Origin of the sequence: Streptomyces sp. NPDC102279 (genome assembly GCF_044766365.1) — a bacterium.
Classification (GTDB): Bacteria; Actinomycetota; Actinomycetes; order Streptomycetales; family Streptomycetaceae; genus Streptomyces.
This window is the reverse complement of record NZ_JBIWLU010000009.1, coordinates 57,672-113,964: the sequence shown is the minus strand read 5'-3', so window position 1 is coordinate 113,964 and position 56,293 is coordinate 57,672. Positions and strand designations below refer to the sequence as shown.

The 56,293-nt window shown below is 72.7% G+C and carries 48 protein-coding genes, 1 other RNA gene and 3 pseudogenes (2 of these 52 only partly in view); 26 read left to right on the top strand and 26 right to left on the bottom strand.

Features of this window, described 5'->3' with window-relative positions; all coding sequences use genetic code 11:
• Positions 1-249: the 5' portion of a helix-turn-helix transcriptional regulator gene (locus ACIRQH_RS23825; RefSeq protein WP_358815296.1), read on the bottom strand. The gene continues 558 nt to the left of window position 1, outside the view; only the first 249 of its 807 coding nucleotides appear in the window; its start codon is at positions 247-249; the stop codon falls past the left edge of the window.
• Between the two features lie 165 nt (positions 250-414).
• Between ACIRQH_RS23825 and ACIRQH_RS23820 the strand changes: the two genes are divergently transcribed.
• Positions 415-1,431 carry an NAD(P)-dependent alcohol dehydrogenase gene (locus ACIRQH_RS23820; protein ID WP_388929873.1) on the top strand — a complete coding sequence of 339 codons (1,017 nt, stop codon included), beginning with the start codon at positions 415-417 and terminating at the stop codon, positions 1,429-1,431.
• On the opposite strand, the gene eda is transcribed toward ACIRQH_RS23820, so the two are convergent.
• Positions 1,383-2,102 carry a bifunctional 4-hydroxy-2-oxoglutarate aldolase/2-dehydro-3-deoxy-phosphogluconate aldolase gene (eda, locus tag ACIRQH_RS23815; RefSeq protein WP_358815294.1) on the bottom strand — a complete coding sequence of 240 codons (720 nt, stop codon included), beginning with the start codon at positions 2,100-2,102 and terminating at the stop codon, positions 1,383-1,385. The two genes, ACIRQH_RS23820 and eda, sit on opposite strands and share 49 nt — an antisense overlap.
• Before the next feature lie 72 nt (positions 2,103-2,174).
• Complete coding sequence (gene yaaA, locus ACIRQH_RS23810) at positions 2,175-2,975, bottom strand: peroxide stress protein YaaA (RefSeq protein WP_358815293.1); 801 nt, start codon at positions 2,973-2,975, stop codon at positions 2,175-2,177.
• A 136-nt stretch (positions 2,976-3,111) separates the two neighbouring features.
• Here yaaA and ACIRQH_RS23805 point away from each other — a divergent pair, with 136 nt between their 5' ends.
• The 4 genes and pseudogenes from ACIRQH_RS23805 to rnpB all read left to right on the top strand — a co-directional run bounded on the left by ACIRQH_RS23805 (position 3,112) and on the right by rnpB (position 6,919).
• The gene (locus ACIRQH_RS23805; RefSeq protein ID WP_404226952.1) at positions 3,112-4,545 is read left to right on the top strand and encodes an RNB domain-containing ribonuclease; all 1,434 of its coding nucleotides are present in this window, start codon (positions 3,112-3,114) and stop codon (positions 4,543-4,545) included.
• 145 nt (positions 4,546-4,690) lie between these two features.
• The gene (locus ACIRQH_RS23800) at positions 4,691-5,545 is read left to right on the top strand and encodes an AraC family transcriptional regulator (RefSeq protein WP_388929871.1); all 855 of its coding nucleotides are present in this window, start codon (positions 4,691-4,693) and stop codon (positions 5,543-5,545) included.
• Between the two features lie 75 nt (positions 5,546-5,620).
• Positions 5,621-6,400, top strand: a pseudogene (locus tag ACIRQH_RS23795) (DMT family transporter); the annotation flags it as partial.
• Between the two features lie 118 nt (positions 6,401-6,518).
• Positions 6,519-6,919, top strand: an RNA gene (gene rnpB, locus ACIRQH_RS23790) — RNase P RNA component class A.
• Between the two features lie 116 nt (positions 6,920-7,035).
• Here rnpB and ACIRQH_RS23785 read toward each other — a convergent pair.
• Positions 7,036-10,092 (bottom strand): AAA family ATPase, encoded by a 3,057-nt coding sequence (locus ACIRQH_RS23785; RefSeq protein ID WP_404226951.1) that lies wholly within the window; start codon positions 10,090-10,092, stop codon positions 7,036-7,038.
• Positions 10,093-10,249: 157 nt separating this feature from the next.
• Here ACIRQH_RS23785 and ACIRQH_RS23780 point away from each other — a divergent pair, with 157 nt between their 5' ends.
• On the top strand, positions 10,250-10,960 hold the full coding sequence (locus ACIRQH_RS23780; RefSeq protein WP_388929869.1) for a response regulator transcription factor: 711 nt from the start codon (positions 10,250-10,252) through the stop codon (positions 10,958-10,960).
• A gap of 372 nt (positions 10,961-11,332) precedes the next feature.
• Here ACIRQH_RS23780 and ACIRQH_RS23775 read toward each other — a convergent pair whose 3' ends face one another.
• The 3 genes from ACIRQH_RS23775 to ACIRQH_RS23765 form a co-directional block, all read right to left on the bottom strand.
• Complete coding sequence (locus ACIRQH_RS23775) at positions 11,333-12,655, bottom strand: hypothetical protein (protein WP_388865144.1); 1,323 nt, start codon at positions 12,653-12,655, stop codon at positions 11,333-11,335.
• 317 nt (positions 12,656-12,972) lie between these two features.
• Positions 12,973-13,389 carry a MazG-like family protein gene (locus ACIRQH_RS23770; RefSeq protein WP_388929999.1) on the bottom strand — a complete coding sequence of 139 codons (417 nt, stop codon included), beginning with the start codon at positions 13,387-13,389 and terminating at the stop codon, positions 12,973-12,975.
• Between the two features lie 89 nt (positions 13,390-13,478).
• The gene (locus tag ACIRQH_RS23765; RefSeq protein ID WP_358815349.1) at positions 13,479-14,024 is read right to left on the bottom strand and encodes a DoxX family membrane protein; all 546 of its coding nucleotides are present in this window, start codon (positions 14,022-14,024) and stop codon (positions 13,479-13,481) included.
• A gap of 132 nt (positions 14,025-14,156) precedes the next feature.
• Here ACIRQH_RS23765 and ACIRQH_RS23760 point away from each other — a divergent pair, with 132 nt between their 5' ends.
• Both ACIRQH_RS23760 and ACIRQH_RS23755 read left to right on the top strand, forming a co-directional pair.
• On the top strand, positions 14,157-14,483 hold the full coding sequence (locus tag ACIRQH_RS23760; RefSeq protein WP_358815289.1) for a nuclear transport factor 2 family protein: 327 nt from the start codon (positions 14,157-14,159) through the stop codon (positions 14,481-14,483).
• A gap of 85 nt (positions 14,484-14,568) precedes the next feature.
• Positions 14,569-15,561 carry an aldo/keto reductase gene (locus ACIRQH_RS23755; RefSeq protein ID WP_388864914.1) on the top strand — a complete coding sequence of 331 codons (993 nt, stop codon included), beginning with the start codon at positions 14,569-14,571 and terminating at the stop codon, positions 15,559-15,561.
• 235 nt (positions 15,562-15,796) lie between these two features.
• Here ACIRQH_RS23755 and ACIRQH_RS23750 read toward each other — a convergent pair.
• Positions 15,797-16,480, bottom strand: a pseudogene (locus ACIRQH_RS23750) (ABC transporter ATP-binding protein); the annotation flags it as partial.
• Between the two features lie 88 nt (positions 16,481-16,568).
• Entirely contained in the window at positions 16,569-18,035 is a 1,467-nt protein-coding gene (locus tag ACIRQH_RS23745; RefSeq protein WP_404226950.1) for an ABC transporter permease, read from the bottom strand.
• Positions 18,036-18,425: 390 nt separating this feature from the next.
• Here ACIRQH_RS23745 and ACIRQH_RS23740 point away from each other — a divergent pair, with 390 nt between their 5' ends.
• Complete coding sequence (locus tag ACIRQH_RS23740; protein ID WP_388864918.1) at positions 18,426-19,619, top strand: D-alanyl-D-alanine carboxypeptidase family protein; 1,194 nt, start codon at positions 18,426-18,428, stop codon at positions 19,617-19,619.
• Positions 19,620-20,034: 415 nt separating this feature from the next.
• Here ACIRQH_RS23740 and ACIRQH_RS23735 read toward each other — a convergent pair whose 3' ends face one another.
• Positions 20,035-20,811, bottom strand: a complete 777-nt coding sequence (locus tag ACIRQH_RS23735; RefSeq protein WP_358815285.1) for an SDR family oxidoreductase — start codon at positions 20,809-20,811, stop codon at positions 20,035-20,037.
• Between the two features lie 145 nt (positions 20,812-20,956).
• Between ACIRQH_RS23735 and ACIRQH_RS23730 the strand changes: the two genes are divergently transcribed.
• Complete coding sequence (locus tag ACIRQH_RS23730) at positions 20,957-22,603, top strand: alkaline phosphatase D family protein (protein WP_404226949.1); 1,647 nt, start codon at positions 20,957-20,959, stop codon at positions 22,601-22,603.
• Here ACIRQH_RS23730 and ACIRQH_RS23725 read toward each other — a convergent pair.
• Positions 22,590-23,612 (bottom strand): Gfo/Idh/MocA family protein, encoded by a 1,023-nt coding sequence (locus ACIRQH_RS23725; RefSeq protein WP_388929865.1) that lies wholly within the window; start codon positions 23,610-23,612, stop codon positions 22,590-22,592. The genes ACIRQH_RS23730 and ACIRQH_RS23725 overlap by 14 nt on opposite strands.
• An 82-nt stretch (positions 23,613-23,694) precedes the next feature.
• On the opposite strand from ACIRQH_RS23725, the gene ACIRQH_RS23720 reads away from it, so the two are divergent.
• From ACIRQH_RS23720 to ACIRQH_RS23705, 4 genes are all read left to right on the top strand, one after another.
• Positions 23,695-25,071, top strand: coding sequence for a multidrug effflux MFS transporter (locus tag ACIRQH_RS23720; RefSeq protein WP_404226948.1), 1,377 nt, complete (start codon positions 23,695-23,697; stop codon positions 25,069-25,071).
• Positions 25,017-26,198, top strand: coding sequence for a serine hydrolase domain-containing protein (locus ACIRQH_RS23715; protein ID WP_358815282.1), 1,182 nt, complete (start codon positions 25,017-25,019; stop codon positions 26,196-26,198). Before ACIRQH_RS23720 ends, ACIRQH_RS23715 begins: the two co-directional genes overlap by 55 nt.
• Positions 26,199-26,462: 264 nt before the next feature.
• The gene (locus ACIRQH_RS23710) at positions 26,463-27,455 is read left to right on the top strand and encodes a small ribosomal subunit Rsm22 family protein (protein ID WP_388864928.1); all 993 of its coding nucleotides are present in this window, start codon (positions 26,463-26,465) and stop codon (positions 27,453-27,455) included.
• A 61-nt stretch (positions 27,456-27,516) separates the two neighbouring features.
• Positions 27,517-27,738 (top strand): hypothetical protein, encoded by a 222-nt coding sequence (locus tag ACIRQH_RS23705; RefSeq protein WP_404226947.1) that lies wholly within the window; start codon positions 27,517-27,519, stop codon positions 27,736-27,738.
• Between the two features lie 19 nt (positions 27,739-27,757).
• Here the strand turns inward: ACIRQH_RS23705 and ddaH are convergent, their stop codons facing one another.
• On the bottom strand, positions 27,758-28,579 hold the full coding sequence (gene ddaH, locus ACIRQH_RS23700) for a dimethylargininase (protein WP_388864932.1): 822 nt from the start codon (positions 28,577-28,579) through the stop codon (positions 27,758-27,760).
• 240 nt (positions 28,580-28,819) lie between these two features.
• Here ddaH and ACIRQH_RS23695 point away from each other — a divergent pair, with 240 nt between their 5' ends.
• Together ACIRQH_RS23695 and ACIRQH_RS23690 are read left to right on the top strand one after the other, a co-directional pair.
• Positions 28,820-29,482, top strand: coding sequence for a TetR/AcrR family transcriptional regulator (locus ACIRQH_RS23695; RefSeq protein WP_404226946.1), 663 nt, complete (start codon positions 28,820-28,822; stop codon positions 29,480-29,482).
• A gap of 181 nt (positions 29,483-29,663) precedes the next feature.
• Positions 29,664-30,398 (top strand): bifunctional DNA primase/polymerase, encoded by a 735-nt coding sequence (locus ACIRQH_RS23690; RefSeq protein ID WP_388864935.1) that lies wholly within the window; start codon positions 29,664-29,666, stop codon positions 30,396-30,398.
• A 38-nt stretch (positions 30,399-30,436) separates the two neighbouring features.
• Here the strand turns inward: ACIRQH_RS23690 and ACIRQH_RS23685 are convergent, their stop codons facing one another.
• From ACIRQH_RS23685 to ACIRQH_RS23665, 5 genes and pseudogenes are all read right to left on the bottom strand, one after another.
• Positions 30,437-31,459, bottom strand: a complete 1,023-nt coding sequence (locus ACIRQH_RS23685; protein ID WP_388864937.1) for a hypothetical protein — start codon at positions 31,457-31,459, stop codon at positions 30,437-30,439.
• Positions 31,416-32,291 carry an iron uptake transporter permease EfeU gene (gene efeU, locus ACIRQH_RS23680; protein WP_358815275.1) on the bottom strand — a complete coding sequence of 292 codons (876 nt, stop codon included), beginning with the start codon at positions 32,289-32,291 and terminating at the stop codon, positions 31,416-31,418. Before efeU ends, ACIRQH_RS23685 begins: the two co-directional genes overlap by 44 nt.
• 2 nt (positions 32,292-32,293) lie before the next feature.
• Positions 32,294-33,577 carry an iron uptake transporter deferrochelatase/peroxidase subunit gene (gene efeB, locus ACIRQH_RS23675; RefSeq protein ID WP_358815274.1) on the bottom strand — a complete coding sequence of 428 codons (1,284 nt, stop codon included), beginning with the start codon at positions 33,575-33,577 and terminating at the stop codon, positions 32,294-32,296.
• A gap of 22 nt (positions 33,578-33,599) precedes the next feature.
• Positions 33,600-34,736: an iron uptake system protein EfeO gene (efeO, locus tag ACIRQH_RS23670; RefSeq protein WP_358815273.1), complete on the bottom strand. Its 1,137-nt coding sequence runs from the start codon at positions 34,734-34,736 to the stop codon at positions 33,600-33,602.
• Between the two features lie 190 nt (positions 34,737-34,926).
• Positions 34,927-35,016, bottom strand: a pseudogene (locus ACIRQH_RS23665) (hemin ABC transporter ATP-binding protein); the annotation flags it as partial.
• 85 nt (positions 35,017-35,101) lie between these two features.
• Here ACIRQH_RS23665 and ACIRQH_RS23660 point away from each other — a divergent pair.
• Positions 35,102-35,746, top strand: a complete 645-nt coding sequence (locus ACIRQH_RS23660) for a PhzF family phenazine biosynthesis protein (protein ID WP_388929862.1) — start codon at positions 35,102-35,104, stop codon at positions 35,744-35,746.
• Positions 35,747-36,185: 439 nt separating this feature from the next.
• On the opposite strand, the gene ACIRQH_RS23655 is transcribed toward ACIRQH_RS23660, so the two are convergent.
• Together ACIRQH_RS23655 and map are read right to left on the bottom strand one after the other, a co-directional pair.
• The gene (locus tag ACIRQH_RS23655; RefSeq protein ID WP_388864942.1) at positions 36,186-36,872 is read right to left on the bottom strand and encodes a heme oxygenase (biliverdin-producing); all 687 of its coding nucleotides are present in this window, start codon (positions 36,870-36,872) and stop codon (positions 36,186-36,188) included.
• Positions 36,873-37,065: 193 nt separating this feature from the next.
• Positions 37,066-37,923, bottom strand: coding sequence for a type I methionyl aminopeptidase (gene map / locus ACIRQH_RS23650; protein ID WP_355870288.1), 858 nt, complete (start codon positions 37,921-37,923; stop codon positions 37,066-37,068).
• Between the two features lie 58 nt (positions 37,924-37,981).
• Here map and ACIRQH_RS23645 point away from each other — a divergent pair, with 58 nt between their 5' ends.
• Entirely contained in the window at positions 37,982-38,215 is a 234-nt protein-coding gene (locus ACIRQH_RS23645) for a hypothetical protein (RefSeq protein WP_358815270.1), read from the top strand.
• A 288-nt stretch (positions 38,216-38,503) separates the two neighbouring features.
• Here ACIRQH_RS23645 and ACIRQH_RS23640 read toward each other — a convergent pair whose 3' ends face one another.
• On the bottom strand, positions 38,504-39,829 hold the full coding sequence (locus ACIRQH_RS23640) for an MFS transporter (RefSeq protein ID WP_358815269.1): 1,326 nt from the start codon (positions 39,827-39,829) through the stop codon (positions 38,504-38,506).
• A 121-nt stretch (positions 39,830-39,950) separates the two neighbouring features.
• Complete coding sequence (locus ACIRQH_RS23635; RefSeq protein ID WP_388864945.1) at positions 39,951-40,553, bottom strand: hypothetical protein; 603 nt, start codon at positions 40,551-40,553, stop codon at positions 39,951-39,953.
• 114 nt (positions 40,554-40,667) lie between these two features.
• On the opposite strand from ACIRQH_RS23635, the gene ACIRQH_RS23630 reads away from it, so the two are divergent.
• The 3 genes from ACIRQH_RS23630 (at position 40,668) to ACIRQH_RS23620 (ending at position 42,898) form a co-directional block, all read left to right on the top strand.
• On the top strand, positions 40,668-41,831 hold the full coding sequence (locus ACIRQH_RS23630; protein WP_404226945.1) for an exo-alpha-sialidase: 1,164 nt from the start codon (positions 40,668-40,670) through the stop codon (positions 41,829-41,831).
• A 68-nt stretch (positions 41,832-41,899) separates the two neighbouring features.
• Positions 41,900-42,604: an NADPH-dependent F420 reductase gene (gene npdG, locus ACIRQH_RS23625; protein WP_358815266.1), complete on the top strand. Its 705-nt coding sequence runs from the start codon at positions 41,900-41,902 to the stop codon at positions 42,602-42,604.
• 105 nt (positions 42,605-42,709) lie between these two features.
• Positions 42,710-42,898 (top strand): hypothetical protein, encoded by a 189-nt coding sequence (locus tag ACIRQH_RS23620; protein ID WP_358815265.1) that lies wholly within the window; start codon positions 42,710-42,712, stop codon positions 42,896-42,898.
• Here the strand turns inward: ACIRQH_RS23620 and ACIRQH_RS23615 are convergent.
• A complete protein-coding gene (locus ACIRQH_RS23615; protein WP_388864950.1) occupies positions 42,888-43,688 on the bottom strand; it encodes a site-2 protease family protein in 801 nt (266 codons plus the stop codon). The genes ACIRQH_RS23620 and ACIRQH_RS23615 overlap by 11 nt on opposite strands.
• A gap of 340 nt (positions 43,689-44,028) precedes the next feature.
• On the opposite strand from ACIRQH_RS23615, the gene ACIRQH_RS23610 reads away from it, so the two are divergent.
• A complete protein-coding gene (locus ACIRQH_RS23610) occupies positions 44,029-47,577 on the top strand; it encodes an AfsR/SARP family transcriptional regulator (protein WP_404226944.1) in 3,549 nt (1,182 codons plus the stop codon).
• Between the two features lie 54 nt (positions 47,578-47,631).
• Here the strand turns inward: ACIRQH_RS23610 and ACIRQH_RS23605 are convergent, their stop codons facing one another.
• From ACIRQH_RS23605 to panB, 3 genes are all read right to left on the bottom strand, one after another.
• Positions 47,632-48,456 carry an ABC transporter permease gene (locus ACIRQH_RS23605; protein WP_358815263.1) on the bottom strand — a complete coding sequence of 275 codons (825 nt, stop codon included), beginning with the start codon at positions 48,454-48,456 and terminating at the stop codon, positions 47,632-47,634.
• Positions 48,453-49,487 carry an ATP-binding cassette domain-containing protein gene (locus ACIRQH_RS23600; RefSeq protein ID WP_388864954.1) on the bottom strand — a complete coding sequence of 345 codons (1,035 nt, stop codon included), beginning with the start codon at positions 49,485-49,487 and terminating at the stop codon, positions 48,453-48,455. The genes ACIRQH_RS23605 and ACIRQH_RS23600 overlap by 4 nt, the downstream gene beginning before the upstream one ends.
• A 195-nt stretch (positions 49,488-49,682) precedes the next feature.
• On the bottom strand, positions 49,683-50,570 hold the full coding sequence (gene panB / locus ACIRQH_RS23595; protein ID WP_388864956.1) for a 3-methyl-2-oxobutanoate hydroxymethyltransferase: 888 nt from the start codon (positions 50,568-50,570) through the stop codon (positions 49,683-49,685).
• A 260-nt stretch (positions 50,571-50,830) separates the two neighbouring features.
• On the opposite strand from panB, the gene ACIRQH_RS23590 reads away from it, so the two are divergent.
• The 4 genes from ACIRQH_RS23590 (at position 50,831) to ACIRQH_RS23575 (ending at position 55,793) form a co-directional block, all read left to right on the top strand.
• Positions 50,831-52,441, top strand: coding sequence for an MFS transporter (locus ACIRQH_RS23590; RefSeq protein ID WP_388864958.1), 1,611 nt, complete (start codon positions 50,831-50,833; stop codon positions 52,439-52,441).
• Positions 52,442-52,544: 103 nt separating this feature from the next.
• Positions 52,545-53,165, top strand: coding sequence for a TetR/AcrR family transcriptional regulator (locus ACIRQH_RS23585; RefSeq protein WP_358815260.1), 621 nt, complete (start codon positions 52,545-52,547; stop codon positions 53,163-53,165).
• A 200-nt stretch (positions 53,166-53,365) separates the two neighbouring features.
• A complete protein-coding gene (locus ACIRQH_RS23580) occupies positions 53,366-54,403 on the top strand; it encodes an endonuclease/exonuclease/phosphatase family protein (protein WP_358815259.1) in 1,038 nt (345 codons plus the stop codon).
• Between the two features lie 169 nt (positions 54,404-54,572).
• Entirely contained in the window at positions 54,573-55,793 is a 1,221-nt protein-coding gene (locus ACIRQH_RS23575) for an MFS transporter (RefSeq protein ID WP_404226943.1), read from the top strand.
• A 103-nt stretch (positions 55,794-55,896) separates the two neighbouring features.
• Here the strand turns inward: ACIRQH_RS23575 and ACIRQH_RS23570 are convergent, their stop codons facing one another.
• Positions 55,897-56,293: the 3' end of an NAD(+) synthase gene (locus tag ACIRQH_RS23570; protein ID WP_404227037.1), read on the bottom strand. It continues 1,649 nt past the right edge of the window; the window shows 397 of its 2,046 coding nt (coding positions 1,650-2,046); the start codon falls outside the window, past its right edge — the gene reads right to left on this strand; its stop codon occupies positions 55,897-55,899.

Sequence of the window (56,293 nt, the reverse complement as noted above, 5' to 3'; positions counted from 1 at the left end):
GGGCGCGTAACCGGCGGCCAGCAGCAGCGCGTTGCGCTCGCGCAGGGTGAGGTCCAGTGATTCGGCGAGCCTGATCACGATCTCCCGGCCGGGCACCGACCGCCCCCGCTCGATGAAACTGACGTACCGCTGCGTCGTCCCGGCCCGTGAGGCCAGCTCCAGCTGACTCACCCGGCGCACCGTGCGCCAGCGCAGCAACTCCCGTGCGAAAGGTGGCGGTTCGGCGGACAGTGAGGTACCGGTCGTCATGGCGTCAGTTGTACGGCAGAGGGCCGGGAGCCGGCGTCAGGATCCGCCTCCCGGGAGTCAGCCGGTGACCACCCCGTCCCGTCATACCCGGCCGGGAATTGAGCGGCGACCCCGCCCCGAACAGCATGGACGCATCCACACCGGACTCCACGCAGGGAGCGGAACATGCGCGCCTACCACCTCGAAACCCCCGGCACCGTCGACGGCATCGTCGCGCGTGAGCAGGCCCGGCCCGAACCGGGACCCCGCGACATCCTGGTCAGGATCCGCGCCGCCTCCCTCAACAAGCGCGACCTGCTGATCCTGAACGGGACCTACCCGCTGAAGGCCGTACCGGACGTGATCCCGGTGAGCGACGGGGCGGGGGAGGTCGTCGCCGTGGGGGCGGAGGTGACCCGGTTCGCGGTGGGGGACCGGGTGGTGGGCACGTACTTCCCGAACTGGCTGGACGGACGGATCACCCCGGACCGGTTCGACCAGCCCGGCGCCACCCTCGACGGCATGCTCACCGAGTACGCCCGCCTCGACGAGGAAGCCGCGGTGCGCGTCCCGGACCATCTGACCTGGGAGGAGGCGGCCTGTCTGCCCTGCGCCGGGGTGACCGCCTGGCACTGCCTGACGGGCGGCGAGCCGCTCGCTCCCGGCCGCACCGTCCTCACTCTGGGCACCGGAGCGCTGTCCCTGTTCGTCGTGCGGTTCGCCAAGATGCTGGGCGCCGAGGTCGTCGCGACGACGTCGAGCGCGGAGAAGGCCGACCGGCTCAAGGCGCTGGGCGCGGACCATGTCGTGAACTACGCCGAGAATCCCGAATGGGGGCTGGAAGTGCGGGAGCTGACCGGCGGCCGTGGCGCCGACCTCGTCGTCGAGACCAACGGCCCCGAGACCATCGAGCAGTCGGTGCGGGCCGCCGCCCTGTACGCCGAGATCGTCCTCCTCATCACCGGCGGTCCGGGCAGGTCCGGCATCGAGATCTCCAACGCCGCGTACGCGGGGAGCCTGGCCACGATCCGCCGGGTGTTCGTCGGCAGCCGCGCCCACTTCGAGTCGATGAACCGGGCGCTGCGACTGCACGGCGCGCGACCGGTCGTGGACCGCGTCTTCGGCTTCGGCGAGGTGCGGGAGGCGTACCGCTACTACGCGAGCGGCGCGGCCTTCGGCAAGGTGGTCGTCCGGGTGGCCTGAGCGGACCGGTCCCCCTGGCCGGGGTCCTGGCCGCGCAGCGCCGACGCCTCCCGGGCCAGCCGCTCCACCCGCTGCCAGTCCCGCGCGGCGATCGCGTCCGACGGGAGCATCCAACTGCCGCCCACACAGCCCACGTTCGGGAGGGCGAGGTAGTCCGGCGCGGTGTCGAGGCCGATGCCTCCGGTCGGGCAGAACCGGGCCTGCGGAAGCGGCCCCGCCAGTGACCTCAGGTACGCCGTACCGCCCGCGGCCTGCGCGGGGAAGAACTTCATCTCGCGTACCCCGCGCTCCAGCAGCGCCACCACCTCCGACGTGGTCGACACCCCCGGCAGGAACGGCACCCCGGACGACGTCATCGCGTCGAGCAGGACATCCGTCCAGCCCGGGCTGACCAGGAAGCGGGCGCCCGCCGCGACGGACTGCGCCACGTGTTCCGGCGTCAGCACGGTGCCCGCGCCGACCACCGCGTCCGGGACCTGTGCCGCGATGGCGCGGATCGCGTCGAGCGCGGCCGGGGTCCGCAGCGTCACCTCGATCGCGGGCAGCCCGCCGGCGACCAGCGCCCGCGCCAGGGGAACGGCGTCGGCGGCGTCCGCGACCACGACGACAGGGACGACGGGCGCGAGATCCAGGACGGAGGCATGCGGAAACGGGGGCAGCGGCGAAGTCATGCCCACATCCTGCCCGGGGTGTGCATCATGCGCAAAGGTCGTTGCGCATGATGCAACGAGAGAGGGCGGCCCTCAGTGGATCTCCGTCACCACCACGTCGAGAGCCCAGGGCCGGCCCGCCCGGCCGGGCTCCTGCGCCTCGACCGTGTACCCGAGATCCCGCAGCGCCTCGACCAGCTCGGCGGGGTTCTTCGGCGCCGCACCCGTGCCGAGCAGGCTCCGGACGATCTTCCCCTTGGTCGCCTTGTTGAAGTGGCTCACGACGGACCGCTTCTCGACGCCGTCCACCATCTGCGCGTGCAGCACCCGTACCGTCGCCGTCCGCTCCGCGACCGCGCCCTTGGGCTTCCACGCCGCCGTGTAGGCCGAGGACCGCAGATCCAGGACGAGACCGTCACCCGCCGCCTCGGGGAGCGCGCTCGCCATCGGCGTACGCCAGTGCGCGCCCAGCGCTCCGAGGCCGGGCAGCTTCACCCCCATCGAGCAGCGGTACGAGGGGATCCGGTCCGTCACCCGCACCGCGCCCCACAGCCCGGAGAACACGAGCAGTGAACGGCCCGCGCGCCGCTTGGCCGCGGTGTCCAGCGAGGCCAGGTCCAGGGAGTCGTACAGGACGCCGGTGTAGATCTCCCCGGCCGGACGCGCGCCCGCGGTCCGCAGCTCGATGTTCTTCGCGATCTCCCCGCGCAGCCCCTCGCTCAGACCGAGCACCTCACGCGCCTTCTCCTCGTCGGCGGCGCACAGCTCGACCAGCTCGTCGACAACCGCCTGGCGTGCCTCCGTGAGACCGGGCAGGGACAGCGACTCCAGCTTGAGCGGGGTTCCCCGGCCGGAGGAGGCCTTGCCTTCGGAGGGGGGCAGCAGCACGAGCACGGTTGGATCTCCTCACGGTGGAAACGGCCCGTCGCCAGCCTAAGGGGTGTGCCGGGGCCGTCCGGACGGCCCGAGCGCGCCCGGCCGGCGCCCCGCTCGGGGTGCTCATCCGGGACCCCCGGCCTAGGCTCGACGCATGCCTCGCCGTCGCGTCCGTGTCACCGGTGCACCGGAGGCTCCACTGCGAGCCGCCCTCAGCGCGTTGCGGACGGAACTCGGCGTGCCCGAGACCTTCCCCGCCGAGGCGCTCGCGGAGGCCGCACAGCCGCCCCGGCTGCCCTCGTACGACGCGACGGACATCCCGCTGTTCACCATCGACCCGCCGGCGTCCGAGGACCTCGACCAGGCGATGCACCTGTCGCGCCGCGACAAGGGCGGCTACCGCGTCCGGTACGCCATCGCCGACGTGGCCGCCTTCGTGACCCCCGGCGGAGCCCTGGACGCCGAGGCCCACCGCCGCGTGATGACCCTCTACTTCCCCGACGAGAAGATCCCCGTCCACCCGCCCGGGCTCTCCGAGGGCACCGCCAGTCTCCTTCCGGACCAGACCTGCCCCGCCGTCCTGTGGACGATCGACCTGGACGCCGACGGCCGCACGGAGGTGACCGACGTCCGCCGCGCCCTGGTCCGCAGCCGCGCCAAGCTCGACTACGCGCACGTCCAGCGGCAGATCGACGCGGGGACGGCGGAGGAACCCCTCGCGCTCCTCAAGGACGTCGGCACGCTCCGCGAGGCCCTGGAGGTCGAGCGCGGGGGCATCTCGCTGAACGTGCCCGAGCAGGAGATCGTCGAGAAGGACGGGACGTACGAACTCGCCTACCGCGCCCCGCTGCCCGCCGACGGCTGGAACGCCCAGATCTCCCTGCTCACCGGCATGGCCGCGGCGGACCTGATGCTCGCCCACGGCACGGGAGTGCTGCGCACCCTGCCCGCCGCGCCCGACGGCGCCGTCGGCCGGCTGCGCCGCACCGCAAGGGCCCTGCGCATCGACTGGCCGCACCACGTCTCGTACGCGCAGCTCATCCGCTCCCTCGACCCGCACAAGCCGCACCACGCGGCCTTCCTCCAGGAGTGCACGACCCTGCTGCGCGGCGCCGGGTACACCGTCTTCCGGGACGGCGCCCTCCCCGACGTCACCGCGCACGCCGCCGTCGCCGCGCCGTACACGCACTGCACGGCCCCGCTGCGCCGGCTCGTCGACCGCTACGCCGCCGAGATCTGCCTCGCGGCCGTCGCCGGACAGGCGTCGCCCGAGTGGGCCCTCGCGGCGCTGGACGCCCTTCCCAAGGAGATGGCGGACGGTGGCCGACGCGCGGGGACCGTCGAGCGCGAGTGCGTCGACATCGTGGAGGCCGCCCTGCTCAAGGACCGGGTCGGCGAACTCTTCGAGGGCTGCGTGGTGGACGTCCAGGAACACGAACCCACCGTCGGAACCGTCCAGTTGGAGTCCCCGGCGGTCTTCGCCCGGATCACCGGCGGCTCCTCCCGGCTTCCCCTGGGCGAACGACTCCGGGTCCGCCTCACCCAGGCGGACCCGGGCACGACGAAGGTCGAGTTCGCCCCGGCCTGACCGCTACGGAGCGGGAAGAGCCCCGCGCCCCGGGCCCGTCGCCGTACCGAGGACCGCCGCCCGGCATGGAATCGGCACCCGCCCGCGTTGTCCCCCCAGCGGCACCGGCACACGGCGCCGGGCGGACACGGGGGAGTACGGGACGGTGACGGACAACGCCGGGGCGGTGCAGCCCCCGACCCGCCGGGAGGAGGCCCGCTGGACCCGGGCCACCCTCGGGCGGCACGGACAGCCGCTCGACCTGCTGACCGCCCGCTTCGACCGGCACCGCTACGCGCCGCACGCCCACGACGAGTTCACCATCGGCGTCTGCGTCGGCGGCTCCGAGATCATCGACTACCGCGGCGGCCACATCCGCGCCGTCCCCGGATCCATCGTCGTCCTCGCGCCCGGCGAGATCCACACCGGCGGCCCGGCCGCCTGCGACGGCTACGCCTACCGCGCCCTGTACGCGCAGCCGTCGCTCCTCACCGAGGCCGTCCTCGGCCCGCCGCCGCACTTCCGCGAACCCCTCCTCGACGACCCCGGGCTCGCCGCCGCACTGCGCTCCGCGCACACCGAACTGAGCGTCTGCCCCGACCCGTTGGAGGCCGAGTCACGCTTCCCGTGGCTGCTCGCGGCGCTCGTCCGACGCCACTCCACGAGCCGTCCGCAGCGCGACGAGATCCCGGGCGCGACGGGCGTCGCCGCCGTCGTACGGGACCGCCTGGCCGGCGAGCTCCAGGCCCCACCCTCCCTCGCGGTCCTCGCGACCGACCTGGGCCTGTCCCGCTACCAGCTCCTGCGCGCCTTCCGTACGGCCGAGGGGATACCCCCGTACGCCTGGCTCGCCCAGCACCGCGTGCAGCGCGCCCGCCGGCTCCTGGAGTCGGGGCTGCGCCCCGCCGAGGTGGCGGGCCTCGTCGGCTTCGCGGACCAGGCGCACCTGACGCGCTGGTTCCGCCGGGTGCTGGGGGTGACCCCGGCGGCGTACCGCACGAGCGTCCTCTCCGGGCGATAGGGCGCCGCGCCTGTCCGTGACGGCGGCGCAACAGCGTTCAAGACAGGCCACCGCCGGCCGTCCGAGACTGCGCCCATGACTGCGCGTGGCTGGTTCCTGTTCTCCCTGATGGGAGTGGTCTGGGGCATCCCCTACCTGATGATCAAAGTGGCGGTGGACGAGGTGTCCCCGTCGGTGGTGGTGTTCACGCGCTGTGCGATCGGCGCCGCGCTGCTGCTGCCCTTCGCGATCCGCCAGGGCGGCCTGACCCGGACGGTACGGACCCACTGGCGCCCGATGCTGGCCTTCGCGGGCATCGAGATCATCGTCCCGTGGTGGACGCTGACCGACGCCGAACGCCACCTGTCCAGTTCCACCGCAGGGCTGCTGATCGCCGGGGTGCCCATCGTTGGGGTGGCCGCGGCCCGCCTCCTCGGCGACGCGGAGCGCCTCGGCGGCCGCCGCGTCATCGGCCTCGCCCTCGGCCTGTCCGGCGTCGCGGTCCTCACGGCCCCGCACCTGACCGGCGGCGACACCCGGTCCCTCGTGGAGGTGCTGCTGACGGTCGTCGGCTACGCGACGGCGCCGGTGATCGCGGCCCGCCGCCTCAAGGACGTGCCCTCGCTCCACCTGACGGCCCCGTGCCTGGCACTGGCGGCCCTGGTCTACGCCCCCGCGGCGGTGGTGACCCGGCCGGACAGCGTTCCGTCCGGGCAGGCACTGGCCGCACTCGCCGGCCTCGGCGTCATCTGCACGGCGATCGCCTTCGTGGCCTTCCTGGAGCTGATCAGGGAGGCGGGCCCGACCCGGGCGACGGTGATCACGTACGTCAATCCGGCGGTGGCCGTGGCGGCGGGCGCGCTGTTCCTGGACGAGTCGCTCACCACGGCCGTGGTGGTCTCCTTCACCCTCATCCTGGCGGGCTCGGTCCTCGCGACGGCGGCCGCCGGTCCGCGCCGCCCCGTCCGGCCGGTACCATGGTCGACACGGCAGACGAGCCGGGCGGGCGGCCGCGTGGAGGTCCTTGTGGACCTTCCCGAGGAACGTCCGGGCTCCACAGGGCAGGGTGGTGGCTAACGGCCACCCGGGGTGACCCGCGGGACAGTGCCACAGAAAACAGACCGCCGAGAACTCCGGTTCCCGGTAAGGGTGAAACGGTGGTGTAAGAGACCACCAGCGCCTGAGGTGACTCAGGCGGCTAGGTAAACCCCACCCGGAGCAAGGTCAAGAGGGAGCACCTCGGTGCTCCTGCGCGGACGTTCGAGGGCTGCTCGCCCGAGTCCGCGGGTAGACCGCACGAGGCCGGCGGCAACGCCGGCCCTAGATGGATGGCCGTCGCCCCGACGTCCGCGAGGACCCGGGGCACAGAACCCGGCGTACAGCCCGACTCGTCTGCCCCTCTCCACGACCGGCCGAGCGCAGGTCGGCCCTGCGTCGGCCGCGCCGAGGAGCCATCCCCTGCGAACGTCCGCACACCCGGCGGCTCACGGGTGCGAGGCGACTCCCGTCGATCATCCAGCCCCTTGTGCGCGATGCACCAGAAACCCCGCTGCGTCGTGGTCGTGGTGGCCGGCGCCGTCGCAGTGAGGGGCCTTGCCCGCGCACACCCCCCGCCCCAGCGCCCCCGCCAGCTCTCCCCGCCCCCGAATCCCCAACTTGCGGAACGCACTGGTCAGGTGGGTTTCCACGGTGCGGCGGGCCAGGTGGAGGAGGGTGGAGATCTCCGGGTTGGTGTGGCCGTTGGCGGCCAGGGTGGCTATGCGGCGTTCGCTCGGGGTGAGGGCGTCCGTGCCGGTGCGGGGGGCCGCCGCGCGGCGGGCGCCGGCCTCGCGCAGGGCCTGTTGGGCCTGGGTGTGCAGGCGGACCGCGCCGAGGCGCTCCGCGCGTTCGGCCGCCTCGCGCAGCGGCTCGCGGGCGCGCGTCCGCTCCCCGGCCGCGGTCAACTGGCGGCCCTGGGCGATCAGCGCGGCCGGCAGTTCCGTACCGGCGGGTGCCTCGCGGAGCAGGCGTACGGCGCGGTCCGCCAGGTCCAGACCCTGTCTGCCGCCGGTCGCCGTGCCGAGGCTGCTCAGTGAACGGCCTACCAGGCGGGGCGTGTTCCAGACGGTGGCCAGGCGCAGCTCCTCCCGTGCCAGCGCGAGGGCCTCCTCCGGGCGGCCCAGGGCCACCCGGCACTCCGCCGCCGCCGTGCGCCAGGGCGTCACCACGGGACTGAGCACCTCCCGCGCCGACTGGCGCCGCCCGCACTCCAGGAAGTCGTCCAGCGCCCCTCCAGGATCACCGTCGGCCGCGCGCAGGACCCCGCGTGCGTAGAGGAAGCGGTTCGCCTCCCAGGTGCCGGGGGCGTCCCGCAGTTCGAAGTCGTCCGCGAGGGTGGTGGCCGTCTCCGTGCGGCCCCGCTCCACCAGGGCGAGGACGGCGAGCGCGTCCTGGTTGCCCGGGGCGCGGCCGACAGGTCCGGCGGGGCGGGGAGCAGGGGTGACGTCCTCGTGGGCGCCGCGGGCCGCCGCGATGTCCGCCCGTACGTTCAGCAGGGCCGCGTGCATCGGATGCAGGAGCGAGGCACTCTGGCCCGCCAGGCCCCGCTCCACCAGCCGTTCCGCCTCGTCCAGTTCGTCGGCCCACTGGGTGACGGCGGCCGCCGTGCCCAGGAGGAACGGCTCGCCGAGCGGGTCCGACGGTTCCTCCAGGAGGGCGCGGACGCGTCGGACGGCGGTCCGCGCCGACGTCAGGCCCGCCGTCGCCTCGTACCGCACGAGCAGCGCCCGGCCCGCCGTGCCGACCAGGTGGGGGGAGTGGTCCGCGGTCTCGCGCAGCCGGCGGTACATCTCCCGCCGTACGTCCGGGTCCTGGTCCGACAGCAGTGTCGAGGCCGTCCGGACGGTACGGACCAGGCCGGGGTGGTCGCGCAACTGCTCGTCCAGGGACCGCAGTACGACGATCGCGGCCCGCGTCTCGCCCTGCCCGGTCAACGCCGTGCCGAACGCCACCGCCGCCCGCACCCGGTCACGTGGCGTGCCCGGCAGTCGTACGGCCTCGGCGAGCCGGGACATGCCCGCGGCGGGGCGCACGGTCACGAACTCCAGCGAACCCAGCTCGGTGAGGACCGAGGACCGGCGTTCGGGCGTCAGCGGTTCCTCCAGGGCGCGCCGCAGGAAGGCCGGTGCGTCACCGGCCCGGCCCGCGCGGACCGCGGCCGACGCCGCGTCCAGCAGCACGCCGACCGCCCACGGAGCACCGATCGCGGGCGCCCGCAGAACGTGCCCCGCCACCGCCTCCGCCGGATCGCCGCGTCGCAGCATCGTCTCCGCCGCCGCCCGGTGGGCCGCCTGGCGCCGGGCACCAGGCCAGCCGCTCGACACGGCGTCCCGCAGGAGGGGGTGGGCGTAGTCGGGGTGGCCGCCGTCGGGGGAGGGGCGCAGCATGCCGAGGCGGGTCGTCGACGTCAGCCAGCCGGGGACCCGCGCGGGGTCGGCGCCCGCCATCCCGGCCAGCAACTCCGCGTCGGCGTACGGCGCGTGGCCGGTGGGATCCGCGGTGGCGAGCGCGAGCGAACGGGCCACGTCGGTGGTCGCCGGGCCCGCGCAGTCCAGCCACCACGACACGGCGGCCGGATACGCGCCGGGGTACAGGGCGGCACAGGTCGCCGGGACGGGAGCGGGGGTCCGCCCGCCGGGCACCGCGCGCAGGTCGTCCAGGAGCGCGTGCAGCAGCAGCGGGCTGCCCGCGCAGGCCCGTACGCAGTCGTCCACCCAGGCGTCCGGAAGGGCGTCGTCGAAGGCCGAACGGACCAGCTCCGCCGCCGAGTCGGCGCTCAGCGGAGCCAGGGTGTGGGTGCGGACGAGGTCGGGCGAGAGCGCGTGGGCGAGGCCGGGGCCGGCCGGGTCGACGTCGTACTGCGCGCGCTCGGTCACCACCAGCAGCACCGGCAGGCGGTCGATCCGCCGTGCGGCGTCGGCGAGCCATTGCCGGGACTGCTCGTCGGCGCGGTGGACGTCGTCCACGGCCACCAGCAGCGGCGCGTCGCCCGCGTGAGCGAGCAGCAGACGCCACAGCCGGGCGCCCGCACGGCCATCGTCATGGACACGGTCATCGTCATGGGTATGGGTATGGGTATAGGTATGGGAGTGGGAGCGGGCATGAGCGTGGGAGCGGGCACAGGCATGGGAGTGGACAGGGGAGGGCGCTGTCGCTCCGGCTCCCACCCCGACCCGGGCCCCTGCTCCGACGTCGGCTCCGGCGCCCTCTTCGACTCCGACCCCGGCGATGGCTTCCCCGGCCCCCGGCCCGCGCTCGCTCCGCTGCCACAGTGCGTCCTGGTCCAGGGACAGCAGTTGGAGCACGGCGGCGAAGGGCGCGTTCGTGTCCGGGGAGCAGCGGGCCCGCAGGACCCGCATCCCGTGCGTCTCCCCGTGACCGGCGGCGGCTTCGAGGAGGGCCGTGCGGCCGGTGCCGGTGGCGCCCGACAGCAGCAGCAGCCGGCCGGTGCCGCTCCGGGCCCGCGCGGCCTCGGCGGCCACCAGCTCCAGCGCGTCCCCGCGTTCGTGAAGCGGTCCGCGTACGGACATCCCGGCCTCCCGCCGTCGTGGATCCGCTGACGCCGATCTCGTGGTGCCTCTCGTGGTCCTCCACGATTGTGCGGACCTCTCCTGGCACAGGAGTGTGATTTCAGCCCTCTGTCACCGACCCCACAACGACGAGGGCACGTTGACTCGGGAGAAGCGGTTGCACAGTTCAGCCCGGACGACAGGCATCGACGCGTCCCCGGAATCGGCATCCGAACCGGGCACCGACACCGGCCCCGTGGGCGCGGTGCACCGCATCCCGGTCGTGGTCCACACCTCGGACCCCATCTCCCGGGCCGGAGCGCTGAGTCAGCTGCGCGGCAACCCGGTGATCGACCTGCGGGACGAGACGGAGGCCGGCCCCGACACCGTGGCGGTGCTGATCAGCGAGACGCCCGACGCCACCACCCTCGCGCGGCTGCGCCGACTGGTCCGCGCCGAGGGCGCCCGCGCCGTGCTGGTGGTGAACTCCGTCCGGGAGGCCGAACTCCTCGACGTCATCGCCTGCGGCGCCGGAGCGGTCGTCTGGCGCCACGAGGCCACCGCACAGCGCCTGTCGCAGGCCGTGCTCGCCGCCGCGCGCGGTGACGGGGACCTGCCGGCCGACCTGCTCGGGCGGCTGCTGAGCCAGGTGGGCACGATGCAGCGCTCGGCGTCCGGCCACTCCGGTGCGCCCGTGTCGGGGCTGACGCCGCGGGAGATCGACGTGCTGCGCCTGGTGGCGGAGGGGCTCGACACCGCGGAGATCGCGAGCAAGCTCTCCTACTCGGAGCGCACCGTCAAGAACGTCATGCACGGGCTGACCACCCGGCTGCGTCTGCGCAACCGGGCGCACGCCGTGGCCCATGCCCTGCGGGAGGGCTACATCTGACCGGTGGGGCAGGCGCGGCTGTCCGATCGGGCAGCGGCCTCTCTCCCGGGCGGCCGATCGGGCACCGGGACGCGCCCGCCGATCCGTCCGGACACCCGTGTCCGACGCGAGCGCCCTCGCGCCGCCCGCCGACCGGCGCGGCGGAGCCCGTTCCCCGTCCCACCTCGGAGAACGGCTGATTTCCGCCCCCCGGCACGAGCCAGGGAAACGAGACGGACCCGTGACCCGGAGTGCGGGTCACGGGTCCGTGCGGACGTGGGCTCAGGTCCCTGCCGGGCGCGGGGGGGGGGGGGGGGGGGAGGGCCCTGCGGCACCACGCCGCTGCCCGCGTGGCCCCTCGGTCCCGGACCGCGAACCGGCGGCCGCGGCAGATCAGTTGGTGACGGTGAACCAGGTCGCCCGGGACTTCTGCCATTCCGGGTGGTCGAGGTCCTTGGCCTCGGTGCCGTCGCCGTACAGGTCGGCCGAGCCGTCGTCGGTGATCAGCTGGGCGCGGGCGCCGGACACGCCGAGGTCGGGGACGTCCACGATCGCCTCCCAGCCGCCGGGGTCCGAGGTCGGCAGGTCGAGGCGCTTCACCGGGGCGTGTGCCGCGTTGCCGTCCCAGGAGTAGAGCGCGTACGGGTCGGAGTTGTCGTCCGCGGCCCAGGAACCGGCGACGATCAGATACTGGTTCGACGCGTTCTTACGGATGTCCCGGATCGCCAGACCGCCGAGGTCGAGCTCGATCGGTGTGCCGAAGACCGCCTTCGAACCGCTGCTCAGCACCTTGTCGAAGTTGGTGACCGGCACGATGAGCGCCTTGCCGCCGGGCACCGCGGGAGCGAGCGGCGCACGGAAGCCGAGGTAGGCGGTGGTCGTCGAGCCCGGCGCGAACTCCAGGCCCTCCACGTTGAACCCGTCGATCTGCTTGGGTGTCTGGCCGTCCTCGGTGCCGTCCGCGAAGCCGTAGCGGTCGCCGTTCGCCTCGTCCCAGGCGACGAGATCGTCCCGCAGCTTCTTGTACGAACGGCCGTAGGTGAGGGCGGTGGAGGCGCCCGAGCCGGTCACCGTCGTGGTGAAGACGGTGTTGCGGTCGGCCTTGTACTCGCCGTCCTTGTTGTTGCCGAGCGAGCCCGTCCAGTAGATCGTGTCGCCGACGCGCGTGGCGCCCTCGATGTCGATCTCCTTGGACACGCCAGCCTTGGAGCCGAAGTCCCAGGTCTTGACGGGCGCGCCCGACGCCGAACGGTCGTACAGGCGCAGCGTGTTGGACTCGTCGTCCGCGACGACCGCGTAGCCGCCGCCGACGTCGACGGCCGCCGAGGCGTCGCTGGAGCCGGTGAAGTACCGCGTGTCCGTGGGACGTTGCACGGAGGCCGAGGCGGCGTAGTGCAGCGTCTTGGTGACCTTCTTGCCGTCGACCCCGGTGACCTGCACGGTGAGGTCCGTGTAGCCCTCGCCGCGCGCGGCGACCGCGACCTTGCGGGTGGCGCCCGTCCCGGTGACCGTGGCGTCGGCGGTGGTCGCCACCGCGGTCTTGCTGCTCTTGGTGACCGTGACGGCGAGCGCGCCGGCGTCGGCCCCGCTCTGCGCGACGGTCACGTTCACGGTCGGATCGCCGGTCGCGCCCACCGCGCCCGACAGATACGTGGCCGACAGGGAGAGGCTCGGCGTGCCGTAACTCGCCGCGTGCGCCTGGCTTCCCAGCCCCATGGCCGTGAGCGTCAGCACGCCGCCGATCACGGCGGTCGTCCGGCGGCCTCTGGGGAAAACGTTGTCCTGCACGGGGGCCCTTTCGTCGACGCGATGTCGACGAGAAGGCTGTGCCGCGTCCGCCAACTCCCGGCGGCGCGGCACTGTCCGACAGGTGAACAGATGCGGTCACCGTGGGCATGGACGAAGAAACTCTCCGGAGGCGGTCGCCAAGTCCCGTACCCGGTCGGAGGGGTGGAGACGTGGCGGGCGGAGCACACGCTGGACAGCGGGGAGGGGCGAGGGGAGCGCGATGAGTGCCGGGTCGCGGAGCGGGGTCAGGGGCCCGCGGCGGACGCGGGGGGCCCGGCAGCCGGGTCGGCGCGAGGGGGCGGGTCCGGGCGCAGTGAGCGGTCCGTGACGGACGTGAGGTGGGCCGCGAAGACCTCGCGCGCGTCGGGCGCGAGCTCCCGCAGCGCCACCATCGCCGTGATCACGACGTCGCACAGCTCCGAGCGGACGTCGTCCCAGGTGTGGCTCACACCCTTGCGCGGGTTCTGGCCCGTCGCTCCGATCACCGCCCGGGCGACCTCGCCGACCTCCTCCGACAGCTTCAGTACCCGCAGCAGCAGGCCCTCCCGGCCGCCGTGCGCCCGGTTGGCGTCGAGCCAGCCGTGCAGCCGGTCGATCGCCTCCCACGGGTCCGCCCCGGCGGGGGCGCCCGCCCGGTGGGCCGGGTCCGCCGGGCCGGTCATGGTGCCGGCGGTGCCCGCCGGGCCGGTCGTGTCGTCCAGGTCCTGGTCAGCCATGGGAGCAGCCTCCCCCGGGGCGGGCGGGCCGACTCCTACTCCTCGAACAGGGCTTCCTGCTCACCCTGCTGCGCCTTGCGGAGCCGGCTGTTGCGGGTGCCGATGACGACCGCGGTGACCGCGGCCGTGACGCCGAGCGCGGTCGGCACCATCCAGCCGCGGTTCACGGCGTGGCCCAGCGCGTGGTCGAGGGACAGCCGCCCGGGGCCCGTCACCGCGAGGCCCGCCGCGGCCAGGCCGAGCGACGCCGCGTACTCGTAGCCGCCGCCCTGCGCGAAGAACCCGTTCGGCGCGTGGACCGCCGCCGCGCCGGCCATCGCACCGGCCGCCGCGGCACCGGCCGCGGGGGTGGCGAGACCGAGGGCGAGCAGGGTGCCGCCGCCCGCCTCGGCGAGGCCCGCCGCCGTCGCGCTGGCCTTTCCGGGGGAGTAGCCCATGGCCTCCATGGCAGCCCCGGTTCCCTCGATGCCGCCGCCGCCGAACCAGCCGAACAGCTTCTGCGCTCCGTGCGCGGCCAGTGCGCCGCCCGTGCTCAGACGGAGCAGCAGCAGTCCCAGATCACGCCGGTCGAAACAGGTCACGGTGACTCCCAGTGCAGACAACGGCAACGGTTCCCTCCCGGGTCTCCACCGTCGCACCGATCACACGTGTCCGGTGTTCCCGCGCGGCCGTTCGGGTGGCGGCCTCCGGGGGCGGGTGTGAGTCTGCTTGCCATGACGATTCAGGTAGCGAAACTCAGCGACCCGGCCGTCCGGGCCTTCGTCTCCGCCGTGAACGCGCACGACCGTGACGCGTTCCAGTCGGTCCTCGCGCCCGGCGCCACCATGTCCGACGACGGCTCCGACCGGGACGTCGCCGACTGGACCGACCGGGAGATCTTCTCCTCGCGTGGCCACATGGACGTCGACAACGAGTCCGGCGGCGGCCGCTCCCTCGTCGTGCGGTACCGCAACGACGCCTGGGGCGAGATGAAGACCAAGTGGACCTTCACCGTGGACGACGGCGGCCGGATCAGCCGCTTCGAGACCGGCCAGGCCTGAGCCCCGGGAAGACCGGCCGGGTCCGGGGGAACCCCGCCCCGGGGGCTTGTGTTCGCGTGCGCTCCAACTCCTAGCGTCCCCGGGCATGGAGAACTTCGGGAACAGGACACTGGGAAGCAGCGGTATCGAGGTGAGCGCCCTCGGCTTCGGCTGCTGGGCCATCGGCGGTGAGTGGGCGACCCCGGACGGGCAGCCGCTCGGCTGGGGCGCGGTCGACGACGAGGAGTCCGTACGGGCCGTCCGCCGCGCCCTGGACCTCGGCGTGACCTTCTTCGACACGGCGGACGCGTACGGCGCGGGGCACAGCGAACGGGTACTGGCGCGGGCCCTCGGCAAGCGGCGGGCCGACGTGGTCCTCGCCACCAAGTGGGGCAACGTCGTCGACGAGGACCGCCGCCTCCTCACCGGCGCCGACGACTCCCCGGCGTACGCCAGGCGAGCCCTCACCGCCTCGCTCCGCCGCCTGGACACCGACTGGATCGACCTCTACCAGCTGCACCTCTCCGACGCCGGCCCCGAGCAGGCCGCCGAACTCCGCGACACCTGCGAGGAGTTCGTGAGGGAGGGGCTGATCCGCGCCTACGCGTGGAGCACCGACGATCCCGGGCGCGCGGCCGTCTTCGCCGAGGGGGAGCACTGCGCGGCCGTGCAGCACCGGCTGAACGTCCTGCAGGACGCGCCCGAACTCGTCGCGCTCTGCGAGGAGTCGGGGCTCGCGAGCATCAACCGGAGTCCGCTGGCGATGGGGTTGCTGACCGGCCGGCACACGCCGGGCCGGGCCCTCGCGGCGGGCGACATCCGCAGCGCGCCGCCCGCCTGGCTGCCCGGTTTCACCGGTGAGGGCGGCGCCGACCCGCAGTGGCTCGCCCGCGTGGACGCCCTCAAGGAGATCCTGACCGGTGGCGGGCGCACCCTCGTCCAGGGCGCCCTGGGCTGGCTGTGGGCCCGGAGCCCCCGGACCGTGCCGATCCCGGGCTTCCGCTCGGTCGCCCAGGCCGAGGAGAACGCGGGCGCGATCGCCGAAGGGCCGCTCACCGCCGCGCAGATGGCCGAGGTCGACCAGGTGCTCGGACGGTGAACGGCCGCTAGGACACCCACGGGAGAGTGCGGGCGCCGAAGGCTCAGTCGCCCTGCGCGAACCCGAACTGCCGGGTTGTGCAGGGCTCGGGGACGGTGTCCTACGGCGCGTACGGCCCCGGGGCGGCGTCCTGGGCCGCGTACGACTGCGGGACGGCGGACCGGGAGTCGTACGGCTGCTGCGCCGACTGCGGTGTGGTGTGCGCCTGTTGGGCGGGCTGCCACGGGTCGGCGCGGTGTGCGCCGCCCTGCTCGGTCAGGGTGATCCGGCCGGCCCGGATGGTGGCGAGGCGCGGCGCGCGTCGGGCGATGGACGAGTCGTGGGTGACGATGACGAACGTCAGCCCGTACTCGTGCCACAGCCCTTCCAGCAGACCCATGATGTCGTCGCGGGTGCCCTCGTCGAGGTTGCCGGTGGGTTCGTCGGCGAGGAGCACCTTCGGCTTCTTGACCAGCGCGCGGGCGATGGCGACGCGCTGCTGCTGGCCGCCGGACAGCTCGGACGGGACGTGCGCCAGCCGCTCGCCGAGTCCGACCGAGCGGAGCGCCTCCGCTGCCCGGTCGCGCCGTTCGGCGGGCTTCACGCCGAGCGGGACGAGGGCGGTCTCGACGTTCTCCTGAGCGGTCAGCGTCGGGATGAGGTTGAACGACTGGAAGATGATGCCGATCTTCTCGGCGCGCAGCCGGGTCAGCTTGGCCTCGCTGATGGAGGCGAGGTCGACGCCGTCCAGCTCGACGCTGCCGGAGCTCGGACGGTCGAGGCCGCCGATCATCTGGAGCAGCGTCGACTTGCCGCCGCCGGTCGGGCCCTGGATGACGAGCTGGTCGCCGTCCTCGATGGCCAGGTCGACGCCGCGCAGCGCGTCGACGGTGTCCTTGCCCCGCGTGTAGCGCTTGGTGACGCCGGTGAGCTTGTACATGAGGTTCTCCGAGGGTGAGGGGTGGGGCGCCGCGGCCCGGGGGAGTGGACGCGGCGCCCCTGCTCTTGGGGTGTGGCCCGGGGGCCGGTCAGGAGACGCTGCGCAAGGCGTCGGCCGGGCGCATCCGGGAGGCGCGCCAGCCGCCCATGGCGCCGGCGATCAGACCGCCCGCGATGGCGAGGCCCGCGGCCAGCGCGATCGTGGTGACCGAGACCGGCGCCGAGAGCGCGATGTCGACGGTGTTCTTGGCCGCGGAGGCGGCCTGCCGGCCGGGACCGCCGCCGCCGGGGCCGCCGCCCATGCCGCTCCCGCCGGTGGAGCCGAGTTCCGCCGTCAGCTTCGGGCTGATCGCGGTGACGACGGCGGCCGCGCCGAGGCCGAGGGCGATACCGAGGGCGCCGCCGAGCAGTCCGTTCACCATGGACTCGCCGACGACCTGCCGGGTCACTCTGCGGGAGGGCCAGCCGAGCGCCTTCAGGGTGCCGAACTCGCGCACCCGGCGGGAGACGGCGGACGAGGTGAGCAGCGCCGCCACCAGGAACGCGGCGACGAGGACGGCGATCGACAGCCATTTGCCGACGCTGGTCGCGAGGTTCGAGGCCGTCGACAGTGAGCCGGAGACGGTGTCGGCGAGGTCCGCGGAAGTGGTGACCGTCGTGCCCGAGATGTTCTTCTGGATGGCCGTCTTGACCGTGTCGATCTGCTTCGAGTCGGTGGCCTTGACGTAGATCGTGGTGACCTTGTTCTTCGCGTCGCCGAGCGTCTGGGCCTGCTTCAGGGGCAGGTAGACATCGGTGGTCGACTCACTGGTGTCGGGCGTCGCTATCCCGATCACCGTGTACTTCTTGCCGGAGATCGTGACGGTCTTGCCGACCGTCTTCTTGTTCTCCTTGGCGTACGACTTGCTGAGCACCGCGACCTTCGCGTCGCTCTGCGCGGCCGTGAAGGTCTTGCCGGTGGTGATCTTCGAGGTGGCGAGCGGGCCGAGGTCCTGGTCGGTCACGTCGACGCCCGCAACGGAGTACGAGTTCACGTCGAAGGAGGCTCCGCCGCCCTGCACCTGCGGGGCGGCCGTGCCGCCGCTCTGGCCGCCGCCGGGTCCGCCCTGCTGTCCCGAGCCCGAGGTGGAGGACTTCGCCTTGCCCTGGGTGAAGGAGCCGTCGACCTTGGTGACGTTCAGGCTGAGGGCGCCGACCGCGCTCGCGACGCCCTTCTGCGCGGCGACCTGGGTGACGAGCGAGGACTTCAGGGACTGCCCGCCCTGGGTCATCACCCGGTCCGAGCTCTGGCTCTTGCTGCTGTCCGACTTGGCGTCGAAGTCGAATTTCGGCCGGCCCGAGGAATTCCCCGTCGGTGCCGCCTGGGCCTTGGTGACCGTCATGTCGGTGCCGAGTCCGTACAGCGACTTCAGGACCTTGTCCTGTGCCTGCTGCATACCGGCCGACACCGAGTTGACGGTGATGACCAGCGCGATTCCGAGCGCCAGACCCAGGGCGATCACCAGCGCCGCCTTCTTGCGCCGGCTCAGCTCACGCTTGAGATAGATGCCAAACATCCCGTTCCTCAAAGGTTCTTGGCGCCCGCTGTGGGCGCGGCCACACGCTATGGAGGAACCTTTGATCCGGGCTGAGTGCCAGATGTGTGCGAACTGAGAAATCCGGGCCTTGAATCATTTTTGCGTCAGACAGCCCATTGCTGAGCGGGGAAGGGGCTATTGACAGGAAGGACCTGTTGGATGGCGGACGGTCACGGCCGGCGGGCCCGCCGCCGCGCTTCCTCCGGTGGGACGGAGGACGGCGCGCGGGCGGACCCGCGCTTTCCCCGACCCGGCTGCCTCGTCTGCCTCGCCTTTCAACGGCGCCTTTGCCGCCCCTTGGGAATCGGCTTCCCTTCCCTTTGTCACCCCGCTGTCGGGGCCCGCGGAGCGGCTTTGTACGGTCCCGGGATGCGTGATTCTTCCGGGCTCTCCCGCCGTGCGGCTCTCGGCCTCGCCGCCGCCGTGCCGCTCGCCGCCGCGACGGCCACCACAGCCTCCGCCGCCACCACGATCGGCGGTGCGCGGCTGGGCCGCACCGGGGTACAGGCGAGCGGCGGTGCGGCGCTGCCCAAGCACCTCACGGCCCGCGCCTGGCTGATCGCGGACCACACGAGCGGCCAGGTCCTCGCCTCGTACCGTGCGCACCAGCGCCTCGCGCCCGCCTCCACCCTGAAGATGCTGTTCGCGGACACCGTGCTGGCGAAGTTCGACCGGACCGAGACGCACCGGGTGACCGACGTCGAGATCGCCGACGTCCCCGCGGGCTCCAGCCTGGTCGGGATCAAGCCCGGCATCACCTACACCGTCGAGCAGTTGTGGCAGGGCGTCTTCCTGCGCTCCGGCAACGACGCGGTGCACGTGCTCAGCCACATGAACGGCGGCGTCCCGGCGACGGTCGCCGAGATGCAGGCCAAGGCGAAGGACCTGCAGGCCCTGGACACGCACGTGGTCAGCCCGGACGGTTTCGACCACGCGGGCCAGCTGTCGTCCGCGTACGACCTGACGCTGTTCGCCCGGCACGGTCTCGCGAGCGCCGACTTCCGCGGCTACTGCGCGACCAAGACGGCCGACTTCCCGGCCGGCGGCAAGAAGACCTTCCAGATCCAGAACACCGACCGCCTGCTGACCGGCGCGTGGGGCGTGAAGACGTACGACGGCCTGATCGGGGTGAAGAACGGGTACACCAGCCACGCCGGCAACACCTTCACCGGTGCCGCCACCCGCGACGGACGGACCCTCCTCGTCACGGTGATGCACCCCAAGAGCGGCGGCAGCGGCGTCTACGAGGAGGCGGCCCGACTGCTCGACTGGGGCTTCCGCAACGGCGCGGACGCCGAACCGGTGGGCACGCTCGTCGCTCCGGTCAGCGAGGGCGGCGCGAGCGCGGCCCCCACGCACAGGGCGACGGCGAAGCCGGCGGCGGGCGCTCCGGCCGCCGCCGCGAAGAGTGACGGCCCGCCCTGGGGACTGGTCGGCGGGGCCGGGGGAGCGGTCGTGCTGCTCGCCGGCGGTGTGCTGGCGCTGCGCAACCGCCGTCGCGGCCCGGCGGAGGACCCGGCCGAGGCGTCCACCGAGGGACGCGGGCCTCGCCGCAAGCACTGACCGCGGGATGAGGGTCCGGGCGTTGCGCGTGCCCGGGCCACACAGCACGGCGCCGCACAGCCCTGACAGCTGTGCGGCGCCGGCTCTGACGGGGACAGCCGCTGCGCGATCCGGTGCTTTCCTCGCGCTTTCGCACGAGGCCCGCCCCCACCCGGACCGCGGAGCGACTGCCACCTCCCCCCTCGGTGCGGGCCGATGGCCCTACCGAAGTCTCTTCCTCCGAGTGTGAAGCTCTCGTGGAGGAGGTGTTGAGCATAAGCCCATCACCGGCCTCTATGGTCCGGAGAGTCAGCTTCCGTTTGTGCAAGTTGAGAATTTGACCAGATGCGGTGAACGGGCGCCCCGTTCCCCGCGTACCCATAGGGCCGGCCACCGCGAAGGCGGCAGCGAAGGTGACAGCGGATGCGGGCGCGGGTCAGCCGCGTCCGACGTAGGGCATCGCGGACGCCAGCACGGTCGCGAACTGCACGTTCGCCTCCAGCGGCAGCTCGGCCATGTGCCGCACCGTGCGGGCCACGTCGGCCACGTCCATCACCGGCTCCACCGCGAGTTCCCCGTTCGCCTGGAGCGTTCCGGTCCGCATCCGCTCCGTCATGTCGGTGGCCGCGTTGCCGATGTCGATCTGACCGCAGGCGATCCGGTACGGACGGCCGTCCAGGGACAGCGACTTGGTCAGGCCCGTCAGCGCGTGCTTGGTCGCCGTGTACGCGACCGACTGCGGCCGGGGCGTGTGCGCGGAGATCGAACCGTTGTTGATGATCCGGCCGCCCTGCGGGTCCTGCTCCTTCATCTGCCGGTACGCCGCCTGCGCGCACAGGAACGCGCCGTTCAGATTGGTGTCCACGACGTGCCGCCAGGCGTCGTAGGGCAGTTCCTCGACCGGCACCCCGCCCGGGCCGAACGTCCCGGCGTTGTTGAACAGCAGGTCCAGCCGCCCGAACCGGTCGCGTACGGCGGTGAACAGGGCGGCCACCTCGTCGGGGCGCGAGACGTCCGTGCGGACGGCGATCGAGGGGGCCTGCGGCACGAGGGCCGCGGTCTCCTCCAGGGTCCCGGTCCTGCGCCCGGCCAGCGCCACCGACCAGCCGGCGCGCAGCAGTTCGGCGGCCACGGCACGGCCGATGCCGGAGCCCGCTCCGGTCACCACCGCGGTCTTCGTCTCCGGGGGATTCAGGGGATTCATGGCGTTCATGGGCCCGCAGCGTACGGGAGGGGCAGGTGGCGGGGCCGACATCCGGAACTCATCCTCCCGCCATGTTCCTGTTGTGTACGCGCCAAGCGGCCGTCGATCCTGGCCACTGCAATGCCCTGTACCACCACCGTCAGGGGAGGGCCAGATGACACCCGCAGCCCAGCATCATCCGTCGCAACACGCCCCCGAACTCCGCGCCGTGGCGCGTCACATCGGGCGCCGCCGCTTCCTCACCGTCACCGGCGCGGCCGCCGCGCTCGCCTTCGCCGTCGACCTGCCGGCCGCCGGCACGGCGAGCGCCGCCGAACTCGACGCGGCGAGAATCACCGAGGACCCCTTCACGCTCGGCGTCGCCTCCGGCGACCCGCTGCCCGGCTCGGTGCTCCTGTGGACCCGGCTCGCGCCCGCCCCGTACCAGCCCGACAGCGGCCTGCCCGCCGAACGCGTCACCGTGCACTGGGAACTGGCGCACGACGACCGCTTCCGCCGGGTCGTCGGGCGCGGCACCGTCACCGCGCACCCCGAGTACCACCACGCCGTGCACGTCGAGGTCGGCGGGCTCGCCCCCGACCGGGTCTTCCACTACCGCTTCAAGGTCGGCAGCTGGATCAGCGAGACGGGCCGCACCCGCACGGCGCCCGCCCCCGGCGCCCGTGTCTCCGCGCTCACCCTGGCCGCGGTCTCCTGCCAGGCGTACCACGACGGCTACTTCACCGCGTACCGCCACCTCGCCGAGGAGGACGTCGACGTCGTCTTCCACCTCGGCGACTACCTCTACGAGTACGCCGTCAGCTCCGTCGGCGGCGCCCGGAACTACACCGACCGGACGCTCCCCGACCTGTTCAACCACGAGACCACGACGCTGGAGGACTACCGCCTGCGGTACGCCCTCTACAAGTCCGACCCCGACCTGCGGGCCGCGCACGCCGCGCACCCCTTCGCCGTCACCTGGGACGACCACGAGACGGAGAACAACTACGCCGACGACATCGACGAGAACGACGACCCGCCGGAGGAGTTCCTGCTGCGCCGCGCCGCCGCCTACCGCGCGTACTGGGAGAACCAGCCGCTGCGCCGCGCGCAGCTCCCGGTCGGCCCGGACGCTCAGCTCTACCGCAGGCTCGGCTGGGGCAGGCTCGCGCAGTTCGACATCCTCGACACCCGCCAGTACCGCTCCGACCAGGCCTACGGCGACGGTTCGCACGTCCCCGGGCCCGAGTCGGACGACCCGGCGCGCACCATCACCGGCGCGACGCAGGAACGCTGGCTGATCGACGGCTGGCGGGACTCGCGGGCGCTGTGGAACGTCGTACCGCAACAGGTCACCTTCGCCCAGCGCAAGCTGGACCTGAACCCGGTCGCCAAGGTGTCCATGGACGCCTGGGACGGCTACCGGGCCTCGCGGCAGCGGATCCTCGCGGGCGCCCGGTCCACCGGGACCGAGAACCTGATGGTGCTCACCGGGGACGTGCACGTGGGGTACGCCTTCGACATCCTCGACGACTTCGACGACCCCGCGTCGGCGGTCCTCGGTACGGAGATCGTCGCCACCTCGATCACCAGCGGCAAGGACGGCTCCGACCGGCCCGCCAACTGGGCCACCTACACGCAGGCCAACCCGCACCTGAAGTTCTACAACGGGCGGCGCGGCTACGTGACCGTCGAGCTGGGCCGGGAAACGGCGCGGGCCGACTTCAGGACCGTGTCGGCGGTGACGACGCCGGGGGCGCCGGTCACCACGGCCGCGTCGTTCGTGACGGAGGTCGGCGACCAGGGGCTCAAGCAGGCCTGACGTCCGGTCCGCCGGCCTCGCCGGGATAGCGGACGCCGACGCGGTCCCGGATCGTGTCGAGCGTCCGCATCACGGCGAGCGTGCCGTCCAGCGGGACGAGCGGGGACTCCCGCTCGCCGGCCCGCAGCGCGCGCATCACCTCGGCGGCCTCGTGCCGCAGGCTGTTGCGGGGCCCCGCCGCCGGCTCGGCACGGAACGTCTCGGGCTCGCGGCCGTCGCGGTGCACCACGAAGTGGTCCGGGAAGAAGAAGCCGTCGGGGACGTCGATGCGGCCCTCGGAACCGGTCACGGACGCGGCCACCGGGGTACCGCCGTTGATGGAGCAGTGCACCGAGGCGAGAGCGCCGCTCTCCCAGGAGAGCAGTGCACCCGTCTGGAGATCGACGCCCTCGTCGGAGAGCACCGCTCGCGCGACGACGTCCGAGGGCTCCCCGAGCAGCAGTTGTGCGAACGACACCGGATAGACGCCGAGATCGAGGAGCGCGCCGCCGCCCTGCGCGGGGTCCCGCAGCCGGTGCGAGGGCGGGAAGGGCCCCGCGAGCCCGAAGTCGGCCTGCACGGTGCGGACCTCACCGATCACACCGTCGTCGACGAACGCCTTCAGCTGCCGGACCAGTGGATTGCAGTACATCCACATGGCCTCCATCAGGAAGCGGTCGTGATGCCGGGCCAGCGCGACGAGCTCGTCCGCCTCCCGTGCGTTCAGCGTGAACGCCTTCTCGCACAGCACATGGCGCCCCGCCTCCAGACACATCCCGGCGGCCTGCCGATGTGCCGCGTGCGGAGTGGCGACGTACACGACGTCGACGTCCTCGTCCGCCGCGAGCGACGCCCAGTCCCCGTACGCCCGCGGAATGCCGAACCGCTCCGCGAACGCCTTCGCCGAGGCGTCCGTCCGTGAGGCGACCGCCACGACCTCGGCGTCCGGCATGTCCACCAGGTCCGCCGTGAACGCCGCGGCGATCCCGCCGGTCGCCAGAATCCCCCACCGCACGCGTTCGCCCGTCATGCCCGCACCTCGATCTGTGACCCCGAACACCCTGTTCGAACTGAGAGCATAGGGGGCGCATCACTGGCAGAGGGAGGGGCACATGCCCGAGCGTGGCCGCACCACGCGGGAACAGGGAAGCCCGCACGGGCACATACCGGACGCGACCGCCGCGGACACCGCGACCGTGCCCGCCCCCGAACCCCGGCCCGCCCGGGGCCGGATGGCGCGACCGGCCGCGGGCCCGGGCGCCGCGGGCCGCACCGGCCTCCTCGTCACCCTCGTCCTCGGCGGACTCACCGCCACACCCCCGCTCGCGATGGACATGTACCTCCCGTCGCTGCCGGAGGTCACCGGATCCCTGTACGCACCCGCGGCGACGGTGCAGCTCACACTCACCGCCTGTCTCGCGGGCATGGCACTCGGCCAGCTCGTCGTCGGGCCGATGAGCGACCGCTGGGGCCGCCGGCGTCCGCTGCTCTGCGGACTCGCCGTGTACGTCCTCGCCACCGTGCTGTGCGCGCTCGCCCCCACCATCGAACTCCTCGTCGCGTTCCGCCTCGCCCAGGGGCTCGCGGGCGCGGCCGGCATCGTCATCGCCCGGGCCGTCGTGCGCGACCTGTACGACGGCGACGCCATGGCCCGCTTCTTCTCCACCCTCATGCTGATCTCCGGGGTCGCCCCGGTCGTCGCGCCGCTCATCGGCGGACAGATCCTGCGCGTCACCGACTGGCGGGGCGTCTTCGTGGTCCTCACCGCCGTCGGCATCGCGCTCACCGCGGTCGTCTGGGCGAAGCTGCCGGAGACGCTACGGCCCGAGGACCGGCACGTGGGCGGCGTCGGTGAGGCGCTGCACGCCATGCGCGGACTGCTCGCCGACCGGATCTTCGCGGGGTACATGCTCGCCGGCGGCTTCACCTTCGCGGCGCTGTTCGCCTACATCTCCGCCTCTCCGTTCGTGATCCAGGAGATCTACGGCGCCTCCCCGCAGACCTTCAGCCTGCTCTTCGGCGTGAACTCCGTCGGCCTCGTGATCACGGGCCAGATCAACGGCAAGGTGCTGGTCGGCCGGGTCCCGCTGGAGAAGGTCCTCGCCACCGGCCTCGCCCTCGTCGTCCTCGCCGCGACCGCGCTGCTCCTCATGTCCACCGGCGTCCTCGGGAACGTCGGACTCGTACCGGTGTCCGCCGCGCTGTTCGTGCTGATGTCGGCGATGGGCCTCGCCCTGCCCAACACCCAGACCCTCGCCCTCATGCGGGTACGGCACGCTGCCGGGTCCGCCTCCGCGCTGCTGGGCACGACGTCCTTCCTCGTCGGCGCGGTCGCCTCACCGCTCGTCGGCATCGCGGGCGAGCACACCGCCGTCCCGATGGCCGTCGTCCAACTGGCGGCCGTACTGGTGGCCGTCGCCTGCTTCGTGGGACTGTGCCGTCCCCGGCGCACGGGGCACACACCGGACGGAAAGGCGGCGGACAGCTGAGCGCACCGAGACTGCGGATCGACACACCGGAACGCGCCGGACTCGACGCCGGAGAGCTGCGACAACTCGCCGGCGAGGTCCGAGCCCTCACCACCGGGCCCGACCCGTGGGCGGCGGGTGTCGTGCTGGTCGCCGGGCGCGGCCCGGTCATCGCCGTCGAAGAGGCGGCGGGGTGGGCGGTCCGCTACGCGGCCTACGACGAGAAGACCGACACCGGGACCGAGCTGGCGGCCGGGGCGCGTGTGCCGGTGACCGTCTTCACGCCCTTCGACCTGGCCTCGCTCACGAAGCTGTTCACGGCGGTCGCCGCGGTGCAGCAGCTGGAGCGCGGCACCCTCGGCATCGACGCGCGGGTCGGCGCCTACCTGCCCGAGTTCCGCGGTGCCCGCGAGCACGGCGTCACCGTGCGGCAGCTGCTCACCCACACCTCCGGGCTGCGCCCCGAACTCCCGCTGTACGACTGCCCGGACGACGCGACCCGGCTGGCGATGCTGCGGGCCGAGGGCCCCTCGTCCGAGCCGGGCCTCTACCGGTACTCCGACCTCAACCTGCTGCTGTTGCAGTTCGTGCTGGAGCGGGTCAGCGGGCGGTCGCTCGACGCCCTCGTCCGGGACGGCATCACCCGCCCCCTCGGGATGAACGCCACCGCCTTCGGCCCCTGCCCGGGCGCCGCCGCCACCGAGGACCAGCGCCGGCCCTGGGGCAAGGCGGACCGGGGCATGCTGCGCGGGGTCGTGCACGACGAGAACGCCTGGGCGCTCGGTGGCGTGGCCGGTCACGCGGGCCTCTTCTCCACCGCCCGTGACCTGGCAGTCTTCTGCCGCACCCTGCTCGCCGGCGGCAGTTACGGGCCCGCGCGTATCCTCGGCCCCGACTTCGTCGAACTCCTCCTGACCCCGCCCGGCCTCGGGTTCGCCCTCGACCAGCCCTGGTTCATGGGCGCCCTCGCGGGCGGCGGCGCGGCCGGCCACACCGGCTTCACCGGCACGTCCCTGGTCCTCGACCCGGTGACCGGAACCTTCCTGGTCCTGCTCGCCAACACCGTCCACCCGCGCCGCCGCCCGGCGGACAACGCGCCACGCGCGGCGGCGGCCACCCGGCTGCGCCGAGCGGTACGCGGCACGTGAACCCGGCGGGGGCATGACCGGACGCCGGGCCGCTTCCACGCGACGCGGACGGGGGAAGGGCCCATGGGGCCCGTGACCGCTTCGCTTCCGCGCGACGCGAACGGCGCGGAGGCCCCACGGGCGAGCCGGGCTTGCCGGGTGACAGTCACGGGTGGTGCGTGGGCGGGAGACGTCCGGGCCGGAGGCCCGGGGACCGCACCCGCCCCGGGGAAGGAAGACCGCCCGTGCCACGGGCGACACGCCGCACCTGAGAGAATCGGGCCCGTGAACGCCCCCGTACCCACCGCCGACACCCTGCGCAGCGCCCTCGCCGGGCTGCTCGACGGCCTGCCGCCGAAGGCCGCCGCGCAGGCGGTCGAGCGGCTGATCGTGAACTACCGGGGGACCACCCCGACCCACACGCCGATCCTGCGGGACCGCTCGGACGTGGCGGCGTACGCCGCGTACCGGATGCCGGCGACGTTCGAGGCGGTCTCCGCGGCGCTGGACGCGTTCGCGGACGCGGTGCCCGGCTGGGCGCCGGGAAGCCATGTGGACGTCGGCGGCGGCACGGGCGCGGCGACCTGGGCGGTGAACGCCACCTGGGAGGGCGCCCGCCCGGTGACCGTGCTCGACTGGGCCGAGCCCGCGCTCGCGCTCGGCCGGGAGATCGCCGCGGCCAATCCCGAGCTGAGCGGCGCCGCGTGGCAGCGCTCCCGGATCGGAGCGGCGCTCACCATCGAGAGCACCGATCTCGTCACGGTCTCCTACGTGCTCGGCGAACTCACCGAGGACGACCGCGCCTCGGTCGTGGACGCGGCCGCGAGCGCCGCGCAGGCGGTCGTGATCATCGAGCCCGGCACGCCCGACGGCTACATCCGGGTCCTCGCCGCCCGCGACCGGCTGATCGGCGCAGGGTTTCACGTCGCCGCTCCCTGCCCGCACAGCGCCGCCTGCCCCATCGTCCCCGGCGAGGACTGGTGCCACTTCTCCGCCCGGGTCGCCCGTTCCTCCCTGCACCGCCAGGTGAAGGGCGGCTCCCTGCCCTACGAGGACGAGAAGTTCAGCTACGTCGCCGCGACCCGCTTCCCGCCCGACCCGGCGCCCGCCCGCATCGTGCGCAGGCCGCAGATCCGCAAGGGCCAGGTCCTGCTCGACCTGTGCGAACCCGACGAGTCCCTGCGCCGCGAGACGGTGACCAAACGTCACGGCCCGCTCTACAAGGCGGCCCGGGACACCGACTGGGGCGCCGCCTGGCCGCCGCCCCGGGAGGCCTGAGGGCCCTCGCCCCGACCGCCGGTCGGACGCGTGCGCGCCCGGTTTCCGGAAGGAGGCAGCCGTGATCCGGTGCCCGCGGTGCGATCAGGGGTGGGTCATCCGTGCCCGCGTCCCGGAGGAGTCCGAGACGTTCCTGCTCTGCCACGAGTGCGACACCGTGTGGGTGGCCGGCGAGCCGCACGAGGGCCCACCGTTCCTCGTCCTCGAGGAGTACCCGGCGCGCTTCGGGCTGGACGGGCTGTGGTCGAACATCGAGCTGCTGGAAAGGGCACCGGGCCGGTGAGAGGTGAGCAGCCCCCCGCTCACCCCCGGAGTTCCTGGGTGCAGCACTTCACGCTGCCGCCGCCCTTCAGGAGTTCGGCCAGGTCGATGCCGATCGGAGTGAAGCCGCGGTCGCGGAGGGGGCCGAAGAGGCCTGCCGCCTCCTGGGGGAGCAGGACGTTCAGGCCGTCCGAGACCGCGTTCAGGCCCATCGCGACGGCGTCCTCGTCCGTGGCCGTCAGCGCGTCCGGGAACAGCCGGCGCAGCACCTCGCGGCTGCCGGGGGAGAACGCCCGCGGGTAGTACATGACCTCGTCCGTCGTGTCGTCGAGGACGGCGAGAGCCGTGTCCAGGTGGTAGAAGAGCGGGTCGACGAGGTCGAGGCCGATCACCGGCCGGCCGAAGAACTCCTGGGCCTCGCCGTGCGAGAGCGGGCTCGCCCGGAAGCCGCGGCCCGCGAGGACGTACGAGGCCGTGACCGCGAAGTCGCCCTCGCCCTCGTTCACGTGCACGGGCTCCAGGACCTCCGCGAACCCCCTGGCGCGGAACCACTCCAGATGCGCCGCCGCCTCCGGCTCACGCTCCCGGAAGGCGAACCGGGCGCCGAGCACCCGGCCGTCCACGACCGTCGCGCCGTTCGCCGCGAAGACCATGTCCGGCAGGCCGGGGCGGGGGGCGAGTTCCTCGACGGTGTGGCCGAGGGAGCGGTAGCGGTCACGGAGGTCCTCCCACTGGGCGAGCGCGAGCGGCACGTCGACCGGCTTGGCGGGATCCATCCACGGGTTGATCGCGTACGTGACGTCGAAGTGCACCGGGGGGCACATGAGGTAGCGCCGGGGCGTGGCACGACGGAGAGGGTGCAAGGAAGGCTCCTTACGCAACCGCAGGGGCAGTTGATGCTCATGGTGCGCCGTGCGCACCTCCGCCGCCCGCAGGCGAAGGGGTGGTGTCCGCCGTCCGCGTCACCGGGGCCCCGCCCGGCCCACGGAATGCCCCCGCGAACTCCCGCGGGAACCCGACCGGAACGCCCGCCGGAACCCCGCCGGCACGTCCGCCCGCCGGACGCGAGACGCGCCGTATCGCGGTCCTGGTAGGTTCGCCCCATGGCCGAGAAGCCCAGCTCCAGCCCCGATTCCGCCCCGGACCCCGGCCCCGCCGGGCGGCCCGCCCCCGACGCCACCCGGCGCAGCGAGAAGTCCCGCCGCGCCATCTTCGCCGCCGCCCTCGCCCTGGTCGGCGAGAGCGGCTATCCGAGGACCACGATCGAGGGCATCGCGGCGCGGGCCGGGGTCGGCAAGCAGACGATCTACCGGTGGTGGTCCTCCAAGGCGGAGGTGCTGCTGGACGCCTTCATGGACCTCGGCGAACAGGCCGCGCGGGCCGCGGGGCAGGAGCCGTACACCCTTCCGGACACCGGGGACCTGGCCGCCGATCTCAAGCTGGTGCTGCGCGCCACCGTCGACGAGCTGCTCGACCCCGCCTTCGAGGTGCCCTCCCGCGCGCTGGCCGCCGAGGGCCTGGTGAACGAGCGGCTCGGCGCCGAGTTCGTCGCCAAGCTGCTCGAACCCCAGCTCCAGCTGTACGTACGGCGACTGCGCTCCGCACAGGACCACGGCGACGTCCGCCCGGACGTCGACCCCCGGGTCGCCCTGGAACTGTTCGTCTCCCCGCTCGCCCAGCGCTGGCTCCAGCGCACCGCCCCGATCACGTACGACTACACGGACACCCTCGTCGACTACGCGCTGCACGGTCTCGCCCCGCGCTGAACGGTCCGGTCACCCGCCACCTGGTACTTAAATCGTCACACATCATGGAATAACACCTGATCAGGGCCTGGCGAACGCATCGCCCCACCTACCCCGGTTGTCGGCTCCGGCCACCCGGGGCGCAGGATGGTGGGACCATGGGCAAGGACGACGAGTGCACTACGGCTTGGCGAGGGGATAGATGAGCGCAGAGTTCGGAAGCCGCTCCGGCGCGCAGGGCAGGATCTCCCAGTGGCTGCGCGGACGCCGGCCCAAGCCCCCTGAGGAGACGTCCGACGCCCGGCGCGAGGCCCTGCTGCTCGCCGCCGCGGACGCGGGACTGCCGCTCGCGCAGGCCGCGTACCCCGCGGGCTACCGCTGCTCCTGCGACCGCGTCGGCTGTCCCACACCCGCGCGTCACCCCGTCTCCTTCGCCTGGCAGACGCAGTCCACCACCGACCGCGCCCAGATCGAGCGCTGGGCCCGGCACCAGCCGAAGGCGAACTTCATCACCGCGACCGGCATGGTGCACGACGTGCTCGATGTGCCGCTGGAAGCCGGCCGCGAGGCGCTGGAGCGGATACTGGCCGCGGGTGTCGACGTCGGCCCGGTCGCCGAGACCGGCGACGGCCGCATGCTCTTCTTCACCCTCACCCGCGGTACGCCCGAGGACGAGGACGAGTGGTGGCCCTGTGAGCTGGACTGCCACCCCGAGACCATGGACGAGCACCCCGGGTTCCGCTGGCACTGCCGCGGCTCGTACGTCCTCGTGCCGCCGGCCCAGCTGCCCGGCGGTCTGAGCGTCGACTGGGTGCGCGGTCCTGAGCATCCGCTGCCCGACCCGCTCACCCTCCTGGAACACCTCACGGACGCGTGCGCCCGCTACGCCGGGGAGAACGGCGCGGAGCAGCTCGCCGCCTGGCCGCACCGGGGCTGAGGAAGGACCGGTCCGGCCCGTCGGGGCCGGACCGCGGACTACTCGCCCTTCGCCCCGGTCAGCCCCTCGACCCGTCCGAGGACGGACACCCGCCGGTCGTCCGCGCCCTTCGCCGGGTCCAGGGCCACCTGGTTGGAGACGAACTCCAGCGTCAGGGACTGCTTGATCTCACCGGTCGTCAGAGCCTGGACGTCCGCGCTGGGCGTCGGGATCGCGGTGCCCTCCGCGGCGGTCTGCTTCTCGAAGCGGTGCGTCGCGAAGAACACCAGCGCCCCGCCGTCCGCCGTGCGCAGGCCCACCGGGGCGTAGTCGCCCGCGGTCAGCGGCTCGTCGATGTACTGCCGTGCGAGCCCCGGCCTGTTGGCGAACTTCTTGCGCTGGGCCCGCCACAGCGAGGTGTGCGTGCCCGCCGCGAACGTGTCGCCGCCGGCCCGCAGATAGGTCGCGTAGGTGCTGCCGAGCTTCTCCGGCTCGACGGCGAGTGCCGCGTCGTCAGCCGTGACGGGCTGCGCCCAGCCGTCCTTGTCCCGCGTGAACTTCGGTACCTCGTCGGCGGTGAGAACCGTCAGGTACGAGGCCTGCCACGGCTCGGCGGCGCTGCCCCGGGTGAAGACCATCAGCCAACGGCTGCCCGGCGCGCCCTTGTTGGCCGCCGTGTTCGCCACGAACCAGCGCGGCCACGCGGCCTTGGCGGGTATGGAGAACTCCGCGTCCCGGAACTCCAGCGCTGAATGCGCCGGATTCCCCTCGGGGTTGCTCTTGTGTCCGGCCTTCAGCTTGGCGGCGTCGATGTCCGCGAGCGGACCGGTCACCCGGTCCGCGTCCTGCGAACGGTCGTACGTCTTGTCCGCCTTGTTGTAGGCGGCAGTGAAGTCCTTGAGCGCACGGGCGGCTTCGGCGCGGGTCGCCGCCGGGACGACCTCCCGCTCGCCGTGCACCACCACGCAGCCGCTCGCGGCGACGGACAGCGCGGTCACCGCTCCCGTCGCCAGGACGAAACGGCGGAGGCTGCTGGAACTACGAGGCCTTCGTGGGCTGCGACCCGTGTGATCCCTGCTCATCAGGTGCCTTCACCTTCCCCTTCCCGGAGGCGAACCCTACCGGGGCGAGGAAGATCGCGAGTGTCGGGACCAGGTAGAGCGCCCACACCGTGACCTGGAGGACGGTCGGGTCGGGTTGGAAGTTGAACACGCCCTTGAGGAGGGTGCCGTACCAGCTGGTGGGGTCGATGGTGGCGCTGATGTCGAAGGCGAGGTGCGTGAGGCCGGGGATGAAGTCGGCTTCCTGGAGGTCGTGGACGCCGTAGGCGAGGACGCCGGCGGCGACGACGACGAGCATGCCGCCGGTCCAGGTGAAGAACTTGGAGAGGTTGATCTTCAGGGCGCCGCGGTAGAAGAGCCAGCCGAGCAGGACGGCGGTGGCGAGGCCGAGGGCGACTCCGATGAGGGGGCGGGGGGTGCCGTCGCTGGCGGCGTGGACGGACGCCCAGACGAACAGGGCGGTTTCCAGGCCTTCGCGGCCGACCGCGAGGAAGGCGGTGGCGACGAGGGCGCCGGTGCCCATGGCGAGGGCGGCGTCGAGTTTGCCGTGCAGTTCGGCCTTGAGGTGGCGGGCGGTGCGCCGCATCCAGAAGACCATCCAGGTGACGAGGCAGACGGCGACGATCGACAGGGAGCCGCCGAGGCCCTCCTGCGCCTGGAACGTCATTTCCTGGGAGCCGAATTCGAGGGCGCAGCCGAAGCCGAGAGCGACGACGATCGCGACGGCGATACCGATCCAGATCGGCTTGAGCGCGTCCTTGCGATCGGTCTTGACGAGGTAGGCGATGAGGATGCAGACGACGAGGCTGGCTTCGAGGCCCTCGCGCAGGCCGATCAGGTAGTTGGAGAACACGGTCAGGCCTCCTTGGAGAACAGCGTGCGGCCCCACCAGTCGTCCTTGTCGCGGACGCCGGGCGGGACGGCGAAGACCGCCGAACTCACGTGCTGGATGTACTCGTTGAGGGCGTCGGAACGCGACAGGCCGCGCTGCACGGGGATGAAACCCTTGCGCACGTCCCGCTGGTAGGCGAGGAAGAACAGGCCCGCTTCGAGGCGGCCGAGACCGTCGGTGCCGTCGGTGAAGGAGTAGCCGCGGCGCAGGATCGTCGCGCCGTGGTTGGCGTCGGGGTGGGCGAGCCGGACGTGCGCGTCGGGCTTCATCGCCTTGAGGAACGGTGCGTCGTGTTCCTTGGCCTTGCCGACGGGGGCGCCCTCGCCCTTGTCGCGGCCGAAGACGTCTTCCTGTTCCTGCAGGGAGGTGCGGTCCCAGGTCTCGATGTTCATGCGGATGCGGCGGGCGACGAGGTAGGAGCCGCCGGTCATCCAGTCGCTGCCGTCGCCTTCGCCGACCCACACGAACTTCTTCAGGCGGTCGGTCTCGGTGCCGGCGATGTTGCGGGTGCCGTCCTTGAAGCCCATCAGATTGCGGGGGGTCTGGGCCTCCGGGGTGGTGGAGGAGGTTTTGCCGAAGCCGAGTTGGGACCAGCGGATGGCGACGGTGCCGAAGCCGATGCGGGCCAGGTTGCGGATGGCGTGGACGGCGACCTGGGGGTCGTCGGCGCAGGCCTGGATGCACAGGTCGCCGTTGCTGCGGCTCTTGTCGAGGTTGTCGCCGGGGAACTGCGGCAGGTCGACGAGGGCGTCGGGCCGCCGGCCGGTGAGGTCGAACTTCTCGAAGAGGGAGGGGCCGAAGCCGATGGTGAGGGTGAGGCGGGAGGGGCTGAGGCCGAGAGCCTCGCCCGTGTCGTCCGGCGGCGCCTCGGCCAGACCGCCGTACGCGCCCTCGCCGACGGCGTGTCCGGCGGTCATGCGGGCGGCGGCGCGCGTCCAGTCCTTGAGGAGCTGGACGAACGCGGCGCGGTCGTCGGTCTTGACGTCGAAGGCGGCGAAGTGGAGGCGGTCCTGGACGGCGGTGGCGATGCCGGCCTGGTGGGTGCCGTGGAAGGCGACCGGGCCCGTGGCGTCCGATCCGGCCGGGTCGACGTCGTTGCCGGTGCGGGTCATCGCGACGGCACCGCCGGCCACGGCGGCACCGAGCGCGAGCCCGGCACCGCCCCAGCCGATCAGCGAACGCCGCGACGGCGCGGAGCCGTTGTCGGCGGATCCGGTGCGTTCCGTGCTGTCCTGTGCGTCCGTCATGATGCTGTCCCTCCGTCCGCGACTACTTGACGACGGCTGCGGCGAGCTTCGACAGGGGCTCGGCGAGCGCGTTGACCGCGTCCGACAGCTCCTTGGTCTGCGCCTTGGTGAGCGTGTCGTACGACACGAAGCCGTCCGAGGACTTCTCCGAGCGGTACTTGTCGAGCATCGTGTTCAGCGCCGCGAACTGCTTGTCCAGCTGGGTGGTCAGCGCCTTGTCGTTCTCCTCGGCGACCGGCTTGAGCAGCTCGTACGCCTTCTGGGCGCCGTCGACGTTGCCCTTGAAGTCGCTGAGGTCGGTGTGCGAGTAGCGGTCCTCCTCGCCCGTGACCTTGCCGGTGGCGACCTCGTCGAGCAGCTCCTTGGCACCGTTGGCCATGGAGGTCGGCGTGATCTCGGCCTTGCCGACCCGCTTCTGCCAGTCCTTCAGGTCGGTGACGAGCTGGTCGGCGAGCGTCTTCTGCTCGGCGCCGATCTTCTTGTCCTTCCAGAGGGACTTCTCCAGCGCGTGCCAGCCGGTCCACTTCTGGCCCTTCTCCAGGCCGTCCTCGCGGGTGTCCGTCTTCGGGTCGATGTCACCGAAGGACTCGGCGATCGGCTCGGTGCGCTCCCAGCCGACGCGCGAGGGGGCGAAGGCCTTCTTGGCGGCTTCGACGTCGCCGGCCTTGATGGCGTCGGCGAACGTCTGCACCTTGGGGATCGTCGCGTCGGCCTGCTCCTGCGCGTACTCGCGGTAGGCGGCGACGGCCTTGTCGAGGCGCGGGTCGCGCTTGGCGACCTTGCCGCCGGTCACGGTGAGCTTCTGGCGGACGCCGAGGCCCTTCATACCCGGGCGGCAGGCGATCTCGTACGAGCCGGCCTTCACCTCGGCGGTCAGCGTGTACTTGGTGCCCGGACCGATGTTCTCCTTCTCGGAGACGATCCGGTCGTCGGGGAAGAGGATCTCGACCTCGGTCGCCTTCGACCCCTTGTTCTCGATCTTCAGCGTGACCTGGCCGGCGGGCACCGACTTCACCGAGGTGTCGCACGTCGAGTCTGCGGCGGTCACCTGGATCGCGTCGCCGTTCTTGGCGTCGCTCTTCTCGGTGCAACCCGTGACGGCGGCCAGAGCTGCCGCGGTGGCGGCAGCGGTGACAACAGAGAGTCGGACGGCTCGCATTCAGGCTCCAAGAGAAGTCGGACAAGCCGCACGGTGATCCCCGCGCCGGCATGGTGAGGCTGGCCTAACTTATCTGAGGCTTGCCTTGGTGATACCCGGCCGTCCGGTGATTCAGCTCTCACAGTCGCCATACAGAAACGGCGAGATCACGGTGACTCAAAACAGGCCCCACGGAAAGGTCAAGGAAGAGTCAAGTATCGCGTCCCGGGATGATCAGCGCGGCACCGGTGCGCGGATGCGGGAGCACCTCGACCGGCTGCCGGTAGACGTCGGTCAGCAGGAGCGCCCAGCCCGCACACCGCTCCCCCCAACGGGAACCCACGGGGGCGGGCGGTCTCGCGCCGGGGTGATGTTTGAATGCCGGAGTGACTGACTACGACGTGCTGCGGGTCTTCTGCGGGCCCGCTGGCGGGTATGGCAATGAGCTCGGTGTGGTGCGCGAGGGCTCGGTGATGCCGGACCGGGCGGAGCGGCAGGAGTTCGCCGCGAAGCTCGGGTTCAGCGAGACCGTGTTCGTGGACGACCCCGAGCGCGGGGTCGTCGACATCTACACACCGACCCTGCGGCTGCCCTTCGCCGGGCACCCCTGCGTCGGAGTGGGCTGGCTGCTCGACGTGCCCGAACTGGTCACGCCCGCAGGGGTGGTGGGGGTCCGGCTGGACGGCGAGTTCAGCTGGATCGAGGCGCGGGCCGAGTGGGCGCCGCCGCGCACCCTGAAGCGGTACGCGTCCGCAGCCGAGGTCGACGAACTGGCCGTGCCCGCGCCGGGGGAGTGGATCTACGCCTGGGCCTGGCAGGACGAGGCCGGCGGGCGGGTACGGGCCCGGGCCTTCCCCGGCCGCGACGACGGCATCCACGAGGACGAGGCCACCGGGGCGGCGGCCATCCTCCTGACCCAGCACCTCGGCCGGGCCCTCAACATCACCCAGGGCAGCGGCTCCCAGATCCTGACGGCCCCCCAGCCGAACGACTGGGTGGAGGTGGGCGGCCGAGTCCACCTGGAACTCTGACCCCACGCACCCAAACCAAGCGAGAGCCCGCAGGCGCTTCCCAGGGGCGAAGAGCCACCCCAGCCGGTCCCGCACGACGGGCACGGCCCGGATCCATGGGCCCGCAGGGCTTGGGGGCGCGGGGAACGGCGCGAGCACCCCCACCGAACCGGCACGTGGGGCACGGCGCCGCGTCAGGGGCCCCGCAGGGGCGGTCGGGGGCGCGGGGGACGGCGCGAGCAACCCCCACCGAACGGCACGACGGGCACGGCGCCGCTCCATGGCCCCGCAGGGGCCTTTCAGGGGCGCGGGGAACTGCGCGACGAGCCCCCACCGGCCCGCACGCACGATGAACACGAGCACCCCGGAGCCCCTCGAACCCGGAGCACCGGAGCCCCGTCCCCCGGCGGAGAAAACGGAACCGGGGCCCGGGGTCGACCCCGGGCCCCGGAAAAGACGATCAGGCCGAGAGCGGGAACTCCTCACCGAGGTCCCGGAACACCCCGGTGTTGAGAGCGAACGCCCGCTTGCACTCCGCCACGATCCGCTGCTTCTCCAGATCGTCCGCCAGGACCCCGTCCAACAGCTCCCGGTAACTCCGCTTGAACGCGGCCGGGTTGGAGATCTCCTCGAACACGTAGAACCGGACACCGTCACCCTTGCGGCTGAACCCCCACGTCTGCTCCGCCTTGCCCCGGATGATCTGGCCACCGGAGAGGTCGCCGAGGTAACGGGTGTAGTGATGGGCGACGTAGCCGCCGGGCCACTCGCGGGCGCACTCCGCGACCCGGTCCGCGTACGCCCGGGTCGCGGGCAGCGCGGTGAGCGTGGCCCGCCAGTCCGGACCCCGGAGATGGGCGAGGTCGCGCTCCAGAGCCGTGCGGCGCAGCAGCTCCGGGCGTATGAACGGGCCCGCCACGGGATCGGCGGCCAGCCCCGCGGTGTCCGCCTCCAGCGCCTCGTACACGAACCAGAGCTGCTCGGTGTAGCGCGCGTACGCCTCGACCCCCAGCCGGCCGCCGAGCAGGTCGCTCATGAACGTCGAGGTCTCCGCCTCGGTGTGCTGCTCGTGCGACGCGGTGCGGATGAGCGTCGAGAAGGGCGTGCTCGCCGGCGTCAACGTGTCCGACGTGTCCGACGCGTTCATGGGGCCTCCGAGGCCGATGGGAAGAGCGGGAACTGGTGCGGGATCCTTCGCATCTTCTATGGTTAGGCTTACCTAAGTCAACAGCCTTTCCGACACCTTGTCGGTAAAACCGTACCCCGATTCCCGCCCCGATCCACATGGAAAAGCCCGCCCTGTGGACAGGGCGGGCTCAAAGGGCTCGAAAGCCGGACGGCTACGGCAGCGTGAGGATCTCCGCGCCGGTGTCGGTGACGACGAGCGTGTGCTCGAACTGCGCCGTCCGCCTGCGGTCCTTGGTCACGACGGTCCACCCGTCGTCCCACATGTCGTACTCGTGCGTGCCGAGCGTCAGCATGGGCTCGATGGTGAAGGTCATCCCGGGCTGGATGACGGTCGTCGCGTGCGGACTGTCGTAGTGCGGGATGATCAGCCCGGAGTGGAACGACGAGTTGATGCCGTGCCCGGTGAAGTCCCGGACGACCCCGTACCCGAACCGCTTGGCGTACGACTCGATGACGCGGCCGATGATGTTGATCTGTCGCCCCGGACGGACCGCCTTGATCGCGCGGTCGAGGGACTCGCGGGTCCGCTCCACGAGGAGCCGCGACTCCTCGTCCACGTCACCGACGAGGTAGGTCGCGTTGTTGTCGCCGTGCACCCCGCCGATGTACGCCGTCACGTCCAGGTTCACGATGTCGCCGTCGCGCAGCACCGTGGAGTCCGGGATGCCGTGGCAGATGACCTCGTTGACCGAGGTGCACAGCGACTTGGGGAAAGCGCGGTAGCCGAGGGTCGACGGGTAGGCGCCGTGGTCGCACATGTAGGCGTGCGCGACCCGGTCCAGCTCGTCCGTCGTGACGCCGGGCGCGATGAGCTTCGCGGCCTCGGCCATCGCCTGCGCGGCGATCCGTCCGGCGATCCGCATCGCCTCGATCGTCTCGGGCGTCTGCACCTCCGGGCCGGTGTACGGCGTGGGGGCGGGCTTCCCCACGTACTCGGGGCGCCTGATGTTTCCCGGCACGGGACGGGTGGGGGAGAGCTCCCCTGGTACGAGCAGTGACTGGCCAGACATGCCAGCGAGTCTAACCAGCGGTCATGGGGGAACATGACTCTGGCGAAAGGAGCTGGTGATGGCCCTGTTCAAGAAGCGGACGGTCGGTAAGCCCGGCGAGTGGTACTACTGCCTGGAGCACAAGAAGGTCGAGGAGGGCCCCGACTGCCCGGCCAAGGACCGCTTCGGCCCGTACACCTCCCGCGAGGAGGCCCAGCACGCGATGGAGACCGCGCGCGAACGCAACCTCGAATGGGAGACGGACCCGAAGTGGCACGACGCGTCGGAGAAGGCCCCGGGCTCCGAGGACTGACACGGGCCGACGGCCGGGCGGCGCGCGAGGCCGGCCCGGACGGGCCGTCGGCCGAGCGGCGGCGGCCGACCGGGAATCCGGCCTCCGACAGGGACCCACCGGCCCCCCCCGCTCGGACACCCGCCCCGGACAGCGACAGCCGGTCCGCCCGTGTGACGCCCCGGCCGGGCCGTAGCCCGACAGGCCTGCCCGGCCGGCGCTCGACGGGTGGCGTCGCCGTCGCGCGGACCCGGCCGCGCCCTGCCCGGTCTCCCTCCCAGCCCTTCCCGGCGGGCCGCTCCGCAGCCCTCAGGAAGCGGTCACCGGCGGCTGCCGCGGCAGCTTCTCCGCCTGGGCGGCGCGGGACTCCCGCATCCGGCGCGCGTGCTCGTTCGTCCGCTCGTCGTAGCGCATCAGCTTCGGCAGGCCCACGGCCAGCAGTCCCACCGCCGCGACACACAGCGCGCCACCGGCCCACACCGACGTCCGTACGGTCGTCCACGCGGCCATCCCGCCGGAGCGCACCTGCCCCAGCTGGGGCCCGACCGAGTACGACAGCAGCTCGATCCCGGCGAGGCGTCCGCGCAGCTCGTCCGGGATGGTCTGGTTCCAGATGGCGGCCCGGAAGATCCCGCTGACCATGTCGCAGCTCCCCGCGAGGGCGAGGAAGAACAGCACCAGCCAGACGTTGTGCACCAGGCCCGCGCAGACCATCGCGAGGCCCCAGCAGACGGCCGCCAGCGCCACCATCCGGCCGTGCCGGTGGATCCGCGAGGTCCAACCGCTGGTCAGGCTGACGACCAGGGCGCCCGCGGGCAGGGCCGCGTACATCAGGCCCAGCGACCAGGCGGCGTCCAGGTCGTCCGCGAGGAACGGCAGCACCGCGAGCGGCATCGCGAAGAACATCGCCGCGAGGTCGATCGCGTACGTGCCGAGGAGTTCCTTGCGGCTCCACGCGTACCGGGCGCCCTCCGCGATGGACCGCAGCGACGGCTTCGCCGCCTCGTGCGAGGCGGGGGACGCGGCGATCCGGGCGATCATGACCACCGACACGGCGAAGGTCACCAGGTCGACGGCGTAGGCCCAGCCCAGCCCCGCGTACGCCACGACGACGCCCGCGAGGGCGGGTCCGGCCACGCCGCCCACCGTCCAGCGCAGCGAGTTGAGCGCGGCGGCGGCCGTCAGGTGCTCGTGGGCGACGATCCGCGGGGTGAGGGCGTCCATCGCCGGGCGCTGCACGGCGCTGAGGGCCGCGGAGAGCGCGGCGATCACGTAGAGGGGCCACACCGCGGGGTGCGGCAGGGCCGCGTTGAGGAGCAGGGCGGCGCTCAGCACGCCCTGACCCGCCTCCGTGGTGACGATCAGTTTGCGCTTGTCCAGGGCGTCGGCGAGGGCCCCGCCGTACAGCCCGAAGACGATCAGCGGGATCAGCTCGGCGGCACCGATCGCGCCGACGGCGGCCGTCGAGCCGGTGAGTTCCTTCATCTGCACGGGCAGTGCGACGAACGTCAGGAAGCTGCCGAAGCCGGTGACGAGACCCGCCACCCACAGCCGCCGGAAGTCGGCGGAGGTCCGCCAGGGCGCGAGATCGGGCAGCAGGGCGCGCAACGGGGAGGCAGGGGTGTCATCACTCACGACGGGCCATGCTCTGCGGAAAGGGGGAGTTGAGCAAATCCTTTTTCCCCTGTTGAGAGCGGTGACGGCCACCGGCGGTGCGCAGGCAGGCGGCGATACGACCGGTGCCCGCGGACGTCGGCTACCAGCGGTAGGACGGTGGCGCCGTCAACTGGTCGGCCAGGTGGGACAGCCGGTCGCGGAAGCGGCGGCGGCCCCGGGGCGAGGGCAGGGCGTTCTCCCCGGCCGCCGCGCTGACCAGGTGCTGCACGGTGTCGAGGTCGAGCTCGGGATCGGGCGGCACGGCGAGCGACTCGTGGGCCAGCGCGGGCAGCTCGCCGCCCCCGGCCGACAGGGCGAGGACCGTCGCCCCGGCCCGGCGGGCGTCGTGCACCCGTTCCAGCAGCGGGGCCCCGGGCGCGTCCGGCGCCACCACCAGCAGCGTCTCCCCGCGTCGCGCGGCCTCGATCCGTCCGAGCCCCACCGCCAGATGCGCCGGATCGGACTCCCGCGCCCCGTGCCGCACCAGCGTCGGCGCCAGCTCCGGAGTCCCCGACCAGGCCGCCTCGTCGACCAGATGGGCCGCGAGATGCCAGGGCTCGTACCCCTCGGATCCGACGAGCAGCAGTCCGCCGCCGTGCGACACCACGGACCCCCGCAGCGTCCCCCCGAACCGGCGGGTGGCCCCCAGCCATTCGGTCCCGGCAAGCACCTCGCGCAGCAATGCGACCCGTACGGCGTCCATGGCCGCATCCTTGCGCAACCGGCGCTTCGTGACCCGGAGTTCACCCCGAATTCGCCCGACATGGGGACATGCCCGCACCACCGACCCCACCGGCCACCGCGAAGGAGCCCGACCATGACAGATCCGAGCACCACCGGGCCCGACACCGGGACAGCCGCGGAGCCGGGACCGCGGACCGGCACCGACGGGCCGCCCACCGCCGCGGACCCGGCGGTGAGCGTCCCCTTCCGGGGCGGCCGGGAGGGCTACGCGAGCTACCGGATCCCCGCCGTCGTCATGACGGGAGCGGGCACGCTGCTGGCGTTCTGCGAAGGCCGGGTCGGCTCCGCGAGCGACCACGGCCACATCGACATCGTCCTCAAACGGTCCGTGGACGGCGGCCGCACATGGGGCCCGCTGCGGGCCGTCGCCCGCAACGGCGTCAACCTCGCCGGCAACCCCGCGCCCGTCGTCCTCGACACCGGCCGCGTCCTGCTCGTCCACGTCCGCGCCGCCGCGACCGCCACCGAGGACGCCCTGCTGCGCGGCAAGGTGAAGGCCGCCGACCGACGGCGCGTGTGGGTGCAGCACAGCGACGACGACGGACTCACCTGGTCCGGGCTCGAGGAGATCACCGGACAGGTGAAGAAGACCGGCTGGCGCTGGTACGCCACCACCCCGGGGCACGCCCTCCAGCTCGGCTCCGGCCGGGTGGTCGTCCCCGCCAACCACACCCTGCCGCCCACCGGTACGGACAACGGCACCGAGGCGAAGTACAACAGCGGCCACTGCCTGCTCAGCGACGACCGCGGCGCGACCTGGTATCTCGGCTACCTCGACGAGAACACCAACGGCTACGTGAACGTGAACGAGACCACGGCCGCCGAACTCCCCGACGGGAGGCTGTACTTCAACACCCGCAACGACTCCCCGTCGCCGGGCAACCGCGCCGACGCGTACTCCCGGGACGGCGGCCGCACCCTGGAGAAGCCGTTCCGCCCGCAGGCCGGCCTCGTCACACCCGTCGTCGAGGGCAGCCTGCTCCAGCTCCGCGACCCCGACCTGCTGCTGTACTCCGGGCCCGCGGACCCGGAGTTCCGCGCCCTGATGACGATCCGCGCCTCCACCGACGGCGGCACCACCTGGCGCACCGCTCACACGGTGGACGGACTGCCCGCCGCGTACTCCGACCTCGTCCGCGTGGACGCCGGGACCCTCGGACTCCTCTACGAGACGGGCGACTTCGGGGCGTACGAGACGGTCACCTTCCGGCGCGTCCCGGTGGGCGCGCTCGGGTGACCGCGCTCACCCGGGGCGCACCGCCACCTGACACGCGAGGCCGCCGTCCGCGCACGTAAGGTCGGCTCATGACCTCTACTGACAGTGCGCAGAAGGCCCCCGCCAAGGACCCCTGGGATCTGCCCGACGTGTCCGGGCTCGTCGTCGGTGTGCTCGGTGGCACCGGTCCGCAGGGCAAGGGCCTCGCCTACCGGCTCGCCCGCGCGGGGCAGAAGGTGATCATCGGCTCGCGCGCCGCGGACCGCGCCCGCACCGCCGCCGACGAGCTCGGCAACGGCGTCGAGGGGGCCGACAACGCCGAGACCGCGCGCCGCAGCGACATCGTGATCGTCGCCGTGCCGTGGGAGGGCCACGGCGACACCCTCGCCGCGCTGCGCGAGGAACTGTCCGGGAAGCTCGTCGTCGACTGCGTCAACCCGCTCGGCTTCGACAAGAAGGGCGCCTACGCGCTGAAGCCGGAGGAGGGCAGCGCCGCCGAACAGGCCGCCGCCCTGCTGCCCGACTCCCGCGTCACCGCGGCCTTCCACCACCTCTCCGCCGTGCTGCTCGCGGACCCCGGGATCGAGGAGATCGACACCGACGTGATGGTCCTCGGCGAGGAGCGGGCCGACGTCGAGATCGTCCAGGCGCTCGCCGGCCGCATCTCCGGCATGCGCGGCGTCTTCGCGGGCCGGCTGCGCAACGCCCATCAGGTCGAGTCCCTGGTCGCCAACCTGATCTCGGTGAACCGGCGCTACAAGGCCCACGCGGGCCTGCGGGTGACGGACGTCTAGGACGGCGCGGACCGCACGAAGGACGTGGACGGCGCGCGGCGGGTCGCCCGGGAGGCGTGGGGGACACTGGTGACAAGCAGTGTCCCCCCGACAGGAGCCGACCCCATGCCCCGCCTCGCTCTCTACGCCCTCGCCGTCTGTGTCCTGTCCGTGGCCGCGGCCGTCGTCTCGTTCGTCCAGGGCAGCTGGCTGGGCATCGTGTGGGTGCTGCTCGCGGGCCTGTCCTCGAACATGACCTGGTACTACGCGCGCCGCGGCCGGGTGCGCGAGGGCTCCGGTCCGGTCAGCGGCTGACGCTGCAGAACTCGTCGACGCCGTCCCAGAAGCGGTAGAGGTCCTGGCCGCAGTAGCGCTGCACGTCGTCGATGCCGAGGCCGCCCAGGATCGAGTAGATCGCGTCGAAGAACGCGGTGTTCACCGACGGGATCCACAGCACGGCGAACACCGCGAGCAGACCGAACGGCGCGAAGGGCTCGACCTGGCGCCTGACGCCGTGCGACAGCCAGGGCTCGATCACGCCGTAGCCGTCGAGGCCCGGGACCGGCAGGAAGTTCAGGATCGCGGCCGTCACCTGGAGCAGCGCGAGGAACGCCAGCGCGTAGCGGAACGCGTCCGGGACGCCGTCCAGGGCGCCGAGCCAGAACGGCGCCGTGCACACGACGGCGAACAGCACGTTCGTCAGCGGACCGGCCGCGGAGATCAGGCTGTGCTTCCAGCGGCCCTGGATGCGGTTCCGTTCGATGAAGACCGCGCCGCCGGGCAGACCGATCCCGCCCATGATCACGAAGATCACCGGCAGGACGATGCTCAGCAGGGCGTGCGTGTACTTCAGCGGGTTCAGCGTCAGATAGCCCTTGGCGCCGATCGAGATGTCGCCGCTGTGCAGGGCGGTGCGCGCGTGCGCGTACTCGTGCAGGCACAGGGAGACGATCCAGGCGGCCGTCACGAACAGGAACACGGCGAGTCCGGGCTGCTCGGCGAACCCCGTCCAGGTCGCCCAGGCGGTCACCGCCATGACGGCCACGATCCCGACGAAGACGGGACTGATCCTCCGGTCGCTGTGGCGGGTCGCGGCGGTGGTCATGGGGCTCCCTGGACTGGCTGGACTGATGGCACGTGTGCTCGGGCCTGCCCGACCGTACCGGGCTCACGCGGAAAACGTCTCGCCATCGGGCATTGGTTCCGGGGAGGGTGGGGGCGGACGCCCGTGCCCGCGTCACCGGCCGGGCAGGACGGAGCCGCCGGACGGTCCGCCCGGACGGCCGGGTAGCGCGGACGGTGGACGGAGGCCCGAAGCGGCCCGGGCGGCGGAGCGTGTCCGGCGGCCCGGACAGGAACGGAGCGGCGCGACCGAACCCTTTCGTGCCGAACCTTCCGTGCCGAACTCGACGGCCCCGACCCCCTACCCCACGCCACCGGAGACAATGGACCCCGTGCGCTACCGCATCCTCGGAACCACCCAGGCACTCCGCCCCGACGGCACGGCCGTCCCGGTCGGCGGGGCGCGGCTGCGTGCCCTGCTGACCGTCCTCGCGCTGCGGCCCGGACGGACCGTCTCCGCGGCCGTGCTGGTCGACGAGGTGTGGGACGGCGATCCGCCCGCGGACGCGCCCGGCGCGCTCCAGGCGCTGGTGGGGCGGCTGCGCCGAGCCCTCGGAGCCGGCGTGGTCGAGTCGGTCGACGGCGGCTACCGGCTGGCGGCCACGGCCGACGACATCGACCTGAACCGCTTCGAGCGGCTCGCGGGGGAGGGCACCCGCGCCCTCGCCGACGGCGACCCCGCCAAGGCCGCCGCCGTCCTGGACGACGCCCTCGCCCTGTGGCACGGCCCGGCGCTCGCCGATCTCCCGGACCGCACCGCCGAGTCCGCCCGCTGGGAGACCCGGCGGCTCGACGTCCACCGGGCCCGCCTGGCCGCGGCCCTTGCGGTCGGCCAGGCCGAGCAGGTGCTGCCCGAACTGGGCGCCCTGTGCGATCTGCATCCGCTCGACGAACCGCTGCACGTCCTGCGGTTGCGCGCCCTGCGGGACGCCGGCCGGCCCGCCGCCGCCCTCGCCGCCTACGAGTCCGTCCGCGCCCTCCTCGCCGACCGGCTGGGCTCGGACCCGGGCCCGGAACTGCGCGCCCTGCACGCCGAACTCCTGACCTGGGACACGGCTCCCGGGCCGGCCGCAGCCCGGGGACGGACCCGGCCGGGAACCGTGGACCCGAGGGCGCCAGGTCCCACCCGGGACGGCCGCGCCAGCGGCCCGGCGCGCGGCCTCACGGGCACGCGGGCCGCGGCCGACGGGCAGCCGGGACCGGCAGCCGGGTTCCTCCCCTTCTCCCCGGGCGCCGCCACGACGGCCGCGCCGGAAACGGCCACCACCGGCCCGGGTGCCACCGCGGTCTCGCGGAACGGCGCGGGGCCAGACGCGCACGGTGCCGTCCGCGCGCCGGGTGCGAGCGGCCCGATCCCGCTCGCGGTCCCGCCGCCCGGCAACCTGCGGGCCCGGCTCACCTCGTTCGTCGGCCGCGAGTCGGACATCGATGCCATCCGCGGCGACCTCGCGGGCGCCCGGCTCGTGACGCTGCTCGGGCCTGGCGGAGCCGGCAAGACGCGGCTCTCGCAAGAGGTCGCCGAGGCCATGGCCCCCGCCCTCGCGGACGGCGTATGGCTGGCCGAACTCGCCCCCGTCGACGACCCGAAGGCCGTGCCAGAGGCCGTCCTGACCGCCGTCGGCGCCCGCGAGACCGTGCTGCGCGGCGCCGGCGCCGAGGAGATGCGGGCCGTCGCCGACCGGCACGACGACCCGCTCACCCGGCTCGCCGAACACTGCGGCAGACGCCGCATGCTGATCGTCCTCGACAACTGCGAGCACGTGGTGGACGCCGCCGCGCACCTCGCCGAGGCACTCCTGGAGCGCTGTCCTGGACTGACCGTACTGGCCACCAGCCGCGAACCCCTGGGCGTACCGGGGGAGTTGGTGCGTCCGGTGGAACCGCTGCCGGAGCCCGTCGCGCTGCGGCTGCTCGCCGACCGGGGCGCCGCCGCTCGCGCCGGCTTCCGCGTCGAGGACGATCCGGAGGCGGCCGCGGAGATCTGCCACCGCCTCGACGGCCTCCCGCTCGCCATCGAACTCGCCGCCGCCCGGCTGCGGATGCTCAGCCCGCGGCAGATCGCCGACCGGCTCGACGACCGGTTCCGCCTGCTCACCTCGGGCAGTCGCACCGTACTGCCCCGCCAGCAGACGCTGCGTGCCGTCGTCGACTGGTCCTGGGATCTGCTCGACGAGACCGAACGGGACGCCCTGCGGCGGCTGTCCGTCTTCGCCGGGGGCTGCGACCTGGCCGGCGCCGAGGCCGTCTGCGGTCCGGCCGCACTGGACGTCCTCGGCTCACTCGTCGACAAGTCCCTTGTCGTCGCGGCCCCTTCGGGCGACGGCGGGATGCGCTACCGGCTCCTGGAGACCGTCGCCGAGTACGCGGCGGAACGCCTCGACCAGTCCGGTGGCCGCGGGACGTCCGAGCGCGCCCACCTCACGTACTACCGCGAACTCGCCCGCACCACCGACCCGTTGCTGCGCGGCCCCGAGCAGCGGGCCGCCATCGAGGTCATCGAGCGGGAGTACGAGAACCTGCGCACCGCCCTGCGGCGGGCGGTCGCCGGACGGGACGAGCAGGAGGCCCTGTGCATGGTCCTCTCGCTGGCCTGGTACTGGCAGATCCGCGACCAGCGCGTCGACGCCCGCGCCTGGTCCCGTGAGGTGATGGGACTCGGCCCCGACCCCTTCCTGCCGCCCGCCACCCTGGTCGCCCCGCTCTACGCGCGGTCCACGGACGCGCCGCCGCCGATGCGCGCGGAGATCCTCGACGAGGCCCGGCGCGGTGTCCACCTGTTCCATCTCGCCTACATGGACATGGACATGGACGCCTGGCAGACCCCCGAGGCCCGGGAGAAACTCCGCACGATCGCCGCGACCTACGAGCCGGGCTCGCCGCAGACCTGCCGCAGCCCCGGCAACCTCTGGTTCTACGCGGTGCTCCTCACCGGCACCCTGGAGCAGGTCACCGCGGTCATCGACGCGTCGGTCCGGACCTGCCGCGAACTCGGCTACGAGTGGGAGCTCGCCGCCGCCCTCCAGATGCGGGCCAACATCCTCGCCAACCGCGCCGACCTGGCGGGCGACGCCACCGCGGACGCCGACGACGCGCTGGAGATCTTCGTCCGGATCGGCGACGCCTGGGGCGCCGCCGAGTCCCTCTCCGCCCGCGGCGAGGCCCACGAACGCACCGGTGACTACGCGGCCGCCGCGGCGGACTACGCGGAGGCCGCCCGGTACGCCGAGCAGCTCGGCGCCCGCGCACAGAAGGCGGTCCTGACCGTCCGGCTCGGCAGCATGCACATCGAGCTGGGGGACGCCGAGCGGGGCGAGCGGATGCTGCGCGACGTGCTGGAGGACCGGGGCGGCGGCCACAACGAGGCCATGCCCGCCGCTCGCCTCTTCCTCACGACCTGGCTCGGCCGCAGCGACCGTGTCGCCGAGGCCCGCGAGCAACTGCGGCTGCTGCGTGAGCAGTTCGGAGCCAGCACCTTCATGGTCTTCGACGGGTTCGTGGTGGGCCTGGAGGCCTGGCTCGACACGATCGAGGGACACAACGAGGGCGCGCTGGAGAAGGCCCGCCGTGCCGTGGCGCAGTCCATGGACCCGCTCGCGCAGATGATCGCGCCCCACATGATCTCCGCGCACCTGACCACCGCGGCCATAGCGCTCAGCGGCCTGGACGGCGGCCGGCGCGTCCGCGACGCGGCGCGGCTCCTCGGCGCCGCCGACGGGCTGCTGCCGCCGGGTCACTTCGCGGGTCCGATGGAGGAGGAGGTGCGCGCACGGGCCGAGACGGGGGTGCGCGCGCTGCTGGACGACGGGGACTTCGAGGCCGCGTACGCGGAAGGCGGCGGCCTCTCCGCGAAGGAGGCCGCCGCCCTCATCTGAGGCGCTGACGCGAACCGGGCGCCCTGCCCTGGCAGTCGGGCCCAGGGCCTGACGTCAGTTCTTGGTCCGGAACTTGTGGATCGCGATGGGAGCCATCACCACGGTGAGCACCGCGGTCCAGCCGAGCGTCACCCACAGGTCGTGCGCGACCGGACCCCCCACCATCAGACCGCGCGAGGCGTCCGCGAGCGAGGACAGCGGGTTGTAGTCGGTGAAGTTCTGGAGCCAGCCCGGCATGGTCCCGGTCGGCGAGAAGATCGACGAACCGAACTGCAGCGGCATCAGGACCAGGAAGCCCATCGCCTGCACGGACTGGGCGCTCTTCATCGTCACACCGAGGACCAGGAAGATCCACATCAGGCCCGAGCCGAAGAGGGTGGCGAGTCCGACGGCCGCGAACAGGCCCGGCCAGTTCTCGATGTCGAAGCCGACGAGCACGCCGACGATCATGAGGACCGTCGTCGCGACGAGCATCCGCATCAGCTCCACCACGATCTTGGCGAAGAGCACGGAGCCCTGACCGATCGGCAGGGTGCGGAAGCGGTCCATGACACCGGTCTGGAAGTCCTGGTTGAAGCCGGTGCCGACGGCCGTGGCGATGTTCATGCCCATCATCGCCATCAGGCCGGGCACCACGTACTGCACGTACTGCTGCTGTCCGCCGCCCAGCGACTGGCCGATGGAGCCGCCGAAGACGTACACGAAGAGCAGGGTGAAGACGACCGGCATCAGGACGGCGTCGAACATCGACTCCGGGTCCTGGCGGATCCACAGCAGGTTGCGGCGGACCAGGGCGCCGATGTGGCGCGCGTGGGCGCGGGGGGAGATGCGGGAGTCGCCCTCGGCGGCGAGGGGGGCATCGAGAACGGCGGTGCTCATGCGGAGACCTCCTCGTAGGCGTGGGCGGGGGTCTCGTCCTGCGGGGCACTGGCCTTGTGGCCGGTGAGCGACAGGAACACCTCGTCCAGGCTGGGCAGTTCGGTGGAGATGGCGGCGATGGTGATGCCGCGCGCGGTGACCGCGCCGACGACGGCGGTGAGCTGCTCGTCGCTGAGGACCGGGACGAGCACGCTGCCGGTCTCGCTGTCCACGATCGTGGTGGCGAGGCCGGTGAGCCCCATCTCGTCGAACATGGTCGCCAGCGGGCGCAGTTGCAGCGGGTCCACCGGCTGGATCCGCAGCGTCCGGCCGCCGACGCGGGCCTTCAGCTCGTCCACCCGGCCGCTGGCGACGACCTTGCCGCGGTCGATGACCGTCAGCTCGGACGCGAGCTGTTCGGCCTCCTCCATGTACTGGGTGGTGAGCAGCACGGTGACACCGTCGGTGACCATGCGCTTGACCTCCTGCCACACCTCGTTGCGGGTGCGCGGGTCGAGGCCGGTCGTCGGCTCGTCCAGGTAGAGCACGGCCGGGCTGCCGATCATCGAGGCGGCGAGGTCGAGCCGGCGGCGCATACCGCCGGAGTACGTCGACGCCGGGCGCTTGGCGGCCTCGGTGAGCGAGAAGCGCTCCAGGAGCTCGTCGGCGCGCCGGCGGGCGTCCTTGCGGGGCAGGTCGAGCAGCCGCCCGATCATGTAGAGGTTCTCCCAGCCGGGGAGCTTCTCGTCGACCGAGGCGTACTGGCCGGTCAGCCCTATCACCCGGCGCAGCTGCCGGGGCTGCTTCAGCACGTCGTAACCGGCGACCGTGGCCTGACCGGCGTCGGGCGTGATGAGGGTGGACAGGCAGCGGACGAGGGTGGTCTTGCCCGCGCCGTTGGGACCCAGTACGCCGAGGACCGTTCCCTCGCGTACTTCCAGGTCGACACCGTCCAGCGCCTTGGTCTCGCCGTAGTGCTTGACCAGACCCCTTACGGTGACGGCGCTGCGGCCGGTCGCAGCTCGTCGGGGCGTGTTGTCGATTCGCGTCATGTCCACAAGGTGTCAGTCGCCACCGACAAACGACCGACAGGATGCCTACAGCACTCCGACTGCCACCGATAGGTCGCCGACAGTCGTCCGACAGGGTGCGGGTGAACCCGGAACGGCGACAACCCGCCGACGGGGGAAGATCGGCGGGTTGCCTTGGTGCCGCAGTGGCTCAGGAGCCCGGAGGGCTTCGATGGGTCAGTGGACGGAGTGCTCGTCCAGCGGGAACGTCCCGCCGACCACGTCCTCGGCGAACGAGCGGGCCGCGTCGCCCATGACCCGGCGCAGGTCGGCGTACTTCTTGACGAACTTCGGCACCTTGCCGCCGGTCAGGCCGAGCATGTCGGTCCACACCAGGACCTGCGCGTCCGTCTCCGCGCCCGCGCCGATACCGACGGTCGGGATCTGCAGCGTGCGCGTGACCTCGGCCGCGAGCTCCGCCGGGACCAGTTCGAGGACGACGGCGAAGGCGCCCGCGTCCTGGACGGCCTTGGCGTCCCGCAGCAGCTGCTGCGCGGCCTCCTCGCCCCGGCCCTGCACGCGGTAGCCCATGGAGTTCACGGACTGCGGGGTGAGGCCGATGTGCGCCATCACCGGGATGCCCGACTCCACCAGCAGCTCGATCTGGCGGTGCGAGCGCTCGCCGCCCTCCAGCTTGACCGCGCCCACCCCGGCCTCCTTGACCAGCCGGGTCGCCGAGCGCAGCGCCTGCACCGGGCCCTCCTGGTAGGAGCCGAAGGGCAGGTCGCCGACGATCAGGGCACGGCTGGTGCCCCGTACGACCGCGGCGGACAGCATGGTCATCTCGTCCATGGTGACGGGGACGGTGGTCTCGTACCCCAGGTGGCAGTTGCCGGCCGAGTCGCCGACGAGCATGACCGGGATGCCGGCCTCGTCGAAGACGGACGCGGTCATCGCGTCGTAGGCCGTCAGCATGGGCCACTTCTCGCCGCGCTCCTTGGCGGTGGTGATGTCGCGCACCGTGATACGGCGGGTGCTCTTTCCTCCGTACAGCGCCTTGCTGCTGTCGGTGGCCTTGAGGGCACCTTCCGCAGGCTGCTTCTGGGCAGCCGAAAGCTGCGTCATCGCAACGGCTCCTTCTGTCATCTCGTGGCGCCCTGACGGCGTCCCCGGATCACCTCCATGGTGGCATCTCGTGCCACGCGCGGCTAGACCGGGCCCGCCGCCCCGAGTGTCTGCCTCGCCACTACCGCTCTCCGGGGGGACCGGGCTCCGACCGAAGACCTGTCCCCCCAAGGTCGGCCCGGGGGTCCGTTCGTAAGTTCTGTGTAAAGCCTTTCCGATACGAGACGGTGCCGTATCGAATATCCCCTAGGGTGGTCGGCATGACAACTTCCGCTCCTCCGTCCGAACGGCGTGTGCCCGAGGCGGTGCACCGGCGCCGCTGGGCGATCCTCGGCGTGCTGATGCTCAGCCTGCTGATCGTGGTGCTCGACAACTCGATCCTGAACGTCGCGATCAAGACGATCTCGACCCCGGCGCCCACCGGTCTCGGCGCCACCCAGGGTGAGCTGGAGTGGGCCATCAACGCCTACACGCTCGTCTTCGCCGGACTGCTGTTCACCGCGGGTCTCCTCGGCGACCGGCTCGGCCGCAAGAAGGTCCTGCTCGCCGGTCTCGCCGTGTTCGGCATCGGATCCGCGCTCGCCGCCGAGTCCGGCTCGCCGGTCCAGCTCATCGTGTTCCGCGCGGTCATGGGCTTCGGCGCCGCCTTCGTGATGCCCGCGACCCTCGCCGTCCTGATGAACGTCTTCGAGCGCGACGAGCAGCCCAAGGCCATCGGCATCTGGGCCGGCGGCGTCGGCCTCGCCATCGCGATCGGCCCGATCACCGGCGGCGTCCTGCTCGACCACTTCTGGTGGGGCTCGGTCTTCCTGATCAACGTGCCGATCGTGATCCTCGCCATCGGCCTGATGGTCTGGCTGGTCCCCGACTCCCGCGACCCGAATCCGGGACGCCTCGACCCGGTCGGCGTCGTCCTCTCGGTCGTCGGCCTCGTCCTGCTGGTCTACGGCATCATCAAGGGCGGTCAGCTCGCCGACTTCACCGACCCGCAGGTCCTCGCGACCATCGGCGCCGGTCTCGTGGTCCTCATCGGCTTCGTCATCTTCGAGAAGCGCAGCGACCACCCGTCGATCGACGTCTCGTACTTCCAGAACAAGGTCTTCTCGGCGGCCATCTCCGCCATCGCGCTGGTCTTCTTCGCGCTCATGGGCGTGACCTTCTTCTCGGTCTTCTACACCCAGAGCGTGCGGGGCTACTCGCCGCTGCAGACCGGCCTGCTGATGCTCCCGCTGGCCGCCGCCCAGATCATCTTCGCGCCCCGCGCCCGGCTGGTCGTCGACCGCTTCGGCAACCGCGCCACCTGCACCGCCGGCCTCGTGATCATCGCCGCGATGCTCGCCGCGTTCGCCACGCTCGATGCCGACACGCCGATCTGGATCCTGGAGGTCATCTTCTTCCTGATGGGCACCGGCATGGCGCACATCATGACCCCGACCAGCGTCGTCATCATGCAGGCGCTGCCCCGCGAGAAGGCGGGCTCCGCGTCCGCGCTCAGCAACACCTTCCGCCAGGTCGGCGGCGCCCTCGGCATCGCCGTCCTCGGCTCGGTCCTCTCCACCGCCTACCGCAACGGCATCGAGGACAAGCTGTCCCTCGTCCCGGCGCCGCTGCGGCACACCGCGGGCGAGTCCATCGAGGCCACCCTCGGCGTCGCCGCCAAACTCGGACCGCAGGGCAGGGCCCTCGTCACCCCGGCGAACGACGCCTTCCTGCACGCCATGCACGTCACCGCCCTGTGCGGCGCGGGTGTCGCGGTCATCGGCGCGGTGGTCGTCGCCCTGTTCCTGCCGGGCCGCCCGCCGGCGCAGCAAGCGGGCAAGGAGGAGGCCGAGTTGGTGACGGCGACCCCCGCACAGGCCGGACAGGACTGATCACGGCGTACGCGACCGCGGGCACCCCCACAGGGCGGGTGCCCGCCGTCGCCGTCCACGGAGAGACAATGGCAGCAGGTCGACGATGGGAACGGAGTTCGACGTGAGTCTCGCGGAAGGCCCTGACAGGCAGGGGTGCCCCAACCGGGGGAGGCCCCGCAGCGAGGCCGTGGAGCGGGCCATCATCGAGGGCGTGATGAAACTCCTGGAAGAGGGAGTTCCGCTCGCGGACATCTCCATCGAGCGGCTCGCCCGCACCGTCGGTGTCGGCAAGGCGACCATCTACCGCCGCTGGAGCGGCAAGGACGAGCTCTTCGTCGACGTGATGCGCGCCGCCGAACCCCAGGACCCCGAGCTCCCCGGCGTCTCCATGCGCGACGACCTGGTCGTCCTGCTGGAGTCGCTGCGCCGCCGCGGCATGGTCAGCCGCTCCTCGGCGATCCTGCACAACGTGCACGCCCAGATGAAGAGCAGCCCCAAACTCTGGGCCGCGTACGACGCCACGGTCATCGCCCCCCGCCGCCAGATCGGCTTCGAGGTGCTGCGGCGCGGCCAGGAGAACGGCGAACTCCGCGCCGACGTCGACATCGAACTCCTCAACGACATGTTCGTCGGCCCGCTGCTCGTGCGGACCGTGCTGCGCCCCGACACCGACCTGCCCGAGGGCCTCGCCGAACAGGTCGTCGACACACTGCTGGAGGGCCTGCGCCCCGCCCGGCCGTGAAGCGGACTGTTTCTGACGGTGCGAATGTGCGCGTTTCGTCACAGAGGGCGTGCCACGGGCCTCCGAACGGAACTCCGGACGCGAAGTTGTACGTCCCCTTGCCTGTACGGCCGTCCCGGACGGCGAGAACGACACCGAACATCCCCTAGGGTCGTAGTCGAGGGGCAGACGGTGCGCACGGCAGTTTGTGAGGCGACGGTATGGCGCAGGCGTATATGACGGAGACGGGCAGCGGCGGTCACGGGCCGGACCGCAGAGGCTCCCGGCTCCGGCGCCTGTTCGACGGCTGGCGCGGGGACCGCGGCATCTGGCGGCGCGGCCTGGTCCTCGCCGCGATCGCGATCCTCCTCGCCCTGGTGATGCTCACGCACGCGCAGATCCCCAACCGGATCGGCAACCTCGGCAGCCTCACCGAGACGTTCCTGCCCTGGATCGGGCTCCTCATCCCGGTCCTGCTGGTCCTCGCCCTGGTGCGCAAGTCCGTCACGGCTCTGATCGCCGTGCTGCTGCCCGCGGTCGTCTGGCTGAACGTCTTCGGCGGGCTGCTCACCGACAAGACCGGCAGCGGCGGCGACCTCACCGTCGCCACCCACAACGTCAACGCCGACAACCCGGACCCGTCCGGCACCGCCCGCGACGTAGCCGCCTCCGGCGCCGACGTGCTGGCCCTGGAGGAGCTGACCGCGTCCGCCGTGCCCGTGTACGAGCGGGCGCTCGCCCCGACGTACAAGTACCACTCGGTGCAGGGCACCGTCGGGCTGTGGAGCAAGTACCCGCTCAGCGGCACCCGGCCCGTGGACATCAAGCTGGGCTGGACGCGTGCGATGCGGGCGACCGTGACAGCGCCGGCCGGCCAGGTCGCCGTGTACGTCGCCCACCTGCCGTCGGTGCGCGTGAAGATGGAGGCCGGGTTCACCGCCCGGCAGCGCGACAAGAGCGCCGACGCGCTGGGCGAGGCCATCGCCGACGAGCGACTGAAGCAGGTCGTCCTGCTCGGTGACCTCAACGGCACGATGAACGACCGCGCCCTGAACGCCGTCACCGCGCAGATGCGCTCCACCCAGGGCGCGGCCGGCAGCGGCTTCGGGTTCAGCTGGCCGGCGTCGTTCCCGATGGCCCGGATCGACCAGATCATGGTCAAGGGCATCGAGCCGGTGACCTCGTGGACCCTGCCCGAGACCGGCAGCGACCACCTCCCGATCGCCGCCCGCGTCAAGGTGGACGCAACCGCTTCTTAACCTCCTGGAATACTGGGCCCGGCAGACTTTGTTCACCGGCTGAACTTAACGTTCGATCCGCGACCCGCACACATGGCCGTGTGCGGGTCGAGCCGTGCGCCCGCGATCCCGTACGCCCCCGCGTGCGCACGCGACCCGCTCGTCCCCCGCTTTCTTCGAAAGGCCTCTCATGCCCCTGGCCCTGCTCGCCCTCGCCGTGGGCGCCTTCGGCATCGGCACCACCGAGTTCGTCATGATGGGGCTGCTGCCCGAAGTCGCCGACGACCTGCACATATCCATACCGACCGCGGGACACCTCGTCTCGGCGTACGCGCTCGGGGTCGTGATCGGTGCCCCGCTGCTCGCGGCGGCCACCGCCCGGATGTCCCGCCGCACGGTCCTCATCTCCCTGATGGGCCTCTTCGTGGTGGGCAACGCGCTCTCCGCGTTCGCCCCCGACCAGCACTGGCTGCTCGCCGCCCGCTTCGTGAGCGGTCTGCCGCACGGCGCCTTCTTCGGCGTCGGCGCCGTCGTCGCCACCGGCCTGGTCGGCCCCGAACGCAAGGCCCGCTCCGTGTCGCTGATGTTCCTCGGCCTGACCGTCGCGAACATCGTCGGCGTCCCGGTCGCCACCGCGATGGGGCAGCACCTGGGCTGGCGCGCCACCTTCCTCGGCGTGAGCGTGATCGGCGTCGCCGCCATCGCCTCGCTGTTCCTGCTGATCCCGCACGACCGCGCGCACGCCTCCGAGGGCGGCCTGCGCGGCGAGCTGGCCGCGCTGCGCTCGCTGCCCGTCTGGCTCGCGCTCGGAACGACCGTCGCGGGCTTCGGCGCGCTCTTCTCCGCGTACAGCTACATCACGCCCATGCTCACGGACTCCGCCGGATACACCGAGGGCAGCGTCACGCTGCTGCTGGCGCTCTTCGGGGTCGGCGCGACGGCGGGCAACCTGCTCGGCGGCCGGCTCGCGGACCACTCGCTGCGCGGCACCCTGTTCGGCGGCCTGCTCTCCCTGGTCGTGGTCCTCGCGCTCTTCCCGGTCCTCATGGGCGCCCAGTGGAGTGCCGCCGTCGCTGTCACCCTGCTCGGCACGGCGGCCTTCGTCACCGGCTCGCCGCTCCAGCTCATGGTCATGGAGAAGGCCGCGGCGGCACCGTCCCTCGCGTCCTCCGCGAACCAGGCCGCGTTCAACCTCGCGAACGCCGGCGGTGCCTGGATCGGCGGGCTCGCCCTCGCCGCGGGCTTCGGCGCGACGTCCCCGGCGCTCGCCGGGGCGGCGCTCGCGGTTGTGGGGCTCGCGGTGGCGGGCACGGCGTACGCGGTGGACCGCAGCCGCACGACGCGGCCGGTCCCGCTCGCGCGCGTGGTCGCCACGGGCGTGCCCGACCGGCCGGAGGCGCTGCGCCGCTGAGAGGGGCCCGAGGCGCCACGCAGCCGTGACCGGTCCGAGGTGCGCCGCCCGACGGCCGGCCCGACGACTCCGGGAGAGGCCGGCCCCCCGTCTCCGGTAGGGGTCAGTCCTTGGTCTCCGGGGGGTCGAACCGGGCCAGGTCGCGCAGCCAGGTGCGGGCCGAACTGTCGGACGGCGCACGCCAGTCGCCGCGCGGTGAGAGCGAACCACCGGCCGAGACCTTCGGCCCGTTCGGCATGGCCGAGCGCTTGAACTGGGCGAACCCGAAGAAGCGGCGGCAGAACACGTCCAGCCAGCGCCGGATCTCCGGCAGGTCGTACGCGCCCCTCTTGGCCGCCGGGAAGTTGGGCGGCCAGGCACCCGCGTCCGGGTCGTGCCACGCGTGCCAGGCCAGGAAGGCGATCTTCGACGGCCTGAAGCCGTAGCGCAGCACGTAGAACAGGGTGAAGTCGTGCAGGGCGTACGGGCCGATCCTCGACTCGGTGGACTGCATCTCCTCG

Bases quoted from the DNA above. Each gene is read 5' to 3' on its own strand.
- ACIRQH_RS23820 (WP_388929873.1), top strand. From the start codon at position 415: ATGCGCGCCTACCACCTCGAAACCCCCGGCACCGTCGACGGCATCGTC.
- eda (WP_358815294.1), bottom strand. From the start codon at position 2,102: ATGACTTCGCCGCTGCCCCCGTTTCCGCATGCCTCCGTCCTGGATCTC.
- ACIRQH_RS23805 (WP_404226952.1), top strand. From the start codon at position 3,112: ATGCCTCGCCGTCGCGTCCGTGTCACCGGTGCACCGGAGGCTCCACTG.
- ACIRQH_RS23785 (WP_404226951.1), bottom strand. From the start codon at position 10,092: ATGTCCGTACGCGGACCGCTTCACGAACGCGGGGACGCGCTGGAGCTG.
- ACIRQH_RS23775 (WP_388865144.1), bottom strand. From the start codon at position 12,655: ATGGGGCTGGGAAGCCAGGCGCACGCGGCGAGTTACGGCACGCCGAGC.
- ACIRQH_RS23770 (WP_388929999.1), bottom strand. From the start codon at position 13,389: ATGACCGGCCCGGCGGACCCGGCCCACCGGGCGGGCGCCCCCGCCGGG.
- ACIRQH_RS23760 (WP_358815289.1), top strand. From the start codon at position 14,157: ATGACGATTCAGGTAGCGAAACTCAGCGACCCGGCCGTCCGGGCCTTC.
- ACIRQH_RS23755 (WP_388864914.1), top strand. From the start codon at position 14,569: ATGGAGAACTTCGGGAACAGGACACTGGGAAGCAGCGGTATCGAGGTG.
- ACIRQH_RS23745 (WP_404226950.1), bottom strand. From the start codon at position 18,035: ATGTTTGGCATCTATCTCAAGCGTGAGCTGAGCCGGCGCAAGAAGGCG.
- ACIRQH_RS23740 (WP_388864918.1), top strand. From the start codon at position 18,426: ATGCGTGATTCTTCCGGGCTCTCCCGCCGTGCGGCTCTCGGCCTCGCC.
- ACIRQH_RS23735 (WP_358815285.1), bottom strand. From the start codon at position 20,811: ATGAACGCCATGAATCCCCTGAATCCCCCGGAGACGAAGACCGCGGTG.
- ACIRQH_RS23730 (WP_404226949.1), top strand. From the start codon at position 20,957: ATGACACCCGCAGCCCAGCATCATCCGTCGCAACACGCCCCCGAACTC.
- ACIRQH_RS23725 (WP_388929865.1), bottom strand. From the start codon at position 23,612: ATGACGGGCGAACGCGTGCGGTGGGGGATTCTGGCGACCGGCGGGATC.
- ACIRQH_RS23720 (WP_404226948.1), top strand. From the start codon at position 23,695: ATGCCCGAGCGTGGCCGCACCACGCGGGAACAGGGAAGCCCGCACGGG.
- ACIRQH_RS23695 (WP_404226946.1), top strand. From the start codon at position 28,820: ATGGCCGAGAAGCCCAGCTCCAGCCCCGATTCCGCCCCGGACCCCGGC.
- ACIRQH_RS23690 (WP_388864935.1), top strand. From the start codon at position 29,664: ATGAGCGCAGAGTTCGGAAGCCGCTCCGGCGCGCAGGGCAGGATCTCC.
- ACIRQH_RS23685 (WP_388864937.1), bottom strand. From the start codon at position 31,459: ATGAGCAGGGATCACACGGGTCGCAGCCCACGAAGGCCTCGTAGTTCC.
- efeB (WP_358815274.1), bottom strand. From the start codon at position 33,577: ATGACGGACGCACAGGACAGCACGGAACGCACCGGATCCGCCGACAAC.
- efeO (WP_358815273.1), bottom strand. From the start codon at position 34,736: ATGCGAGCCGTCCGACTCTCTGTTGTCACCGCTGCCGCCACCGCGGCA.
- ACIRQH_RS23655 (WP_388864942.1), bottom strand. From the start codon at position 36,872: ATGAACGCGTCGGACACGTCGGACACGTTGACGCCGGCGAGCACGCCC.
- map (WP_355870288.1), bottom strand. From the start codon at position 37,923: ATGTCTGGCCAGTCACTGCTCGTACCAGGGGAGCTCTCCCCCACCCGT.
- ACIRQH_RS23645 (WP_358815270.1), top strand. From the start codon at position 37,982: ATGGCCCTGTTCAAGAAGCGGACGGTCGGTAAGCCCGGCGAGTGGTAC.
- ACIRQH_RS23635 (WP_388864945.1), bottom strand. From the start codon at position 40,553: ATGGACGCCGTACGGGTCGCATTGCTGCGCGAGGTGCTTGCCGGGACC.
- ACIRQH_RS23630 (WP_404226945.1), top strand. From the start codon at position 40,668: ATGACAGATCCGAGCACCACCGGGCCCGACACCGGGACAGCCGCGGAG.
- npdG (WP_358815266.1), top strand. From the start codon at position 41,900: ATGACCTCTACTGACAGTGCGCAGAAGGCCCCCGCCAAGGACCCCTGG.
- ACIRQH_RS23620 (WP_358815265.1), top strand. From the start codon at position 42,710: ATGCCCCGCCTCGCTCTCTACGCCCTCGCCGTCTGTGTCCTGTCCGTG.
- ACIRQH_RS23615 (WP_388864950.1), bottom strand. From the start codon at position 43,688: ATGACCACCGCCGCGACCCGCCACAGCGACCGGAGGATCAGTCCCGTC.
- ACIRQH_RS23610 (WP_404226944.1), top strand. From the start codon at position 44,029: ATGGACCCCGTGCGCTACCGCATCCTCGGAACCACCCAGGCACTCCGC.
- ACIRQH_RS23605 (WP_358815263.1), bottom strand. From the start codon at position 48,456: ATGAGCACCGCCGTTCTCGATGCCCCCCTCGCCGCCGAGGGCGACTCC.
- ACIRQH_RS23600 (WP_388864954.1), bottom strand. From the start codon at position 49,487: ATGACGCGAATCGACAACACGCCCCGACGAGCTGCGACCGGCCGCAGC.
- panB (WP_388864956.1), bottom strand. From the start codon at position 50,570: ATGACGCAGCTTTCGGCTGCCCAGAAGCAGCCTGCGGAAGGTGCCCTC.
- ACIRQH_RS23590 (WP_388864958.1), top strand. From the start codon at position 50,831: ATGACAACTTCCGCTCCTCCGTCCGAACGGCGTGTGCCCGAGGCGGTG.
- ACIRQH_RS23580 (WP_358815259.1), top strand. From the start codon at position 53,366: ATGGCGCAGGCGTATATGACGGAGACGGGCAGCGGCGGTCACGGGCCG.
- ACIRQH_RS23575 (WP_404226943.1), top strand. From the start codon at position 54,573: ATGCCCCTGGCCCTGCTCGCCCTCGCCGTGGGCGCCTTCGGCATCGGC.